At 60.8% G+C, this 57392-nt stretch carries 48 protein-coding genes (1 of these 48 running past the window's edge); 15 read left to right on the top strand and 33 right to left on the bottom strand.

Annotated features, from left to right (window positions below; translation table 11 throughout):
* The 3 genes in view from mfd to ACKLNA_RS00230 are tightly spaced (at most 11 nt apart) and all read left to right on the top strand, a layout consistent with a single transcriptional unit that may run on beyond the window.
* A protein-coding gene (gene mfd / locus ACKLNA_RS00240) for a transcription-repair coupling factor (RefSeq protein ID WP_085713146.1) crosses the window boundary here: on the top strand, positions 1-391 show its 3' portion. 3059 nt of this gene lie to the left of the window's left edge; only the last 391 of its 3450 coding nucleotides appear in the window; the start codon falls outside the window, past its left edge; it ends in the stop codon at positions 389-391.
* Positions 392-401: 10 nt separating this feature from the next.
* Positions 402-968, top strand: a complete 567-nt coding sequence (locus tag ACKLNA_RS00235; RefSeq protein WP_085713145.1) for a CsiV family protein — start codon at positions 402-404, stop codon at positions 966-968.
* 11 nt (positions 969-979) lie between these two features.
* Positions 980-3670, top strand: a complete 2691-nt coding sequence (locus ACKLNA_RS00230) for an SNF2-related protein (protein WP_408984481.1) — start codon at positions 980-982, stop codon at positions 3668-3670.
* Between the two features lie 41 nt (positions 3671-3711).
* Here ACKLNA_RS00230 and ACKLNA_RS00225 read toward each other — a convergent pair whose 3' ends face one another.
* From ACKLNA_RS00225 to ACKLNA_RS00215, 3 genes are all read right to left on the bottom strand, one after another.
* Positions 3712-4449: an S-methyl-5'-thioinosine phosphorylase gene (locus ACKLNA_RS00225; protein ID WP_408984480.1), complete on the bottom strand. Its 738-nt coding sequence runs from the start codon at positions 4447-4449 to the stop codon at positions 3712-3714.
* Between the two features lie 12 nt (positions 4450-4461).
* A complete protein-coding gene (gene nagZ / locus ACKLNA_RS00220; protein ID WP_169432674.1) occupies positions 4462-5460 on the bottom strand; it encodes a beta-N-acetylhexosaminidase in 999 nt (332 codons plus the stop codon).
* A gap of 170 nt (positions 5461-5630) precedes the next feature.
* Positions 5631-6338 (bottom strand): TetR/AcrR family transcriptional regulator, encoded by a 708-nt coding sequence (locus tag ACKLNA_RS00215; protein ID WP_408984479.1) that lies wholly within the window; start codon positions 6336-6338, stop codon positions 5631-5633.
* Positions 6339-6568: 230 nt separating this feature from the next.
* Here ACKLNA_RS00215 and lexA point away from each other — a divergent pair, with 230 nt between their 5' ends.
* Both lexA and sulA read left to right on the top strand, forming a co-directional pair.
* Positions 6569-7177: a transcriptional repressor LexA gene (gene lexA, locus ACKLNA_RS00210; RefSeq protein ID WP_085713140.1), complete on the top strand. Its 609-nt coding sequence runs from the start codon at positions 6569-6571 to the stop codon at positions 7175-7177.
* Between the two features lie 10 nt (positions 7178-7187).
* Positions 7188-7661: an SOS-induced cell division inhibitor SulA gene (gene sulA / locus ACKLNA_RS00205; RefSeq protein WP_408984478.1), complete on the top strand. Its 474-nt coding sequence runs from the start codon at positions 7188-7190 to the stop codon at positions 7659-7661.
* Positions 7662-7740: 79 nt separating this feature from the next.
* Here sulA and ACKLNA_RS00200 read toward each other — a convergent pair whose 3' ends face one another.
* The 7 genes from ACKLNA_RS00200 to ACKLNA_RS00170 all read right to left on the bottom strand — a co-directional run bounded on the left by ACKLNA_RS00200 (position 7741) and on the right by ACKLNA_RS00170 (position 16188).
* Entirely contained in the window at positions 7741-7974 is a 234-nt protein-coding gene (locus ACKLNA_RS00200) for a hypothetical protein (protein ID WP_003226592.1), read from the bottom strand.
* A 106-nt stretch (positions 7975-8080) separates the two neighbouring features.
* The gene (locus tag ACKLNA_RS00195; RefSeq protein WP_085713138.1) at positions 8081-8605 is read right to left on the bottom strand and encodes a DUF6586 family protein; all 525 of its coding nucleotides are present in this window, start codon (positions 8603-8605) and stop codon (positions 8081-8083) included.
* Positions 8606-8776: 171 nt separating this feature from the next.
* Positions 8777-11407 carry a type I DNA topoisomerase gene (gene topA, locus ACKLNA_RS00190; protein ID WP_114884388.1) on the bottom strand — a complete coding sequence of 877 codons (2631 nt, stop codon included), beginning with the start codon at positions 11405-11407 and terminating at the stop codon, positions 8777-8779.
* Positions 11408-11521: 114 nt separating this feature from the next.
* Positions 11522-11758: a DUF1653 domain-containing protein gene (locus ACKLNA_RS00185; RefSeq protein WP_007953059.1), complete on the bottom strand. Its 237-nt coding sequence runs from the start codon at positions 11756-11758 to the stop codon at positions 11522-11524.
* A gap of 99 nt (positions 11759-11857) precedes the next feature.
* Positions 11858-13033 carry an acetyl-CoA C-acyltransferase FadA gene (fadA, locus tag ACKLNA_RS00180; RefSeq protein WP_007953060.1) on the bottom strand — a complete coding sequence of 392 codons (1176 nt, stop codon included), beginning with the start codon at positions 13031-13033 and terminating at the stop codon, positions 11858-11860.
* 29 nt (positions 13034-13062) lie between these two features.
* A complete protein-coding gene (gene fadB, locus ACKLNA_RS00175; RefSeq protein WP_408984477.1) occupies positions 13063-15210 on the bottom strand; it encodes a fatty acid oxidation complex subunit alpha FadB in 2148 nt (715 codons plus the stop codon).
* Between the two features lie 540 nt (positions 15211-15750).
* On the bottom strand, positions 15751-16188 hold the full coding sequence (locus tag ACKLNA_RS00170; RefSeq protein ID WP_011335196.1) for a hypothetical protein: 438 nt from the start codon (positions 16186-16188) through the stop codon (positions 15751-15753).
* Between the two features lie 103 nt (positions 16189-16291).
* On the opposite strand from ACKLNA_RS00170, the gene ACKLNA_RS00165 reads away from it, so the two are divergent.
* Entirely contained in the window at positions 16292-16729 is a 438-nt protein-coding gene (locus ACKLNA_RS00165; RefSeq protein WP_047295289.1) for a universal stress protein, read from the top strand.
* Between the two features lie 74 nt (positions 16730-16803).
* Here ACKLNA_RS00165 and ACKLNA_RS00160 read toward each other — a convergent pair whose 3' ends face one another.
* The gene (locus ACKLNA_RS00160) at positions 16804-18726 is read right to left on the bottom strand and encodes an ATP-binding cassette domain-containing protein (RefSeq protein WP_119427000.1); all 1923 of its coding nucleotides are present in this window, start codon (positions 18724-18726) and stop codon (positions 16804-16806) included.
* A gap of 213 nt (positions 18727-18939) precedes the next feature.
* Here ACKLNA_RS00160 and ACKLNA_RS00155 point away from each other — a divergent pair, with 213 nt between their 5' ends.
* Positions 18940-20868: a transglycosylase SLT domain-containing protein gene (locus ACKLNA_RS00155; RefSeq protein ID WP_248741238.1), complete on the top strand. Its 1929-nt coding sequence runs from the start codon at positions 18940-18942 to the stop codon at positions 20866-20868.
* Between the two features lie 81 nt (positions 20869-20949).
* On the opposite strand, the gene ACKLNA_RS00150 is transcribed toward ACKLNA_RS00155, so the two are convergent.
* Positions 20950-22743: an ABC transporter transmembrane domain-containing protein gene (locus tag ACKLNA_RS00150; RefSeq protein WP_408984476.1), complete on the bottom strand. Its 1794-nt coding sequence runs from the start codon at positions 22741-22743 to the stop codon at positions 20950-20952.
* A 258-nt stretch (positions 22744-23001) separates the two neighbouring features.
* On the opposite strand from ACKLNA_RS00150, the gene ACKLNA_RS00145 reads away from it, so the two are divergent.
* Positions 23002-23181 carry a PA1571 family protein gene (locus ACKLNA_RS00145; protein ID WP_065260694.1) on the top strand — a complete coding sequence of 60 codons (180 nt, stop codon included), beginning with the start codon at positions 23002-23004 and terminating at the stop codon, positions 23179-23181.
* Positions 23182-23238: 57 nt separating this feature from the next.
* Here ACKLNA_RS00145 and pdxB read toward each other — a convergent pair whose 3' ends face one another.
* Positions 23239-24381: a 4-phosphoerythronate dehydrogenase PdxB gene (pdxB, locus tag ACKLNA_RS00140; protein ID WP_408984475.1), complete on the bottom strand. Its 1143-nt coding sequence runs from the start codon at positions 24379-24381 to the stop codon at positions 23239-23241.
* Between the two features lie 159 nt (positions 24382-24540).
* Between pdxB and ACKLNA_RS00135 the strand changes: the two genes are divergently transcribed.
* Positions 24541-25950: an MATE family efflux transporter gene (locus tag ACKLNA_RS00135; RefSeq protein WP_408984474.1), complete on the top strand. Its 1410-nt coding sequence runs from the start codon at positions 24541-24543 to the stop codon at positions 25948-25950.
* Between the two features lie 50 nt (positions 25951-26000).
* Here ACKLNA_RS00135 and tusA read toward each other — a convergent pair whose 3' ends face one another.
* Both tusA and rlmM read right to left on the bottom strand, forming a co-directional pair.
* Complete coding sequence (gene tusA, locus ACKLNA_RS00130) at positions 26001-26252, bottom strand: sulfurtransferase TusA (protein WP_007953079.1); 252 nt, start codon at positions 26250-26252, stop codon at positions 26001-26003.
* A gap of 65 nt (positions 26253-26317) precedes the next feature.
* The gene (gene rlmM, locus ACKLNA_RS00125; RefSeq protein WP_085713128.1) at positions 26318-27391 is read right to left on the bottom strand and encodes a 23S rRNA (cytidine(2498)-2'-O)-methyltransferase RlmM; all 1074 of its coding nucleotides are present in this window, start codon (positions 27389-27391) and stop codon (positions 26318-26320) included.
* Between the two features lie 221 nt (positions 27392-27612).
* Here rlmM and acnA point away from each other — a divergent pair, with 221 nt between their 5' ends.
* Positions 27613-30354, top strand: coding sequence for an aconitate hydratase AcnA (gene acnA, locus ACKLNA_RS00120; protein WP_408984473.1), 2742 nt, complete (start codon positions 27613-27615; stop codon positions 30352-30354).
* A 281-nt stretch (positions 30355-30635) separates the two neighbouring features.
* On the opposite strand, the gene ACKLNA_RS00115 is transcribed toward acnA, so the two are convergent.
* Both ACKLNA_RS00115 and ACKLNA_RS00110 read right to left on the bottom strand, forming a co-directional pair.
* Positions 30636-31466 (bottom strand): aminoglycoside phosphotransferase family protein, encoded by an 831-nt coding sequence (locus ACKLNA_RS00115; protein ID WP_408984472.1) that lies wholly within the window; start codon positions 31464-31466, stop codon positions 30636-30638.
* Positions 31453-31941, bottom strand: a complete 489-nt coding sequence (locus ACKLNA_RS00110) for an SRPBCC family protein (protein WP_085713126.1) — start codon at positions 31939-31941, stop codon at positions 31453-31455. Before ACKLNA_RS00110 ends, ACKLNA_RS00115 begins: the two co-directional genes overlap by 14 nt.
* A gap of 197 nt (positions 31942-32138) precedes the next feature.
* Between ACKLNA_RS00110 and ACKLNA_RS00105 the strand changes: the two genes are divergently transcribed.
* Complete coding sequence (locus ACKLNA_RS00105) at positions 32139-33056, top strand: ADP-ribosylglycohydrolase family protein (RefSeq protein ID WP_408984471.1); 918 nt, start codon at positions 32139-32141, stop codon at positions 33054-33056.
* Positions 33057-33114: 58 nt separating this feature from the next.
* Entirely contained in the window at positions 33115-33519 is a 405-nt protein-coding gene (locus tag ACKLNA_RS00100; protein WP_408984470.1) for a lysozyme inhibitor LprI family protein, read from the top strand.
* A gap of 121 nt (positions 33520-33640) precedes the next feature.
* Here ACKLNA_RS00100 and peaD read toward each other — a convergent pair whose 3' ends face one another.
* From peaD to ACKLNA_RS00075, 5 genes are all read right to left on the bottom strand, one after another.
* Entirely contained in the window at positions 33641-34759 is a 1119-nt protein-coding gene (peaD, locus tag ACKLNA_RS00095; RefSeq protein ID WP_408984469.1) for a quinohemoprotein amine dehydrogenase subunit beta, read from the bottom strand.
* A 23-nt stretch (positions 34760-34782) separates the two neighbouring features.
* Positions 34783-35106, bottom strand: a complete 324-nt coding sequence (gene qhpC, locus ACKLNA_RS00090; protein ID WP_008016081.1) for a quinohemoprotein amine dehydrogenase subunit gamma — start codon at positions 35104-35106, stop codon at positions 34783-34785.
* 1 nt (position 35107) lies between these two features.
* On the bottom strand, positions 35108-36538 hold the full coding sequence (gene peaB, locus ACKLNA_RS00085) for a quinohemoprotein amine dehydrogenase maturation protein (RefSeq protein ID WP_408984468.1): 1431 nt from the start codon (positions 36536-36538) through the stop codon (positions 35108-35110).
* Between the two features lie 94 nt (positions 36539-36632).
* Positions 36633-38213, bottom strand: a complete 1581-nt coding sequence (peaA, locus tag ACKLNA_RS00080; protein WP_408984467.1) for a quinohemoprotein amine dehydrogenase subunit alpha — start codon at positions 38211-38213, stop codon at positions 36633-36635.
* 581 nt (positions 38214-38794) lie between these two features.
* On the bottom strand, positions 38795-38995 hold the full coding sequence (locus ACKLNA_RS00075; RefSeq protein WP_248743367.1) for a hypothetical protein: 201 nt from the start codon (positions 38993-38995) through the stop codon (positions 38795-38797).
* A gap of 356 nt (positions 38996-39351) precedes the next feature.
* On the opposite strand from ACKLNA_RS00075, the gene ACKLNA_RS00070 reads away from it, so the two are divergent.
* On the top strand, positions 39352-40842 hold the full coding sequence (locus ACKLNA_RS00070) for an aldehyde dehydrogenase family protein (protein ID WP_408984466.1): 1491 nt from the start codon (positions 39352-39354) through the stop codon (positions 40840-40842).
* A gap of 16 nt (positions 40843-40858) precedes the next feature.
* Here the strand turns inward: ACKLNA_RS00070 and ACKLNA_RS00065 are convergent, their stop codons facing one another.
* The 7 genes from ACKLNA_RS00065 to ACKLNA_RS00035 form a co-directional block, all read right to left on the bottom strand.
* The gene (locus ACKLNA_RS00065) at positions 40859-42154 is read right to left on the bottom strand and encodes an NAD(P)/FAD-dependent oxidoreductase (RefSeq protein ID WP_408984465.1); all 1296 of its coding nucleotides are present in this window, start codon (positions 42152-42154) and stop codon (positions 40859-40861) included.
* Entirely contained in the window at positions 42151-42828 is a 678-nt protein-coding gene (locus ACKLNA_RS00060; RefSeq protein WP_408984464.1) for a S8 family serine peptidase, read from the bottom strand. Before ACKLNA_RS00060 ends, ACKLNA_RS00065 begins: the two co-directional genes overlap by 4 nt.
* Positions 42818-44536, bottom strand: a complete 1719-nt coding sequence (locus tag ACKLNA_RS00055) for an ABC transporter ATP-binding protein (protein ID WP_408985534.1) — start codon at positions 44534-44536, stop codon at positions 42818-42820. Before ACKLNA_RS00055 ends, ACKLNA_RS00060 begins: the two co-directional genes overlap by 11 nt.
* Positions 44536-46440, bottom strand: a complete 1905-nt coding sequence (locus tag ACKLNA_RS00050; protein ID WP_408984463.1) for a sigma-54-dependent Fis family transcriptional regulator — start codon at positions 46438-46440, stop codon at positions 44536-44538. Before ACKLNA_RS00050 ends, ACKLNA_RS00055 begins: the two co-directional genes overlap by 1 nt.
* A gap of 117 nt (positions 46441-46557) precedes the next feature.
* Positions 46558-47583, bottom strand: coding sequence for a histone deacetylase family protein (locus tag ACKLNA_RS00045; protein ID WP_408984462.1), 1026 nt, complete (start codon positions 47581-47583; stop codon positions 46558-46560).
* 3 nt (positions 47584-47586) lie between these two features.
* Positions 47587-48825, bottom strand: a complete 1239-nt coding sequence (locus ACKLNA_RS00040; protein WP_408984461.1) for a Zn-dependent hydrolase — start codon at positions 48823-48825, stop codon at positions 47587-47589.
* A gap of 22 nt (positions 48826-48847) precedes the next feature.
* Positions 48848-50158 (bottom strand): MFS transporter, encoded by a 1311-nt coding sequence (locus ACKLNA_RS00035; protein WP_408984460.1) that lies wholly within the window; start codon positions 50156-50158, stop codon positions 48848-48850.
* A gap of 163 nt (positions 50159-50321) precedes the next feature.
* Between ACKLNA_RS00035 and ACKLNA_RS00030 the strand changes: the two genes are divergently transcribed.
* Entirely contained in the window at positions 50322-51257 is a 936-nt protein-coding gene (locus ACKLNA_RS00030; RefSeq protein ID WP_408984459.1) for a LysR family transcriptional regulator, read from the top strand.
* Here the strand turns inward: ACKLNA_RS00030 and ACKLNA_RS00025 are convergent.
* Genes ACKLNA_RS00025 through ACKLNA_RS00015 form a run of 3 tightly spaced genes read right to left on the bottom strand, consistent with a single transcriptional unit; the run spans position 51251 to position 54230 of the window.
* Entirely contained in the window at positions 51251-52180 is a 930-nt protein-coding gene (locus ACKLNA_RS00025) for a 2-hydroxyacid dehydrogenase (RefSeq protein ID WP_408984458.1), read from the bottom strand. The two genes, ACKLNA_RS00030 and ACKLNA_RS00025, sit on opposite strands and share 7 nt — an antisense overlap.
* The gene (locus ACKLNA_RS00020; RefSeq protein ID WP_011335215.1) at positions 52177-52932 is read right to left on the bottom strand and encodes a class II aldolase/adducin family protein; all 756 of its coding nucleotides are present in this window, start codon (positions 52930-52932) and stop codon (positions 52177-52179) included. Before ACKLNA_RS00020 ends, ACKLNA_RS00025 begins: the two co-directional genes overlap by 4 nt.
* On the bottom strand, positions 52929-54230 hold the full coding sequence (locus ACKLNA_RS00015) for an MFS transporter (RefSeq protein ID WP_408984457.1): 1302 nt from the start codon (positions 54228-54230) through the stop codon (positions 52929-52931). The genes ACKLNA_RS00020 and ACKLNA_RS00015 overlap by 4 nt, the downstream gene beginning before the upstream one ends.
* Before the next feature lie 144 nt (positions 54231-54374).
* Here ACKLNA_RS00015 and ACKLNA_RS00010 point away from each other — a divergent pair, with 144 nt between their 5' ends.
* Entirely contained in the window at positions 54375-55334 is a 960-nt protein-coding gene (locus ACKLNA_RS00010; RefSeq protein WP_248743378.1) for a LysR family transcriptional regulator, read from the top strand.
* 12 nt (positions 55335-55346) lie between these two features.
* Here ACKLNA_RS00010 and mrdA read toward each other — a convergent pair whose 3' ends face one another.
* Positions 55347-57239: a penicillin-binding protein 2 gene (mrdA, locus tag ACKLNA_RS00005; RefSeq protein ID WP_119427025.1), complete on the bottom strand. Its 1893-nt coding sequence runs from the start codon at positions 57237-57239 to the stop codon at positions 55347-55349.
* Between the last annotated feature and the right edge of the window lie 153 nt (positions 57240-57392).

The raw sequence follows: 57392 nt of genomic DNA, 5'->3' as shown, positions 1-57392 counted from the left end.
GGACGTCCACGCACGCCTGATCCTGTACAAGCGCATCGCTTCGGCCACCGACGAGGAAGGCCTGAAGGATCTGCAGGTGGAGATGATCGACCGCTTCGGCCTGCTGCCGGAGCCGACCAAAAATCTGGTGCGCATCACGGCGCTGAAATTACAGGCCGAGCAGCTGGGCATCAAGAAAGTCGATGGCGGCCCGCAAGGCGGTCGCATCGAGTTCGCGGCGCAGACGCCGGTCGACCCGATGACTCTGATCAAACTGATCCAGAGTCAGCCAAAACGCTACAAATTCGAAGGCGCCACGATGTTCAAGTTCCAGGTGCCGATGGAGCGCCCGGAAGAGCGCTTTAATACTGTAGAGGCGCTGTTCGAGCGCCTCATCCCGAAAACTGTTTGAAGGACGCCGCATGCGCCTGTTTCGCTCACTGACCTTGTTGTTGACGCTGGTCGCCCCTTCGGCATTTGCCGATGATCTGTATCAGGTCGAAATGATTCTGGTACGCCAGAACGCCGTGCCGGCCATCGTCAGCCGCGCCGCGCCGGAAGACTGGGCCGCCGGCGCCCAACGCCTGGGCGATGACAGCAAGCGCACCACAGCGCTGAACGACGTCGCCAACAAACTCACCGCCAGCGGCGAATACAGCGTGCTGATGCACAAGGCCTGGCAGCAGACACTCGGCGAGACACCGGCGAAGGTCGCGGTCAGCGATGGTCAGGAGCAGTTCGGTCAGTTCCCCGTCGAAGGCACGATTGAAATGAAACTCGGGCGCTTTACCGACGTGAACGCCGACTTCTGGGTCAACCAGATCGACGCCAACGGCATGGTCACCGCCAGCGAACGCCTGAAGCAGGAAAGCCACACCAAGAACGGCCAGCTCAACTACCTGGACAACGGCCACCTGGCCCTGCTGATCAAGATCACTTCACTGACGGCGCCTGCGCCTCGGGAAGCGCCTGAAGTCGTTCCGGACTGATTGAAGTCCTTATGTCCCCGCCTCTGAGCAAACCGCTGGCTTCCTCCTGGGTCAGCCGGTTCAAGGAACAAAGCCTGGAGCGTGGCCGCCGCTACGCCCTGGAAAACCGGGTGCGAATCGTGCAGGTCGGCGATGCGACCATTACCGCCAGTTGCGAAGGCTCTGGCGGCAACATTTATCGTCAGACGATTCATCTGCGCGAGTCAGCCAAAGGCACGTTATTGATGGTCGACGCCACGTGCACCTGCCCGGTCCACAGCAACTGCAAACACTGTGCGGCGGTCTTGCTGCAGGTGCAGGAAACCCTCGAATACCCGGCCGCCGCCAAAGACGCCGAACTGCTGGAAAAACTCCAGGCCGTCCTGGAAAACCGCAGCCCCAAGGCTCCGCCGCAAGTGCTGGTGGACAACGTGCAGCCGGTACCGCGCCTGTGGCTGGCCAGTGTGGAGTTCAGCGCTTTCGAGCCGCGCAACGGCAAGATGCAGCGTTACATCCAGCATCGTGCGGCGCTGTCTTTCAGCTACCTCGACGAATACGTCAGCGGCCAGAAAAACAGCGACATCCTGATTCGTCAGGAAGCACAGACGCTGCGAGTCAAACGCCAGCCGGACGTCGAGCAAAGCTACCGCGAGCAACTGCGGATTCTCGGCTTTCGCATCGCCACCCGGCAAAGCAAGGCCCTGCCGGAAAGCGCCGGCGAACTCTACGAGATGGTCAACGACAGCGCCTGGCTGACGTTCACCCTGAACGATCTGCCGAAGCTGCGCACCCAAGGCTGGGAATTGCTGGTCGACGATGAATTCGGTTTCGACCTGACCGCCGTGGACGACTGGTACGCCACGGTCGAGCAGACGCCGGAGCGGGACTGGTTCGATCTGGAACTGGGCATCATCGTCAATGGCGAACGCCTGAGCCTGCTGCCGATCCTGCTCAACCTGATGCGCTCGCACACGGAAATCCTCAACCCCGAACGCCTCGCCCGGCGACGGGACGATGAGTTGATTCTGGTGAACATTCCGCAACGCAACAGTGAGCACGGGCCGTTGCAAGTCGCCCTGCCCCTTGGCCGGTTGAAACCGGTGCTGGCGACCCTGGGCGAGTTCTATCTGCAAGAGCCGGGCGAAACCACCCTGCGCTTGAGCAAGGCCGACGCCACACGCCTGAACTCGCTGGAAGGCATTCCTCTGCTGTGGGAAGGCGGGGAGCAGATTCGTAGCTTCGCCCAACGCTTGCGCGATATCCGCGACTACAGCGCCGAAGCGCCACAAGGGCTGAACGCGACACTGCGCCCTTATCAGCTTGAAGGCTTGAGCTGGATGCAGTCGCTGCGGCAACTTGAGGTCGGCGGGATTCTCGCGGACGACATGGGCTTGGGTAAAACCCTACAGACACTGGCGCATATTCTCAGCGAGAAGAACGCCGGGCGTCTGGATCGCCCGTGCATGGTGGTGATGCCCACCAGCCTGATTCCCAACTGGCTGGACGAAGCGGCGCATTTCACGCCACAGCTCAAGGTTGTCGCCCTGTACGGTGCCAGCCGTAAAAAGCATTTCGAGCATCTGGCCGATTACGACCTGATCCTCACGACTTATGCACTGCTGCCCAAGGATGTCGAACGTCTGGCCCAGCAGCCGCTGCATGTACTTGTGCTGGATGAAGCGCAGTACATCAAGAACCCGAACAGCAAAGCGGCGCAGGCTGCCCGTGAGCTCAATGCTCGTCAGCGCCTGTGCCTGAGCGGAACGCCGCTGGAAAATCACCTGGGCGAACTGTGGTCGCTGTTTCACTTCCTGCTGCCCGGCTGGCTCGGCGACGTCAAAAGCTTCAACGCCGATTACCGCGTGCCGATTGAAAAGCGCGCGAGCGAAGTCAGACTTCAGCACCTCAACGGTCGAATCAAACCGTTCCTGCTGCGCCGCACCAAGGAGCAGGTTGCCACAGAACTGCCGCCAAAAACCGAGATCATCCATTGGGTCGAGCTCAACGAGGCCCAGCGCGACGTGTACGAAACCATGCGTCTGGCGATGGACAAGAAGGTTCGCGACGAAATCACCCGCAAAGGTGTGGCGCGCAGTCAGATCATCATTCTCGAAGCGTTGCTCAAGCTGCGGCAGGTCTGCTGCGATTTGCGCCTGGTCAACGACGCCACCCTGCCCGCTCGAGGCAGCACATCGGGCAAGCTCGACAGCCTGATGGAAATGCTTGAGGAGTTATTTGAGGAAGGTCGGCGGATTCTGCTGTTTTCGCAGTTCACTTCGATGCTGTCACTGATCGAGGACGAGCTGAAAAAACGCAATGTCCCCTATGCGTTGCTGACCGGCCAAACCCGGGATCGGCGCACACCGGTGAAGGAATTCCAGAGCGGCAAGCGTCAGATCTTTCTCATCAGTCTGAAGGCTGGCGGTGTGGGTCTGAACCTGACGGAAGCGGACACCGTGATTCACTACGACCCGTGGTGGAACCCGGCGACCGAGAATCAGGCAACCGACCGTGCGTATCGTATTGGTCAGGAGAAGCCGGTATTCGTCTACAAGATGATTGCCCGGGGTACGGTCGAAGAGAAGATTCAGCACTTGCAGGAGGAAAAGTCCGACCTGGCGGCCGGTGTGCTGGATGGGCGCAAGGCCGGGGACTGGAAGCTGCAGAGTGATGATATCGAGGCGTTGTTTGCGCCATTGCCGGACAAGTTCGACAAGCGCTGAGTCCTCAGCGCCTGTTCGTTCGAGTCATTGCGGAGCTAGGCTCAGCCCTTCAGTACGCGTGCCAACGTCGACTTCACTTTGCCCATGCCGTCATGCAGCGCCTGCTCGATCTCGGCCATGGTGATCACCGCCGTGGTCTTGCCCGCCGCCGGGTTCACCACCAGCGACAGACAGGCGTATTCCAGATCCAGTTCACGAGCCAGTGCGGCTTCCGGCATGCCGGTCATGCCGACGATGTCGCAACCATCACGCTCCAGACGCACGATTTCCGCCACGGTTTCCAGCCGCGGGCCCTGGGTGCAAGCGTAAACGCCTTGATCACTGTATTCGCAGCCTTCGGCGGCCAACGCTGCAATCAATTGCTGACGCAGCGGCTCGCTGTAGGGAAAGCTGAAGTCGATGTGTGTGACATGTTCCAGATCATCGGCAAAATAGGTGTGCTCACGCCCGCTGGTGTAGTCCACGATCTGATGGGGTACGCAGAAATGTCCGGTGCCCATTGCAGGATGAATCCCGCCCACGGCATTGACCGCAATGATTGCTTCGGCGCCGGCCTGCTTCAAAGCCCACAGGTTGGCGCGGTAGTTGACCTTGTGCGGCGGAAAGCGATGCGGATGGCCGTGGCGAGTCAGGAACAGCACTTCCTTGCCGGCGTATTCACCGATCTGGACTTCAGCCGATGGCGCACCATAAGGCGTATCCACTGCCAGCGACTGACGAATGCTCAGGCCTTCCAGCTGGGTCAGGCCGGTGCCGCCGATGATTGCGTAAACCGTCATAGCGAAAAATCCTTAATCAATCAGTTGAGCGTCTTTGAGTGCGCCGACAGCGGTCAGCCAGCGCGGATCCTGACGGTATTCGGTATTGGCGAACGCCTGACCACGCATGCGTGCAATGCGCGGCGATGGCTTGACCTTCATGCGTTGCGCGGCGCTCAGGGCCAGTTCGGCGGCAGCACGATCGTTGCACACCAGGCCCATGTCACAACCGGCACTGAGTGCAGCTTCGATACGACTGGCGGCGTCGCCGACCACATGGGCACCAGCCATCGACAGATCGTCGCTGAAAATCACACCGTCGAACTGCAACTCACCGCGCAGGATGTCTTGCAACCAGCGACGGGAGAAACCGGCGGGCTGTGCGTCGACTTGCGGATAAATGACGTGGGCCGGCATGACGGCGGCCAGTTGCTTGCTGAGTCTGGCGAACGGCACGAGGTCGTTGGCGCGGATCTCTTCAAGGCTACGCTCGTCGTTGGGGATGGCGACGTGGGAGTCGGCTTCCGCCCAGCCGTGACCAGGGAAATGCTTGCCGGTAGCCGCCATGCCGGCGCTGTTCATGCCTTTGATGAACGCTCCGGCGAGTAGCGCGGCGCGCTCCGGATCGCCTTCGAATGAACGAGTGCCAACCACGGCGCTGCGCTGGTAATCCAGGTCCAGCACAGGGGCAAAGCTCAGATCGAGACCGACAGCCAGCACCTCAGTGGCCATGATCCAGCCGCATTGCTCGGCCAGGTATTCGGCATTCGGGTTGTCGGCAATCGCCCGCATGGCCGGCAGGCGCACGAAGCCCTGACGCAGGCGCTGGACGCGACCGCCTTCCTGGTCCACCGCCAGCAACAGGTCCGGACGAATGGCACGGATCGCCGCGCTCAACTCGCGCACCTGACGCGGGTGCTCGATGTTACGGGCAAAAATGATCAGGCCGCCCACTTCGGGCTGGCGCAACAATTGGCGATCTTCGGCCGTCAGCCAGGTACCGGCGACGTCCACCATCAACGAGCCTTGCAGGCCAGCAGTCATAGAGATTCCTTGAAAACGAAAAACCCGTCACCCACGAAACCACAACCAACGGCATTGCCCGGCAGGTCGGTGATTTCAATGAGTAACGGGTTCAGAACGAGAGTCGGCATGGGCGGCTAGCTTAGCGGATGTCCGCTGCCACGCCCACCCATGGACAGTTAAACCTTGGCAGGCGCCGGTGTCGATTTGCTGCGAGGACGCAACTGCGCGGTGGCCATTGCGCTATCGGTAACACCGGTTTCGGCACGCATGCCGGCGGCCAGGAACGGCACCATCAGACGCATCACCTGCTCGATGGAGGTGTTGACGCCGAAATCGGTCTCGGCAATCGCGCGCAGGGCCTTGATACCCGACATGCTGAATGCCGCAGCACCAAGCATGAAGTGCACACGCCAGAACAATTCGATAGGAGGAATACGGGGAGCGGCTTCGTTTACCAGCAGCATGTAGCGGCGGAAAACCTTGCCGTACATGTCTTCCAGATAACGGCGCAGGTGACCCTGGCTCTGGCTGAATGCAAGACCGAGCAAGCGCATGAAGATCGACAGGTCATTGCCACTGCGTGGCTGGACGACCAACGCCTGTTCGACGAGGATTTCCAGCAGCTCTTCAAGCGAAGGCTTGTTCTCTGGCTTGGCCTGGCGGCGCTCCAGTTCTTTATCGAGGCTAATGCAGAACGGACCAAGAAAACGCGAGAAAACCGCCTGGATCAGCGCCTTCTTCGAGCCGAAGTGATAGTTCACCGCTGCGAGGTTGACCCCGGCCTTGCTGGTGATCAGACGCAATGAGGTTTCGGCGAAACCTTTTTCCGCGAACAGCTGTTCTGCAGCATCAAGAATGCGTTCAACGGTTTCCGACTGGGCCATGGCTACTCCGCCTGACAAACACTTGTTTGAAACATACGTTTCAGCCTGTGCCTTGTCAAGCCTGCCGGTTCGTTTTGGGAATGGTCGGTCAGATATTTAACCACAACAAGGACGCCACATTAATCGGCGCCGTCACTGACCGTCCGGCGGCCTGGCAAAAAACGATCATTGCCAAGACCGCTTCACTGTATATAATCCCAGTCACTGTATAAAAAGACAGAGCGATCAATATGCTTAAGCTGACGCCACGCCAAGCCGAGATTCTGGCCTTTATCAAACGCTGCCTCGAAGACAACGGCTACCCGCCGACCCGTGCGGAAATCGCTCAGGAACTGGGTTTCAAATCGCCCAACGCTGCCGAGGAGCATCTCAAGGCACTCGCCCGCAAAGGCGCGATCGAAATGACTCCCGGCGCCTCTCGCGGCATTCGAATCCCCGGCTTTGAAGCCAAAGTCGACGAATCCACCCTGCCAATCATCGGCCGAGTGGCTGCCGGCGCGCCGATTCTCGCCCAACAGCACATCGAAGAGTCCTGCAACATCAACCCGGCCTTTTTCCACCCTCGCGCCGACTACTTGCTGCGCGTCCACGGAATGAGCATGAAGGACATCGGTATTTTCGACGGTGACCTGCTGGCGGTTCACACGACCCGGGAGGCACGTAACGGCCAGATCGTCGTTGCGCGGATCGGCGACGAAGTGACCGTCAAACGCTTCAAGCGTGATGGCAGCAAAGTCTGGTTGATTGCCGAGAACCCTGAGTTCGCCCCTATCGAAGTCGACCTGAAAGATCAGGAACTGGTGATCGAAGGCTTGAGTGTCGGCGTAATCCGCCGCTAAAGGAGGCTTTATGCAGTTCCCACACGCACCTCAGCAAACACAACTGCCGTTGTTCGAGGCTTTTCTGGCGCAACCATTGGCCCCCATCCTCAAGGATGTAGCCGAACGCCCATGGAATGTCGAACCCGAAGCGTTCAGTGAACTGTCGCTGCGCGGTGCGGCCGGGAACTGCCTGAACCTGCTGGCACCTATACTTCGGGAGTTGAGTGAGGATCAGGACGCACGCTGGCTGACACTGATTGCGCCACCAGCGAGCCTGACCCAGGCCTGGCTGCGGGATGCAGGACTGAATCGAGAACGCATTCTGCTGCTGCAACCGCGTGGGACTCAGAGTGCCCAGCAACTGGCTTGCGAAGCCCTGCGCCTGGGTCGTAGCCATACCGTGGTGACATGGTTGAACCCGCTCAACTCAGGCTCACGCCAACAACTGATCAGCGCCGCCCGCACCGGGGACGCTCAAAGCCTGAATATTCGACTGGGCTGACTACGTGCGCGCTATCTGGAGCGCGGGGCTTCTCAAGGGATAGAGAAGCCGAACCGGGGCGATTATCGACGGGCGGTACTCAATGAAGAACCCGCGGCCCCTCTTCCTTATCAAACTCGCCTTCAACCATTCGACCAGCCATCTGCACGCCAACGCTGAGCATCGCCTTGGCAATTTCAACGTGCTGGCCCTGCAGAAATGCCTTGGCATCCTCGGAGAAATCCAGAGTCACCAGAGAACCCTCGTCCTCGGCCCTGCGCAGTTCGATTCGGCCGTCTGGTAGCTCGACAATTTCTAGAAAGGACGTTGGCATATAGGTCTGTTCTCCACGAAAGGCAGGGATTATATAGACATCATTCGGGATTCGCTCGGGATCTTGACCAGCAGCATGCATCTCGTCGCCGCCGGTCAAGAAGCCATCAGCACTCGTTCAGGCCTTCACGGAAACGGATAGCCAGACTTTTCAGATTCTGCCGCCAGCTCTCCAACTCTTCACGACTCAGCTCTTCCGGGGCTTGTTCTTCATCCAGATTGACCGCCTGAATCAGCGGCTGGGTCACATCGCCTTTTGGCTTGTGTGGCACTCGCGGTGGCTGAAACAGCGCCGAATGTGCAGCCAGCAATTTAGCCAGCCAGGTTTCCGGATTACCCGCCAACTCGACCATCTCGGCCAACTCGGGGATTGCAATCGACTCAAGCACTTCGCGGGTCAACAGCGTTTCCGCCCGGGGCGCGTTAGCCTGTGGCAGACGGTAAAACCCTGCAATTTCGTGACACAACCCCAGCAATGCGCCGTAGAGATGAAACAGCGCCGATTCGCGCCCGGCCTGAATCAACGCAAGCGAATTCATCGCCCGCCCCTCTTCAGCCCTGGCCAGCGCTTCCAGCGACAGACCCGCGAAATAGATCTTCTGATTGGTACGGGTATAGAGCTCGTGGGCCATATCGGCACTCTCCGCAGCGAAATAATTTCTTCATACAGGTCGGACAGTGTCATGGATCAGCCGATCCGACCGCAAGCTTTAAACAAAAAGGCCGCATGAAAACCAGAAGGTTGTCATGCGGCCTTTTCTGTTGAAGCCACCCGGTCAGGGCAGCATCCGATCAGCGCTTGCTCAAGCCTTGGCTTTCGCCGGACGCTTGTCTTCAACTGTCCACTTGCCACCGTCGAAGAACGCTTTCCAGCCAGTCGGCTTGCCGTCGACTTCGGTCTGGACGTATTGCTCCTTGGTCTTGCGGCTGTAGCGGATCACTGCCGGCAGACCATCTGGATCCTTCTGCGGCGCTTCGCACAGGAAATGATACTTCGGATCGATTTCGTCTTTGTGCGGCAGAATCTCGATCACCAGCGGAGCACGGGTCTCGCGGTTTTTCGGGAACTGGCTGGCCGCCAGGAACAGGCCTGAAGCACCGTCGCGCAGGATATAAGTGTCGTTGACCTTTTCGCATTTCAGCTCAGGCATCTTCACCGGATCCATCTTCGGCGGCGCCGCGTCACCGCTCTTCAGCAGCTTGCGGGTGTTCTTGCAGGTCGGATTGGTGCAACCGAAGAACTTGCCGAAACGGCCGGTCTTGAGCTGCATCTCGCTGCCGCACTTGTCGCATTCCAGGCTCGGACCTTCGTAACCCTTGATGCGATAGCTGCCCTCTTCGATTTCGTAGCCGGCGCAATCCGGGTTGTTACCGCAGATGTGCAGCTTGCGCTTTTCATCGAGCAGGTAAGCGTCCATCGCCGTGCTGCAGATCGGGCAACGATGCTTGCCGCGCAGCACCAGGGATTCCGACTCACCCTCGTCGTCCGCAGCAATTTCATCGCCCGGCACCAGGTTGACCGTGGCCTTGCAGCGCTCTTTCGGCGGCAGGCTGTAGCCCGAGCAACCGAGGAACACACCGGTTGATGCAGTACGAATCTGCATCGGACGACCGCAAGTGGTGCACGGAATATCGGTCATCACCGGCTGGTTGGCACGCATGCCGGCTTCCGGATTCTCGGCTACTTCAAGCTTTTTCTTGAAATCGCCGTAGAACTCGTCCAGCACGTTTTTCCAGTCGCGCTCGCCCTGAGCCACGTCATCAAGGTTCTCTTCCATGCCGGCGGTGAAGCCGTAGTCCATGAGGTTCGAGAAGCTCTCGGACAGACGCTCGGTGACGATGTCACCCATTTTTTCCGAATAGAAACGACGGTTGTGCAGGGTCACGTAACCGCGATCCTGAATGGTCGAAATGATCGCCGCGTAGGTCGAAGGACGACCGATGCCGCGCTTTTCCATTTCCTTCACCAAGCTGGCTTCCGAGTAACGGGCCGGCGGCTTGGTGAAATGCTGGGTCGGATCAAGCTTGATCAACTTCATCACGTCGCCCTGCGCCATGTCCGGCAGGACGTCGTCGTCGCCAGGCTTGGTGATTTGCGGCAGAACGCGGGTGTAACCGTCGAACTTCAGGATACGGCCCTTGGCACGCAGCTCGAAATCGCCAGCGGCCACGCTGACGGTCGTCGACAGATATTGCGCCGGCAGCATCTGGCAAGCCAGGAACTGGCGCCAGATCAGCTCGTAGAGGCGCTCAGCGTCACGCTCCATACCAGCGAGCTTGCTTGGCGTGGTGTTGGCGTCGGAAGGACGAATCGCTTCGTGAGCCTCTTGTGCGCCTTCCTTGCTGCTGTAGACGTTCGGCGTTTCCGGCAGGTACTTCTTGCCGAACTCGTCTTCGATATAAGTACGCGCCATCGCCACGGCATCGGCCGAGAGGTTGGTCGAGTCGGTACGCATATAAGTGATGTAGCCGGCTTCGTACAGACGCTGGGCCATCATCATGGTTTTCTTCACGCCGAAGCCCAGGCGGTTGCTCGCGGCCTGCTGTAGCGTGGAGGTGATGAACGGCGCCGACGGCTTGCTGCTGGTCGGTTTGTCTTCACGTTTGACGATGCTGTAGCTGGAAGACTTCAGCTTCTCCAGCGCCGCCATGGCCTGGGCTTCGTTGAGCGGCTTGAAAGCTTCGCCCTTCTCACGAGCCACTTCGAAACGTACGGTCGAGCCCTTGGTGGTACCGAGGTCGGCATGCACTTCCCAGTACTCTTCCGGGATGAACGCACGAATTTCACGCTCACGCTCGACCACCAGCTTCACGGCCACCGATTGCACACGACCGGCGGACAGGCCACGGGCGATCTTGGCCCACAACAGCGGCGAGACCATGTAACCGACGACGCGGTCGAGGAAACGACGGGCCTGCTGCGCGTTCACTCGATCGATATCGAGCTCGCCCGGCTCCGAGAAGGCTTCCTGAATCGCTTTCTTGGTGATTTCGTTGAACACCACGCGCTTGTAGCGGCTGTCGTCACCACCGATGGCTTCGCGCAGGTGCCAGGCAATGGCTTCCCCCTCGCGATCCAAGTCGGTTGCGAGATAGATGGTGTCAGCATCCTTGGCGAGCCGGCGCAGCTCTTCGATGACTTTTTCCTTGCCCGGGAGGATCTCGTACTTGGCCTTCCAGCCATGATCCGGATCGACACCCATGCGCGAGACCAGCTGCTTGCGCGCCTTCTCTTTCGGCGACAGCGCTGGCGCTTCGCCCGCAGCTGCCTTGCCACGCTTGGCGGCAGGCTCCTTGCTGGCGCTAGCCGAACCGCTGGTGGGCAGGTCTCGGATATGGCCGATACTCGACTTCACCACGTATTGGTTGCCCAGATACTTGTTGATGGTCTTGGCCTTAGCCGGGGATTCCACAATGACCAGCGATTTGCCCATGGATCAGAAAATTCCTGAATTCTAGAAGTGAAAGGCGGTTGGCGCCTGACGCGGCACCGCTATATATAGTGGCTACAAGGTGAGGTCAAGCGCAGGGTTTTGCGCGCACTCGCCTTACGGCTTCGAAAAAAGGCTCGGTTCGGCTTGCACCAAAGCAAAGCGTGGGACCTGCTCGCCGTCAACTTCGACGGACTCCAGGAACATGCTCAAGGGGCGTACCCAGAAGCCGTAATCGCCATACAGGGCTTGGTAAAAGACCACTTCTTCTTCGGTCTCGGAATGCCGCGCGACACTGAATACGCGGTACTGCGGACCTTTGTAATGTTGGTAGAGCCCAGGTTGTATCGGCACGCTTCGGCCCTCACTCAAATTTTTTCAAAATAAATACAAAAATAAATTCGCAAAAACAAAAACCGGGGCACTTGGCCCCGGCTTCCATCGACGAGACGCTTAAACGCGTTCGAAGACGGTGGAGATGCCTTGGCCGAGGCCAATGCACATGGTGGCCACCCCGAAGGTGCCGCCATTCTGCTTCATCACGTTCAGCAAGGTGCCGGAAATACGGGCACCGGAGCAACCGAACGGGTGACCCAGGGCGATCGCGCCGCCGTGCAGGTTAACCTTCTCATTCATCTTGTCGAGCACTTTCAGGTCTTTCAGCACTGGCAGAGCCTGTGCGGCGAACGCTTCGTTGAGCTCGAAGAAGTCGATATCGTTGATACCCAGGCCGGCACGTTTCAGTGCTTTCTGAGTCGCCGGTACCGGACCATAGCCCATGATCGCCGGATCCACACCTGCCACCGCCATCGAACGAATCACGGCCAGCGGCTGAATACCCAGGTCCTGTGCACGCTGCGCCGACATCACGATCATGCACGAAGCACCATCGGTGATCTGCGACGAAGTACCGGCAGTCACGGTGCCGCCCTTTGGATTGAATGCCGGCTTCAGAGCCGCCAGGCTTTCCAGGGTCGTTTCCGGACGAATGGTTTCGTCGTAGTCGAAGGTTTTCAGGAAACCGTTCTCGTCATAGCCCTGCATCGGGATGATTTCGTCCTTGAACTTGCCTTCCACAGTTGCCTTGTGGGCCAACTGGTGGGAACGCACGCCAAAGGCGTCCTGCTGTTCGCGAGTGATGCCGTGCATTTTGCCCAGCATTTCAGCGGTCAGGCCCATCATGCCCGAGGCTTTTGCCGCGTACAGGGACATGTGCGGGTTCGGATCGACACCGTGCATCATGCTCACGTGGCCCATATGCTCGACGCCGCCAACCACGAACACGTCACCGTTGCCGGTCATGATCGCTTGCGCAGCGGTGTGCAGCGCACTCATCGACGAGCCGCACAGACGGCTGACGGTCTGGCCGGCCGAAGTGTGCGGGATCTGGGTCATCAGCGACGCCATGCGTGCGATGTTCCAGCCCTGCTCCAGGGTCTGGTTCACACAGCCCCAGATCACGTCCTCGACTTCTGCAGGATCGACCTTGGTGTTGCGCTCCAGCAGTTTGCTGATCAGGTGCGCCGACATGTCTTCGGCGCGGGTGTTGCGGTGCATGCCGCCCTTGGAGCGGCCCATCGGAGTACGACCGAAGTCGACAATCACGACGTCTCTAGGATTCAAGCTCATAAGTTCACTCTCACTCTAGTTGGGGGCGCTTAACCGAAGAAGCTCTGGCCGTTCTTAGCCATTTCGCGCAGCTTCGCGGTCGGGTGGTACAGCGCGCCCAAATCAGCGTACTGGTCGGCCAGGGCAACGAACTCGGCAACACCGATCGAATCGATGTAGCGCAGCGCACCGCCACGGAATGGAGGGAAACCAATACCGTAGACCAGACCCATGTCGGCTTCGGCGGCGGTTTCGACGATGCCGTCTTCCAGGCAACGCACGGTTTCCAGGCACAGCGGGATCATCATCCAGTTGATGATGTCTTCGTCAGTGACTTCACGCTGCTCGTAGACGATCGGCTTGAGCACTTCCAGTACCGACGGATCGGCGACTTTCTTCTGCTTGCCTTTCTTGTCGGCCTCGTAGGCGTAGAAGCCCTTGCCGTTCTTCTGACCCAGACGCTTGGCTTCGTAAAGCACGTCGATGGCCGAACGACGATCGTCCTTCATGCGGTCCGGGAAGCCTTCAGCCATCACGTCACGACCGTGGTGGCCGGTGTCGATGCCGACTACGTCCATCAGGTATGCCGGGCCCATCGGCCAGCCGAATTTTTCCATGATCTTGTCGATACGGACGAAGTCCACACCGGCGCTGACCAGCTTGGCGAAGCCGCCGAAGTACGGGAACAGTACGCGGTTGACCAGGAAGCCCGGGCAGTCGTTGACGACGATCGGGTTCTTGCCCATTTTCTTGGCGTAGGCAACGGTGGTGGCAATCGCCAGCTCGCTGGACTTCTCGCCACGGATCACTTCCACCAGCGGCATCATGTGCACCGGGTTGAAGAAGTGCATGCCGACGAAGTTTTCCGGACGCTTGAGGGCCTTGGCCAGCAGGCTGATGGAAATGGTGGAGGTGTTGGACGCGAGGATGGTGTCCTCTTTGACCTTGTCTTCGACTTCCGCCAGAACGGCTTGCTTGACCTTCGGGTTCTCGACCACGGCCTCAACGACCAGGTCAACGTGACCGAAATCGCCGTAGGACAGCGTAGGACGAATGCCGTTGAGCACTTCAGCCATTTTCGCGGCAGTCATGCGGCCTTTATCAACGCGGCCGACCAGCAGCTTGGCGGCTTCCGCCAGACCTTGCTCGATGCCGTGCTCGTTGATGTCCTTCATCAGGATCGGCGTACCCTTGGAGGCCGACTGATAGGCGATACCGCCACCCATGATACCGGCGCCCAGTACGGCAGCCTGCTTCACGTCCTTGGCGATTTCGTCGTAGGCCTTGGCCTTTTTCTTCAGTTCCTGATCGTTCAGGAACAGACCGATCAAGCTCTGAGCGGCAGAGGTCTTGGCCAGTTTCACGAAACCTGCGGCTTCGACTTCCAGCGCTTTGTCACGACCGAAGTTCGCGGCTTTCTGGATAGTCTTGATCGCTTCGACCGGGGCCGGGTAGTTCGGGCCGGCCTGGCCAGCCACGAAACCTTTGGCGGTTTCGAAAGCCATCATTTGTTCAATGGCGTTCAGCTTGAGCTTTTCCAGCTTCGGCTGACGCTTGGCCTTGTAGTCGAACTCGCCGGAGATGGCGTGCTTGATCAGTTCAAGGGCAGCATCCTGCAGCTTTTCAGGGGCAACCACGGCATCGACGGCGCCGACTTTCAGCGCGTCTTCAGGACGGTTTTCCTTGCCGGCGGCAATCCACTCGATAGCGTTGTCGGCACCGATCAGGCGCGGCAGACGCACGGTTCCGCCGAAGCCCGGGTAGATGCCCAGCTTGACTTCCGGCAGACCGATCTTGGCCTTGGTGGACATGACGCGGTAGTCCGCCGCCAGGCACATTTCCAGACCGCCACCCAGGGCGATGCCGTTGATTGCGGCCACGGTCGGAACGTTGAGGTCTTCGAAATCGCTGAAGATCTTGTTGGCTTCGAGATTGCCTGCAACCAGCTCGGCATCCGGCAGCTTGAAGTTGTCGACAAATTCGGTGATGTCGGCGCCGACGATGAACACGTCCTTGCCACTGCTGACGATCACGCCCTTGATCGAAGCATCTGCCTTGATGGTGTCTACGGCCTGACGCAGTTCGTTCAGGGTAAGACGGTTGAACTTGTTGACGGACTCACCCTTGAGGTCGAATTTCAATTCGACGATGCCACTTTCAAGAGCTTTAACCGTGATGGCTTTACCTTCGTAAATCATCAACTGATCTCCACGATATGGAAGCTGAACAGTACACGTCGGACGCAGGCGAATGGCTCGGCAGGACGCTTTTTCGTCAATGCTGACACCAATCCACCCGGCACACCCGCCAACGCGATAGTCGGGATTCTGTAGGAGCAGTCTGCAATACAAACGCTCAATTCATACGCCCGTTTGATTTGGGTACGCCACCTTCACGGAATTTCCGACAATTGTCAATCGCCCTAAATACGGGTTGAAATGCGACTTTGCGGTCATTTCTGTAAGACGCAGCCCGTCCACGCATGCTTGCATGTCAGGGCATTCATAAGATTAATAGTTAGAAAAGTCGCCCTAATTCACTGCAAGCCTTGTTTAACAGGCTACGCTGGCTGGACTACGAAGGAAAACAGGCGCACTTTTGCTGACCGGATCACTCCGGATCAACGCCCAAAAGAATTTCCGGCCTGCCTGGCCAACCCCGCCCGATGAATCATGTCGGGCTTTTTATTGCTCGTCTGCCAGACGTTTCGCACCGTTGCAGCGCGAAACGTCCGTGAGTCATGCCAGCGCTTTCAGCGTGGCATCGATTTCCAGCAGAACCGAAGCGTCACCCTTCTCGCCCCAATAGAGCGCGATCATCTGCTTGTCGGCTTCGACCTTGAAAACGTTGCCCGGCAATTTTTCGAAATGATTCAGCAGCAGCGGATCTTCACAGACTTCCTGCCACTGATTGACCCACACACCCGGAGATTTCTGCCAATACGTCCAGCACGCCGGCTGCTTGCCGCGCCGTGGCCGATGGTATTGCGCACACGGGTTTGGCGGCTCCTGGCTCAGCCAGTGCGGCCACTCCTGGGGCGCCAGCTGCATGGCCAGCCCGATGCGCCGGGCCTCGGTACGCAAGGCTATCCGGCCACTCTGTGCACGGGACGGGCGCAACCACGCCAGGGGGCTCAACACCACCAGCAGGATTGACACCACCAGCCAGACCGTCATATGTGTACTCCCGTTTTGTCATGAGCCCATTGCGTCACTTTGGAACCAATGCGCTTGAAACCAGCCATACTTAACAATATTGATCCCTCACGAGGAGCACCTCATGCCCTACCACCATATCCTGGTCGCCGTAGATCTGACCGAAGAGTGCGACCCTGTGATCCACCGCGCCCGAGAGCTGTCGGTGAGCAATGGCGCCAAGCTGTCGCTGGTGCATATCGTCGAACCGATGGCCATGGCCTTCGGGGGTGACGTACCGATGGATCTGTCACAACTGCAACAGCAGCAATTCGATCAAGCCAAGGAGCGCCTTGAGCGCCTGAAGCACAAGTACACCGAACTGGAAGGCTCCAACTGCCACCTGACCTACGGCCAGCCACGCCAGGAAATCCACCACTTCGCCAAGGATCAGGAATGCGACCTGATCGTGGTCGGCAGCCATGGCCGGCATGGTTTGGCGCTGCTATTGGGTTCGACCGCCAACGACGTCCTGCACGGCGCACCTTGCGATGTGCTCGCGGTGCACCTGGTCAAACGCTGATCCCAGGCACTTGTGAAAGCTAAAAAGCCCGGCGTCCATCACTGGACGCCGGGCTTTTTCATGTCTGGAAACAATCAGGCATCCAGCTCGGCCCAACGCTCCACCAGCGCATCCAGCTCAGCCTGCAACTGCTCAAGCATTGCAATCACTTTGGCCGTCTCGGCCGGCGGACGCTGGTAGAAACCGGCTTCAGCCATTTCAGCCTCGACAGCAGCAATCTGCTGCTCTTTGGCGTCGATGTCGCCCGGCAACGCTTCCAGCTCGCGCTGAAGCTTGTAGCTCAGTTTCTTCTTCGCAGCCGGGGCCGCAGCAACCGGTGCGGCGACCGGGGCCGGTTCGGCAGTGACCACCGCCGAATTCAGGTCGGCCTTGCCGGATTTGCTTTCAGTCACGCCCAACAGACGCGGCGAACCGCCCTGACGGATCCAGTCCTGATAGCCGCCGACGTATTCGCGAACCTTGCCCTCACCTTCGAAGACCAGGGTACTGGTGACCACGTTATCGAGGAATGCCCGGTCGTGGCTGACCATCAGCACGGTGCCGTTGAAGGTCAGCAGCACTTCTTCGAGCAGCTCGAGGGTTTCCACATCGAGGTCGTTGGTCGGTTCGTCGAGCACCAGCAGGTTTGCTGGCTTGCTGAACAGTTTGGCCAGCAGCAGGCGCGCACGCTCGCCGCCGGACAGCGCCTTCACCGGCGTGCGGGCACGCTGCGGGCTGAACAGGAAGTCGCCGAGGTAGCTCAGCACGTGGCGGCTCTGGCCATTGATATCGATGAAATCGCGACCTTCTGCAACGTTGTCGACCACGGTCTTTTCCAGATCCAGCTGATGGCGCAACTGATCGAAATAGGCCACGTCGATCTTGGTGCCCTCTTCCACCTTGCCGCTGGTCGGTTGCAGACCGCTGAGCATCAGTTTCAGCAGGGTGGTCTTGCCGGTACCGTTGGCGCCGAGCAGGCCGATACGATCGCCGCGCTGCAGCACCATGGAGAAATCGCGGATCAGGAACGGACCGCCCGGGTGCGCGAAACTCACGTTATCCAGCACCATCACCTGCTTGCCGGACTTCTCCGCTGTTTCCAGCTGGATGTTGGCCTTGCCGGTGCGCTCACGACGTTCGCTGCGCTCGACACGCAGGGCCTTCAACGCACGCACGCGGCCTTCGTTACGGGTACGACGGGCCTTGATGCCCTGACGAATCCACACTTCTTCCTGAGCCAGACGCTTGTCGAACAGCGCATTGGCGGTTTCTTCAGCGGCCAGTTCGGCTTCTTTGTGGACCAGGAAACTGGCGTAGTCGCCATTCCAGTCGATCAGACCGCCGCGATCCAGTTCGAGGATGCGGGTGGCCAGGTTTTGCAGGAAGGAACGGTCGTGCGTGATGAACAGCACGGCGCCCTGGAAATCCTTCAACGCTTCTTCGAGCCAGGCAATCGCACCGATGTCCAGGTGGTTGGTCGGTTCGTCGAGCAGCAGCAGATCCGGCTCGGATACCAGCGCCTGGGCCAGCAGCACGCGACGACGCCAGCCGCCGGACAACTCGGCAAGGGTCTTGTCGGCCGGCAGTTGCAGGCGGCTCAGGGTGCTGTCGACCAGGGTCTGCAAGCGCCAGCCGTCACGGGCTTCGAGGTCGTGCTGAACGTGCATCAATTTTTCCAGATCGGCGTCGGTGACGATGTTCTGGCTCAGGTGATGGTATTCGGCAAGCAGCGCACCCACGCCGTCGAGGCCTTCGGCCACCACGTCGAACACGGTCCGCTCGTCGGCCACCGGCAATTCCTGCGGCAATTCGCCGATTTTCAGACCGGGGGCACGCCACACGGCGCCGTCGTCAGGCTTCTGGTCGCCCTTGACCAGTTTCATCATGCTGGACTTGCCAGTGCCGTTGCGGCCGATGATGCACACCCGCTCACCACGGGCGATCTGCCAGGACACCTTGTCCAACAACGGCATCGCGCCGAATGCAAGGGACACATCGCTGAATTTGAGCAGGGTCATGAGCTTCTCCAAAAACCGGGCGCGCATTCTACCTGAATCGAGGGCCGAACAGGCCGGCAATTTCGCCGCTGACGTACTCTGCACAACATTTGTTGCGAACTTGTGCCGCAAGGCCCGCAAAGCTTTCGCCGTCTGCTGGCAAAAGGCTAAGCTACAGACAATTCAGTGCCGCCCACGCTGGCACTTGTCATGATTTCTCTGCCCGGATGTCTCATGCGCAGTCGCCTTCTCAGTGTTTTGTCCTGTTTGCTACTCACCGCCGCTGCTGCTCAATCCGCCCAGGCGGTGGACCTGTCCACCCAGCGCCAGTATTACGATGAGGCCAAGCGCGCCCTGGCCAAGGGCGATACCGGCCCGTATTTCCGTTACAGCCAGGCCCTCGCCGATTATCCGCTGGAGCCGTACCTGGCCTACGACGAGCTGACCGCCCGCCTGAAGACGGCCAGCAACGCGGAAATCGAGAAATTCCTCGCCGAACACGGTGACCTGCCCCAGGCCAACTGGATGAAGCTGCGCTGGTTGCGCTGGCTCGCCGACCGTGGAGACTGGGCGACTTTCGTCAAGTATTACGATCCGAAGCTCAACTTCACCGAACTGGACTGCCTGAACGCGCAGTACCAGATCAGCAGCGGCCACAAGGCCGAGGGTTACGCCAATGCCGACAAACTGTGGCTGACCGGCAAATCGCAACCCGCCGCGTGTGACGCGCTGTTCGGGATCTGGGCCGCCGATGGCCAGTTGACCGAGCAAAAACGCTGGGAGCGCACCAAACTCGCCGCCCAGGCGCGTAACTATCCACTGGCCAACAGCCTGGTCAACGGCCTGACCACGCTGTCCCCACGCGGGCGTCTGCTGGTGGATGTGGCGCAGAAACCGGAACTGCTCAACCAGCCATCGCGCTTCACCCCGGCCGACGAACCGATGTCGGACATCGTCAGCCTCGGCCTGCGCCGTCTGGCCCGCCAGGATCCGGACAAGGCCATGGATCTGCTCGATGGCTACGCCAGCAGCATGCATTTCTCGCGGGATGAAAAAGTCGCCATCGCCCGGGAAATTGGCCTGACCCTGGCCCGTCGCTTCGACAGCCGTGCGCTGGACGTGATGACCAAATATGACCCGGAACTGCGCGACAACACGGTTTCCGAATGGCGACTGCGCCTTCTGCTGCGCCTGGCGCGCTGGGACGACGCCTATCAGTTGACCCGTCGCCTGCCGCAGGATCTGGCCACCACCAACCGCTGGCGCTACTGGCAGGCCCGCAGCCTGGAACTGGCGCAACCGCAGAACCCGGAAGCACAGACGCTGTACAAGAGCCTCGCACGGGAGCGGGATTTCTACGGTTTCCTGGCCGCCGATCGCTCGCAGCTACCCTATTCGCTGGTCAACAAACCGCTGGTACTCAGCCAGGCCACTATCAACAAGGTGCGCAACACCCCCGGCGTGCGCCGCGCGCTGGAATTCCACGCCCGCGGGCAGATCGTCGACGGCCGCCGCGAGTGGTACCACGTCAGCCGTCACTTCAACCGCGACGAGATGGTCGCCCAGGCCAAACTGGCCTACGACCTGAAATGGTATTTCCCGGCAATCCGCACCATCAGCCAGGCGCAATACTGGGACGACCTGGACATCCGCTTCCCGATGGCCCACCGCGACACCCTCGTGCGTGAAGCCAAGGTTCGTGGCCTGCACTCGAGCTGGGTGTTCGCCATCACCCGTCAGGAAAGCGCCTTCATGGACGACGCCCGCTCCGGCGTCGGCGCCAGCGGCCTGATGCAACTGATGCCCGGCACCGCCAAGGAAACCGCGCGCAAATTCAGCATTCCGCTGGCCTCGCCGCAGCAGGTGCTCGATCCGGACAAGAACATTCAACTCGGCGCCGCCTACCTGAGCCAGGTGCACAGCCAGTTCAACGGCAACCGCGTGCTCGCCTCCGCCGCCTACAACGCCGGCCCGGGCCGCGTGCGCCAGTGGCTGCGCGGTGCCGACCACCTGAGCTTTGACGTGTGGGTCGAAAGCATCCCGTTCGACGAAACCCGCCAGTACGTGCAGAACGTGCTGTCCTACTCGGTGATCTACGGCCAGAAACTCAACTCGCCGCAACCGCTGGTGGACTGGCATGAGCGGTACTTTGACGATCAGTGATCCTGTAAAGATTGACGTAAACAAAAATGCCCGCATCGAAAGATGCGGGCATTTTTTATGGCGCTCTACTGGGTCGGTTACTTAGTCGGTTACTGGGTCGGTCGAAGCCAGATGCCCATCACTGAACTGCAACGCCGCCAACCGCGCATATAGCGGATTGCTCGCAATCAGTTCCTGATGCGTGCCGATCGCCACCAGCTTGCCCTGGTCCATCACCGCAATCCGGTCGGCGTTTTTCACCGTGGCCAGGCGGTGGGCGATCACCAGGGTGGTGCGGTTTTGCATCAGGCTGGGCAGGGCTTGCTGGATCAGGTGTTCGCTCTGTGCGTCGAGGGCGCTGGTGGCTTCGTCGAGCAGCAGGATCGGCGCGTCGACCAACAATGCCCGGGCAATGGCCAGACGTTGGCGTTGGCCGCCTGACAGGCCGAGGCCACCGTCGCCCAGATGGGTCTGGTAGCCGTCGGGCATTTGTTCGATGAAGTCGTGGGCGTGGGCGATTTTCGCGGCTTCCTGCACCTGCTCCAGGGTGGCGGTCGGGCAACCGTAGCGAATGTTTTCTTCGACACTGCCGAAGAACAGCGCCGGAGTCTGCGAAACCAGTGCAAAACAGCGGCGCAAATCCAGCGGATCAAGACTCGTCAGCGGCACGCCATCGATCAGGATTTGCCCCTCTCGCGGATCGTAGAAGCGCAGCAGCAAGTCATACACCGTGGACTTGCCCGCACCGGATGGCCCAACCAGCGCGAGGGTTTCGCCCGCGTTGACCGTCAGACTCAAGCCGTCAACGGCAAAGCTTTCGGGACGCGAAGGGTAGGAAAAACGCACGTCCTGCAACGCCAGCTCGCCTTTGATCCGCTCCGGCAAGGTTACCAGCCCGGCTTCCGGCGGCTGGATGATGTTCTCCGAACGCAGCAATTCGGCAATGCGCTCGGCGGCGCCCGCTGCGCGCTGCAGTTCGCCGATCACTTCGCTCAACGTGCCAAACGCACTGCCGACAATCAGGCTGTAGAACACGAACGCCGCCAGTTCACCGGCAGAAATCCGCCCGGCAATCACGTCCATCCCGCCGACCCACAACATCACCGCGACGGCACCGAGCACCAGCACGATCACCAGCGTGATCAGCCAGGCCCGCTGGAAAATCCGTTTGCGTGCGGTTTCGAACGCCTGCTCGACGGTGCCGGCGAAGCGCTGTTCGTCCTGCACCTGATGGTTGTAGGCCTGAACGGTCTTGATCTGGCCAAGGGTTTCCGAAACATAGCTGCCAATGTCGGCGATCCGGTCCTGGCTCAATCGCGAAAGATTACGCACGCGTCGCCCGAAAATCAGGATCGGCGCAATCACCAGCGGCAGCGCGATCACCACGATACTGGTGAGCTTGGCATTGGTGATGAACAGCAGCACGACGCCGCCAATGACCATCAGCAGATTACGCAGGAACAGCGACAGCGACGAACCGATCACCGATTGCAGCAACGTCGTGTCAGCGGTCAGGCGCGACTGGATTTCCGAACTGCGATTGTCTTCGTAGAACCCGGGATGCAGATACACCAGATGGTTGAACACCTGCCGACGGATGTCGGCCACCACCCGCTCGCCGATCCATGACACCAGGTAAAACCGGGCAAAAGTGCCGACCGCGAGCCCCAGCACCAACAGCATGAACAGGCCAATGGACTGGTTGAGCAGGTGCGGCGACTGGGTCATGAAACCCTGATCGACCAGCAACTTGATGCCCTGCCCCATCGACAAGGTGATGCCGGCCGTGACGATCAGCGCGAGCAGCGCACCGAAGGCCTGCCAGCGATAAGGAGCGAGAAAATGACTGGTCAGGCGCAGGGCCCGGCGGTGGCGCGAGGAGAGCATCGGGATCATTCAGGTTCACGTCGTGTGCTGATTAATAGGGCCAGCCTGGACACTCAATGGGGTGGAACTCTGCAAATCACAATGAGTCAGGTTAATTATGACCGGCCAGACTACCCCCTAGATGCTATCGGTCTAATGCCCGGGTTGAGACGAACGGTCAATTCTGCTTGAGTGAAGATACCGTTCCGGAAAGATCGAAGGGAGTTGTCACAGCCTGGTCACCTGACGGTTTTATTGTGCTTACACAACCTGATGAGGAGACAGGCCATGTCCTTGCAACACAGCAGCGACGACAAGATTCAAGTGATCCGCACCAAGCCCGGCCAACCTCTGGGTTGCTCGATTATCGATAAGGATGGGCGTGAAGTGCCAATCACTGAAGACATGATCCAGAACGCTTGCCGCGAACTGGAGAAGCGATTGGTCAAGCCTGCCGAACAAAAGTGATGTAGCCACCGTCTTCCTGACCCGGCCCTTGCAGGCCGGGTTTTTTCTGCCCGCGGTTTATACGGCCACGGCGCCCAGCGCCGTCACGATCTGACGCAGGGCCGGCGAATCACCGTCAATCCGCACCTTCAGCCCTTCGATCTCGCGCCGCACCGGATACTGTTTGCGCAACACATCGAACGCCGCACGTTGCTCGCCAACGCTACCCAACAGGGTGCGGCGGAAATCCGCATCGTCCCGGCGCGGGTCGTACACGCCACGGCACAACATCGCCAGAGCCCAGGCTGGATCGCTGTCGGCATGCAGAGAAACTTCCGACAACCACGGTGCCGGCAACAGATCGCCAAGCTGAATGCTGGCCGGCTGGCCGATGAAATCGCAGTAAGCCTGATAGATCTGCGCCGTGCCGCGTTGTTTGCCATCGAGGCTGTAACCGGCAATATGCGGGGTCGCCAGCACACAGAGCTCGGCCAAGGCGACATCGACTTCAGGCTCGGCTTCCCACACATCGAGCACCGCCTGCAGGTCTTCACGCTCCAGCAGCACTTCGCGCAACGCGGCGTTATCCACCACCGGGCCACGAGCGGCGTTGATCAGCCAGGCGCCGGGCTTGAGCTGCTGCAAACGTTGCTCGTCGAACAAGTGCCAGGTCGCGCCTTCACCACTGCGGGTCAGCGGCGTGTGCAGACTGATCACATCGCACTGCTGGATGATCTGCTCCAGGCTGACATAGTCGCCGCCCTCGGCCGCCTGACGCGGCGGATCGCAGACTTTCACGTTCCAGCCCAGCCCCTTGAGTACCTTGATCAAGCGACCGCCAACCTCACCGGCGCCGATCACGCCGTAGGTGCGTTCATTCAAATCGACGCCTTCGATTTCAGCCAGGGTCATCAGGCTGCCCAGCACATAATCCACCACACCACGGGCATTGCAGCCCGGCGCGCTGGACCAGGTGATGCCGGCCTCGTTGAAGTATTCGAGATCCAGATGATCGGTGCCGATGGTGCAGGTGCCGACAAACCGCACCTGGCTGCCCTCGAGCAACGCGCGGTTGACGTTGGTCACCGAGCGCACCAGAAGCACGTCGGCCTGCTCGACCGTGGCCCGGTCAATGGAACGGCCCGGCACCCGGCGGATCTCGCCGAAACCGGCAAAAAAGGCATCGAGCAGCGGGATATTTTCGTCGGCAACAATCAACATGGCGGGGCTCCTTGGGCGGACCGGCAGTGTAGGCGCTGGGACTGCGATGAGCCAGCAGGCTGTTGATTACAAATCCGCAACAGAGGATTTTTCCTGACCATAACGTCAGCGGCGTAGAATGCCCGGCCTTGCGCATCAACCCCTGTGGACGCTTTGCCTGTGAATTCCGTAACCGAACGCCCTGCCGCCGCTTCCCTCAACCGCCCTGCCCGGGTTCGCCTGGAGCTGAAAAATCTGCTCGGCCTGGCCCTGCCGATCATGATCGCGCAGCTGGCAACCACCGCCATGGGCTTCGTCGATGCGGTGATGGCCGGGCGCGTCGGGCCAAAGGATCTGGCGGCCGTGGCGCTGGGCAACTCGATCTGGGTACCGGTGTTTCTGCTGATGACCGGCACCCTGCTGGCCACCACGCCGAAAGTCGCCCAGCGCTTCGGCGCCGGCACCCACAGCGAGATCGGCCCGATCGTGCGTCAGGCCTTGTGGCTGGCGCTGGTGGTCGGACTGATGGCGACCGGCTTGTTGTTCAGTGCAGAACCGATCCTGCACATGATGAAAGTCGATCCGGAACTGATCGGCCCGTGCATGCAGTACCTGCACGGTATCGCCAGCGGACTGCCGGCGGTGGCGTTCTACCATGTGCTGCGCTGCACCAGTGACGGCCTCGGCCGCACCCGGCCGGCGATGGTGCTGGGCCTCTGTGGTCTGGCGCTGAACATTCCGCTCAACTACGTGTTCATTTACGGCCACTTCGGCGTGCCGGCCATGGGCGGCGTCGGTTGCGGCTGGGCCACGGCAATCGTGATGTGGGTCATGGCGCTGGGCCTGGCCGGTTACGAACGCTGGGCGCCGGCCTACAAGTCGAGCGAACTGTTCAGCCGTTTCGACTGGCCGCAATGGGCGGTGATCAAGCGCTTGCTGGCCATCGGTCTGCCGATTGGCATCGCGGTGTTTGCCGAGTCGAGCATTTTCGCGGTGATCGCGCTGCTGATCGGCAGCCTCGGCGCCACAGTGGTGGCCGGACACCAGATCGCGCTGAACGTCAGCTCGCTGGTGTTCATGATTCCGTACTCGCTGGGGATGGCCGTGACTGTGCGTGTCGGCCAGGCTCTGGGCCGTGAAGAACCCCGCGAAGCGCGTTTTGCGGCAGGTGTCGGCATGGGGACCGCGCTGGCCTACGCCTGCCTGTCGGCGAGCATGATGTTGCTGATGCGCGAGCACATTGCAGCGATCTACACCTCGGATCCGATGGTGATTCACATCGCCGCGATGCTGATCGTGTACTCGGCGCTGTTCCAGTTCTCCGACGCGATCCAGGTGACCGCCGCCGGTGCCCTGCGTGGTTATCAGGACACGCGGGTGACGATGATCCTGACCCTGTTCGCCTACTGGGGCATCGGCCTGCCGGTGGGTTACGCCCTCGGCCTGACCGACTGGTTCGGCGAGCCACGCGGCCCGAGCGGCTTGTGGGAAGGCCTGATCGTCGGCCTGAGCTGTGCGGCGCTGATGCTGTCGATCCGCCTGACGCGCAGTGCGCGCAAACGCATTCGCATCAGCCGCTCGATGGGCTGACCGGCCATAAAAAAAGACCTGCACATGCAGGTCTTTTTTTTGCCTTCCGATCAACCGGACTTCTTGCGAATCCAGTACAGATAGGTCCCGGCCTCTTCGTGCTGCCCCACCAGTTCATGGTCGAGAAACACGCAGAACTTGGGGATGTCGCGGCGGGTCGACGGGTCGGTGGCGATCACCTTGAGCAGGCCGCCGGGCACCAGGTCACGGATGTGCTGGTGCAGCATCATCACCGGCTCCGGGCAGTTGAGGCCCGTGGCGTCGAGGGTGCCGTCGACCGGCGTATCGATCATTTCACTCATGATTCACTCCTGAAACTGGCCGGCATTGTCGCCCAATGCCGGGTGTTCGGTCACCTGTCGCGCGCTCAGCGGGCTTTGGCTTTCTTCACGTCATGGCGGCGCAAATGGCAAGTCACTTCCTCGCGGTCGTGATACAGCTGCTTGCAGCCGATGTCGACCTTGATCCCGCGGGCCTTGAAACCATCGGCGATGCGTTCGAGCAGACGCTTCACTTCGGCGTAACGCTGCTTCATCGGCAACTTGAGGTTGACCACCGCTTCCCGGCAATGCCCCTCGCCGATCCACTCTTCGAGCATCGCAGCATTGCGCGCCGGTTTCTCGACGATGTCGCAGACCATCCAGTCCACCGGCTGCTTGGGCTTGAAGGTGAAACCATCGGCCATCAAGTGCTGCACCAGACCGGTGTCCATCAGGCTTTCGGCCATCGGCCCGTTGTCGATGGCGGTCACCAGCATGCCGCGATTGACCAGTTGCCAGGTCCAGCCCCCCGGCGCCGCGCCGAGGTCGACACCGGTCATGTCGCTGTGCAGGCGCTCGTCCCACTGATCCCGGGGGATGAAGTGGTGCCAGGCTTCTTCCAGCTTCAACGTGGAACGGCTTGGCGCCTCACGCGGGAACTTCAAACGCGGAATGCCCATCGGCCACATCGCCGAGTTACCGGCATCGGCCAGACCGAGGAACACCTCACGGCCGCTCTTGAAGGTCAGCAGCAGGCGCGGCTTGCCGGCGTCGTCCACCAGTTTGCCGGCGCCGGTCAGCGCCTTGCGCAGCGGGCCTTCGAACTTCTTGCAGAAATTCGACAGTTCCTTGCCGTCGTTGGTGTCGACGACTTCCAGCCACAAGCTGCCGCACACCGGGAATTCGGCCATGTGCGCGAGGATCACGCTGATGCGGTCGGTTTCCGGCAGATCGATGAAAACCCCGCGAGCCCATTGGCGCGGGAAGATCAGCTCGGCGAAACGCTGGCCACGCATCAGGCGCTCGGCGCCGTCTTCTTCGGTGCAGACGAACTCGGCGCAAGCGGTCGCCGGTTTGGCCTTGGCGTAGCCGGCCACGTTCAGTTGGGCGGCGAGGTCGGAAATCTCCGAGCAGACTTCGCCTTCGAAGCCCGGCCGGCAATGCATGAATAGGGTGTTCATTCTTACTCCTGGGCAGAGGGCGGTCATTCATCCCCTGCGCGATGTCCAGGCTTGCGTCAAAGCAAAGCCTGTCACGAAAACCGGCGCATGATAGCCGATGTCGGAACCTTGGACTTGCCCATAGAGTCCAGTTATTAGCCAGCTACCTAAAACAGGGCTAAGTTTTAAGCTCTATTCGTCCCCTCAATCCGTAGCCGTGCGGATTCAAAGGAGTGATCGTAATGCCGTCCCTTGATAGTCTGAAATCTCTTAAAACCCTGAAAGTCGACGACAAGACTTACCACTACTTCAGCCTGCCGGATGCTGCCAAAAGCCTGGGCAATATCGACAAGCTGCCCATGTCGCTGAAAGTCCTGCTGGAAAACCTGCTGCGCTGGGAAGATGAAAAAACTGTCACCGGCGCCGACCTCAAGGCGATTGCCGCGTGGCTCAAGGAGCGCCGCTCCGACCGGGAAATCCAGTACCGCCCTGCCCGCGTGCTGATGCAGGACTTTACCGGCGTCCCCGCCGTGGTCGATCTGGCCGCGATGCGCGCCGCCATGGCCAAGGCCGGCGGCGATCCGCAGCGAATCAACCCGCTGTCTCCGGTGGATCTGGTGATCGACCACTCGGTGATGGTCGACAAGTTCGCCAGCGCCAGCGCATTCGAACAGAACGTCGACATCGAAATGCAGCGCAACGGCGAACGCTACGCCTTCCTGCGCTGGGGTCAGAGCGCCTTCGACAACTTCAGCGTGGTGCCGCCGGGCACCGGGATCTGCCACCAGGTCAACCTCGAATACCTCGGGCGCACGGTGTGGACCAAGGACGAAGACGGCCGCACCTATGCCTTCCCCGACACGCTGGTCGGCACTGATTCCCACACCACAATGATCAACGGTCTCGGCGTGCTCGGCTGGGGTGTCGGCGGTATCGAAGCCGAAGCGGCGATGCTCGGGCAACCAGTGTCGATGCTGATTCCCGAGGTGATCGGCTTCAAACTCACCGGCAAGCTCAAGGAAGGCATCACCGCCACCGACCTGGTGCTGACCGTGACCCAGATGCTGCGCAAGAAAGGCGTGGTCGGCAAATTCGTCGAGTTCTACGGTGACGGCCTCGCCGACCTGCCGCTGGCCGACCGCGCGACCATCGCCAACATGGCCCCGGAATATGGCGCGACCTGCGGCTTCTTCCCGGTCGATGACGTGACGCTGGAATACCTGCGCCTGTCCGGTCGGCCGCCTGAAGTGGTGAAACTGGTCGAGGCCTACACCAAAGCCCAAGGACTGTGGCGCCTGCCCGGTCAGGAACCGGTGTTCACCGATAGCCTGGCGCTGGACATGGGCAGCGTCGAAGCCAGCCTCGCCGGGCCGAAACGCCCGCAGGATCGCGTCTCGCTGCCGAATGTCGGCCAAGCGTTCAGCGACTTCCTCGACCTGCAATTCAAACCCACCAGCAAGGAAGAAGGACGCCTGGAAAGCGAGGGCGGCGGCGGTGTCGCTGTGGGCAATGCCGATCTGGTCGGCGAAACCGATTACGAGTACGACGGCCATACCTATCGCCTGAAAAACGGCGCAGTGGTGATTGCCGCGATCACGTCCTGCACCAACACTTCCAACCCGAGCGTGATGATGGCTGCCGGTCTGCTGGCGAAAAAAGCCGTGGAGAAAGGCCTGACCCGCAAACCGTGGGTGAAAAGCTCGCTGGCACCGGGCTCCAAAGTCGTCACTGACTATTACAAGGCTGCCGGACTGACGCAGTACCTCGATCAACTCGGTTTTTCATTGGTGGGCTATGGCTGCACCACTTGCATCGGCAACTCCGGGCCGCTGCCGGAGCCGATCGAAAAAGCCATTCAGAAAGCCGACCTGACCGTGGCGTCGGTGCTGTCCGGTAACCGCAACTTCGAAGGCCGGGTGCATCCGCTGGTGAAAACCAACTGGCTGGCCTCGCCACCGCTGGTTGTCGCCTACGCTCTGGCCGGCACGGTGCGCACGGACATCAGCAGCGAACCGCTGGGCGAGGACAAGCAAGGCAATCCGGTCTACCTGCGCGATATCTGGCCGAGCAGCAAGGAAATCGCCGACGCGGTGAATCAGGTCAACACGGCGATGTTCCACAAGGAGTACGCCGAGGTGTTTGCCGGCGACGAACAGTGGCAAGCCATCGAAGTGCCGCAAGCTGCCACCTATGTCTGGCAGGACGACTCGACCTACATCCAGCACCCGCCGTTCTTCGATGACATTGCCGGGCCTTTACCGGTGATCACCGACGTGAAAGGTGCGCGGGTGCTGGCGTTGCTGGGCGATTCGGTGACCACCGACCACATCTCCCCCGCCGGCAACATCAAGGCTGACAGCCCGGCCGGGCGTTATCTGCGGGAAAAAGGTGTGGAGCCACGGGACTTCAACTCCTACGGCTCGCGCCGGGGCAACCACGAAGTGATGATGCGCGGCACGTTCGCCAACATCCGTATCCGCAATGAAATGCTCGGTGGCGAAGAAGGCGGCAATACGATCTACATTCCGAGCGGCGAAAAACTGGCGATCTACGACGCGGCCATGCGTTATCAGGCCTCGGGCACACCACTGGTGGTGATTGCCGGGCAAGAATACGGCACCGGTTCCAGCCGTGACTGGGCGGCCAAGGGCACCAACCTGCTGGGGGTGAAAGCGGTGATCGCCGAAAGCTTCGAGCGCATCCACCGTTCCAACCTGGTGGGCATGGGCGTGCTGCCGCTGCAGTTCAAGCTCGATCAGAACCGCAAGAGCCTGAACCTCACCGGCAAGGAAACCCTGGAGATTCAGGGTTTGACCGGTGTCGAGCTGACGCCACGCATGAACCTGACGTTGGTGATCACCCGGGAAGACGGACGTCAGGAGAAGATCGAAGTGCTGTGCCGCATCGATACCTTGAACGAGGTGGAGTACTTCAAGTCCGGCGGAATCCTGCATTACGTGTTGCGGCAGTTGATCGCCTCGTAAGACCTGCAGATGCAGAAACACCGCCAGACCGGCGGTGTTTCTGTTTGTGGGCGACACTTTTCTGCAGGCGAAAAAAAACCCGCCGAAGCGGGTTTTTCCCAAGACCATTATCGACTCCCTGTCGGCAGCGATCCTTGCATATGGTCGATCATCCATGATCCTGAAACACTCCCTGTGCTTCAGTTGATGAGGCTAGATTACGCTGTGGATCCAATCGGCAATAGTCGAAAAAGCTACCAGCGCGTGTAAGACATTCGCCATAGCACCCCTTCCGAAAACCCTTAGACGTGTCGGGCATTGAGTGTAACAGCCGCCAGATCCGCGACTTTCAGCTGTCCGGCGGCGGCTTTTTGCTCGTCATCCTCCATGAACCACGCGGCAGACAGTCCGGCAAACGCCAGTACCCATTGCAGAAGGCGTTTTCGCACAAGTCCCGCTGTTTCACAGATCACATCGACTTGCCGTTGGAAACGTTCAGGGTCGGCGGCTGTCGGCAGTTCCGGATTGCAGATCAGGTTGGCATAGTCAAAACCACGCTCGCCCCTCACCCGTTTCGGGTCAATCGCCAGCCAGCCGCGTGGGCCGAAATCGAGGACGTTGTCGTGGTGCATGTCGCCGTGCAGAACCACGATGTCCCGGGGCGCGGCGAGCAATGTTTCAGCCATTTGCAGGCAAACAGAATATTGGCCGCCGTATCGGGCGGCGGCCACTCGCAGCGAGGCAAACCACGGCGCCAGCTCCACCAGTGTTGGTGGCTTCGCAGGGCGCGGCGCATGCAGCCGCGCCAATGCCCGGCACATGATCCGGGTGGCCTCGTCATCCTCGCCATTGAGCGCCATGTGCATCAACGAATGCCGGCCCATGGCCCGCTCCAGCAACAGGCCGTCCTCGTGATGAGCGAGCACCCGGGCGGCGCCATCGCCATCCCACCAGGTCATCAGCAAGTTGCCGTACTTTTCCTCGTCGTCCACCGCGACCTTCAGCATCGCCGGTACGTCGCCCTGACGCACCGGCAACAGCTTGCTGCCCGGCGTGATGATCGGAGCACCGTCGGGCACCAGCGCCCAACGTTTCAACCACGGGTCAAACCACTCGTTATCAGCCACCTTCACGCTCGCGTGCCCTGTCGGTTTCGGCGAGGAAGTGTTCGAGCCGGCTCAATTGCTCTTCCCAGCCACGACTGTCCATATAGTAGGCCTCTTTCTGACGCACATCGGGAATATGCGCGAAACCTGACTCGGAAACCTTCAGCAGCGTGCCGTTCTCGTAGTCCTGCAGTTCGAATTTGACCAGCGTGGTCGGTTCCTGGGAGTAATCGATTTTCGGGTTCACCGCATACGGGTGCCAGCGGAAGGAAAACAATTGCTGGGGCTCGACCCGCTCCACCAGCACGTTCCAGAGCACATGTTCATAACCGGGGTACGTGACCTGCCCCTGGGTCCATTCGCCGGCGATAAACCGCCGGCCCTCCAGAGCCACGCCAAACCACTGGCCAAACGCCTCGGCATCGACCAGCGCACGCCAGACATGGGAGCGCGGCGAGCGGAGCATGATTTTACGTTCAAAGCTGTTGGGTACTGGTTTCATACGTCACCTCCTGTTTTGAACAGTAGGCTTGTATGACCACATGTCCAATGCGAAGTTGTATCAATCCAGTGCAACTGTCTGAGCTAATGGAAATATCCGGCAGTATTTTGGGGGTGACGGTTCGTCAGAATGCGGACGGATCAACACTGTGAAACTGATAACGTTCCCAGCGAATTGAACGACACAAGGACGTCATCATGCTGCCCTCCCTCCCCGAACGTTACCGTGGCGCCCTGCTCGGCCTGGCCTGCGGCGATGCCGTGGGAACCACCGTCGAATTCCAGCCTCGCGGCAGCTTCCAGCCCCTGACCGACATGATCGGTGGCGGGCCGTTTCGCCTGAAGCCCGGTCAATGGACTGACGACACCTCGATGGCGTTGTGCCTGGCGGAAAGTCTGCTGAACAAAAACGACTTCGATGCCGCCGACCAGATGGGCCGCTATCTGAACTGGTGGCAATGGGGTTATCTGAGTTCGACCGGCGAATGTTTCGATATCGGCATGACCGTGAGTCAGGCGCTGGATCGCTATCAACACACCGGAGAGCCGTTTGCCGGCTCTACTGCCCCGCACAGTGCCGGCAATGGCTCGTTGATGCGACTGGTGCCCGTGGTTCTGTTTTATTTCCCCGATGCCCGGAAAACCAGGCGATTTGCCGCCGACAGTTCACGCACCACACACGCGGCGCCCGAGGCCATCGAATGTTGCCAGCTGTTTGCCGAATTACTCGGCAAGGCTCTGGAAGGCGCATCGAAAGCGGAACTGCGCACTCTGCCGCAAACAGTCTTCAGCCAGCCCAAGGTGGCGGCGATTGCCCGGGGCGAGTACCTGCACAAGAACGAACGCGACATTCGCGGCAGTGGCTACTGCGTCGAATCCCTGGAAGCGGCGTTATGGTGCTTCCAGCACACCGACAGCTTTGCCGCGGCAGTCCTGCAAGCGGCGAATCTGGGGGATGACGCAGACACCACGGCTGCCATCGTCGGCCAGTTGGCCGGCGCTCATTATGGAGTGCAGGGAATCCCGTCCGGCTGGCTGGAAAAACTGCATGACGGAGAGGAAATTGCAGCGACTGCCGAACGGTTGCTCAGCGCATCAAGGCAGCACAAACCCTGATGGCGCCGCGAAGTCGCTAAACTGCCCGGCACGTTCATTCATCAAAGCGAGATGACTCATGTCCCCACGCCTGCTTCTGGCCCTGACACCCTTTCTTTTCACTTCTATTGCCCACGCCGCCGTGGACTGCACCAATGCCAGCGATCAGGCGACGATGAATCAGTGCGCCGCACAAGAGAACAAGGCGGCGGACAAGGAGTTGAATGCGGTTTATCAACAGATCACTGCCCGGTTGAAGGACAACCCTGATGGCAAGAAACTGCTGGTGAGCGCGCAACGGGCGTGGATTGGCTTTCGTGATGCCGAGTGCAAGTTTTCGGCATCCGGCGTAGCAGGCGGGAGTGTTTATCCGTTGATCTACAACAATTGCATCGCCTCGGTGACGAAGACGCGAACCGAAGCGCTCAAGCAGTACTTGAAGTGTGAGGAAGGTGACATGAGCTGCCCGGTGCCCGGGGCCTGACTATTCAGAGTTTTTGAAGGCCTCATCGCGAGCAGGCTCGCTCCCACATAGGTTTATGGCGTTCACCAATCCCATGTGAGAGCGAGCTTGCTCGCGATGGCGTCATCCCTGACGCCGCCAATCAACGGACGAAAATCTGCGCCGTAGTAATTGCCATATCCCCACCCGGCAATTTGATGCTGCCGGTCTGTTTCATGGTCTCGGCATCAAAGATCGCCACGTCGTTGAAGGTCCCGGCCAGGTAGATCTTGCTGCCGTCCTTGTTGAACGAAATGCAGTAGTAGGAATGGTCAAGCGTGGCCGCCTGAATCAGCTTTTTCTGCTTGATGTCGTACTTGGCCAGACGATTGAGCACGCCGAACATCAGGTTTGGATCCTTCGGCGAGCGCATGCCGCTGAAGTAGATTTCGGTCAGCGGGCCGAAGTCGGTGGTTTCGGTCTTGCCGGTTTTCAGGTCGATGCTGAACAAGCCGTACAGGTATTCAGCGGTGGCCGGATCCTGTTTCTTGTCCTTGAACTTGGCTGCCGTGTACAGCAGCGAGAAATCGTGGCGATAGGTCTGCTGGTTCCACACGTAGAGCACGTCCGGGGCGCTGTAGTTCGGGCGTTTCCAGTGGCGGCTGGGGATCAGCACGTCGAACTTGCCGCTCTTCACATCGACCTTGTACACATCGGCGCCAGCGACATACAGCGTGCCGTCATCGCCACTTTGCATGATCGTCAACTGCCGTGGCGCCGGGAAGCTGCGCACCGGTTTGGCGTTCATTCCGGCGTCGGTGGCGTAGACGTCCAGACGCGGCTGCTTGACCTCGTAGTGATCGTTGAGCATCAGCGTCGGGTTGGCGATGGTGTACAGCTCTTTGCCGTCATGGCTGACGGTGAAAGCGAACATCGACCGTGCCTTCTCGCCCGGCTGCTGGGTGATGCTGGCGTGGAATACCTGCTTGCAGCTGTCCAGCTCGACACCGTAAACGTCGGCGTAATGGTTGTTCAGTACGTACGCGGTCTTGCGATCCGGCGACAGCTGCACGGTGCCGGGGCCGAAGGCATCGGGCATCTTGCAGGTCTTGTACAAGCTGTCGGTCGACAGGTCGATGACGTGGAGGTTGTTCGGATAATTGGTGGTCAACATGTACTCGTGACCGTCTTGCAGCGCGGTGTTTTCATCGGCCAGAACCGGGAGCGAACAGGCGCTCAGAACCGCGAGTGCGGCAAGGCCGCAGGCTTTGAAGTTGTGCATGCCGGAATCCTTCTTCTTATGGATCACTTGTCTTTCGGGAAGACAGTGCCGAGGTTGCGCCAGTTGTCGTTGGACGCCTGGGCATCCTTGTTCCAGTCCGGGTAGGTGCTCATCATGTCCGGCACCTGGGCCGGCCACCAGCAGGGGTCGGAGCAGCCATACAGGTCGGCTTCCATCGGCTGGCACAGCGACGACACGCCGCCGAACGCATCGATTTCCCAACCTGGGTCGGTGGTCGAGGCACAGCCGGCGACCGAGCTCATCGCCACCACCTCTTCGATGCGGTTCTCGTCCGCGGCCTGATCCAGCTTCAACGCTTTGTTATTGATTGCCTTGAGATGTTTCATATCAGTGAGCCTTGCGCGGAGTGATGTAGCTGCTGATGAACGCAGGGTTGGCGGCCATGATCCGGGTGTAGACCTCGATGCCGAAGTCGACCCAGTCACGCATCAGTTCGCAGTAGTGATAAGTCGGATGGGCCGGGTCGCCGTAGCGGGCATAGCTCTCGTGGTAGCAGCCGCCAGAACACAGGTTGCGGATCTGACAGTCATGGCAACCGGTGTTGGTGCGGTCCAGGCGCTGGGACAGAAAGTCGTTCAACTCGACCTGTTTCACCCCGCTGTGAACGTTACCGAAAGTCGGCAGCGACGAGCCGGTAAAGCGATGGCACAGGTTCAATTCGCCCTTGTGATCGACCGCCAGCATCTTCAGCCCGGCACCGCACGGCAGGGCCTTTTTGTGGCCTTCGTGGATATCGGTGATCAACTGATGCAGGTTGGAAAACCCGATGTTGCGGTGTTCCAGCGCCGCGTCCAGATAACGCCGACCCAGGCGCTTCATGCTGGCGAACACTTCGATCAATTCGTCTGTGGTCAGGTTGAAGCTGCTGATATCGCCGGACGTCACCGGAGCAAATCCGACTTCAGCAAACCCCAGCTCGTTGAACAGGTGATCCCAGATGGTTTCAACGTCGGTGACGCCGGTGGTCAGGGTCACCCGCGCGCCGACCGGGCGGCTGTTGTAGCGCGACAGCAGCATTTCGGCCTTGCGCCGCACCACGTCGTAAGTACCCTGCCCGCCCACGGTGATGCGGTTGCGGTCGTGCACGGTTTTCGGCCCGTCGATGCTCACTGACAAGCCGAAGCGGTGGGCATTCAGGTAGTCCACGGTTTCTTCGGTGAGCAGTGTGGCGTTGGTGGTCATCACGAATTCGACGAACTTGCCGGCCTCGGCAAAACGCTTCTCGCAGTAATCGACCATGTACTCGATCAGCTTGCGATTGCTCAGCGGCTCGCCGCCGAAAAACACCACGGTGAAACGTTCTTCGTCGGGGGATTCACGCAGCAGCATTTCCACTGACGCGATGGCAGTTTCGACATCCATCTTTTTGCCGGCGGACGGCTTGTCGAGGTCTTCCTTGTAGCAGTAGGTGCAGCTCAGATTGCAGCCTGTGTTGACGTTGAGTACCACGGTGTTGATCGCCGTGCGTTCGACGCGTTTGACCGCGATGTCCGGGGTCAGCGGCGAGCCGTCGCTGACCAGCTCCAGCGAGATCAGCTCACGCAGGGTCTCGTTGATTTCCTCGCCATTGAACCGCGCGCCGAGGCGCTGGATCAGGTCTTCCGAGGAGCAGCCGGGGCCGCGCAACGCATCGATGATGGTGCCGGTCAGTTCATCGCTGGCGAACAGCGAACTGCTGGGGATGTGGAACAACATGCGGTCAGCATCGACGTGCACTTCGTGCAGATTACGTTCGACCAGATTCAAGATAGCGCCCATTGCAAACCTCCTGTGCAAGCCCCGCTTGGGGGACTTGCGGTCATTCCGAAAAGTGTCTGAATCGCTGTCGCTCAGCTCAACTCACGTTTCAACATCAGGGAATGGGTGGATTGTTCCAGCGTTGCACGGTGACGATCAGGTGGCCTTCGCCGGTCAGGGATTTTCCTGCGTCGTCGACGGCGGCGATCACCTTGAGGTTGCCGGCATTGTTGGTGGACATCTTGCGTGCCGGATTCGGTCCGGCATCGCCCGGGGTGAACACGCCTGCGTCGGCCTGCATGGTGCCGGCGAACTTGACGTCTTCGTCCTCTTTGGCGCGCTCGTCGAAGGCTTCGACCTTCCATTGCGCCGGGAACACGCCGATGCGATACGGCTTGCCGTCGGCGCCCTTGCCCCAGGCCTCGGCGTCGAAACGGCCCTGGACTTTCGGCGTCGAACCGCCACCCTCGCCGATCCGCGCCACCGAGAATTCCGGCACCACTTTGACCGAGGCGATCTTGCTGTACACCGACAGGCTCGGGCCTTTCAGGCTGCCGACGCTGACGGCGCGCAGGCCCGGCTGGGCATTGGCCGCGGCTTTGACCTTGACCTTGATCCGCTCGGCGTTCTGCTCGACCACTTCGACCACGTCCACGCCTTTGCCGAAATTCGGCTTGCCGCTCAGACCGGTTCCGATCAGCGTCACTTCGGTTTCGCTGCCGGCCTTCACGTAACCCGGCTGCACCGCCAGCAAGCGTTGGGAACCCTGTTTTGCGGCGACGAAGTCCAGGCCGCGCTCATCGTGCTCGGCCTCGAACATCCGGCCCTGCATGGCGTTGCCTTGTGCGGCGAACACCTGACGCATGGTCACACCATCGACCTTCACGTTGCCGCGCCATTCGTAGCCGCTGTAGAGAATCGCGCTGCCATCGCCGTTGAACGCACTGCCATCGGCGTACTGACCTTTGACGGCAACCTTGAAGGTGTCGCTGCCATCGGCGGTGACGCTCATGATGCCGGCCAGTTCACCCTTGCCCGGCAGGTGGCCGCTGAAACTCCAGTCGCCGACCAAAGCTTCGGCTTTCGGCGCGGTTTTGACCCAGGCTTGCCATGCCGGGTTATCCAGCGGATAACGCTTGGCCAGCAGCGGGACCATTTCCTTGCGGGCGATATCGAACCAGTCACGGTCACGGGCCAGCGCCTGATACTCCAGCGACGGCCATTGGCCGAGGTGGAAATTCACCAGGCGTTCCCATTCCTGGGCCGGACGCCGCTGCAGGGCGATCCGCGCACCGGAGTGGCAGCGGCCGCACATCTGCGCGGTTTTCTCGTCGAACTGCTCGACGGTGTTCAACCGGCGCTCCAGCGCGTAACGCACGCCATCGGTTTCGCTGGGCGCCAGGCCCTGGGTATCGGCCAGGTATTTGACCAGTGTGCGGCGGTCTTCATCGCTGATCTGCAGATCGTGCATGGTCTGCATGCGGGCAATGCTCATCAGCCAGCCTTCCGGAGTCTTGCGCTGGTGGCTGATGCGGCTCAGCTGGTCGCCGGCTTCAGGGGTGTGACAGCCCTGGCAGGTTTCCTTGAGGATGGTCTGGGCGTCGCGGGCTGCCAGGCTGTGGGGCGAATGCAGGGCCACGCAAGCGGCCACGGCCAGCAGGCTGGCGCTCATGCCTGATCGGAGTTTTCTCTTCATCAACGTCGAACCTCGCACGGTGCTTTCTTATTTTTGTGGCTTATCGTTTTTATGGTTTCTGCCATTCGCGGCGATGCACGAACGGAGGCAAGCGAAACGTCTGAGGTGAGCAATACACGGAGCGTGCCAGCTTGCCGATAAGCTGTTCAATCAAGCAGTTACGTGAAGAACAAGGCGAAGTGACGGTGCTGGCGATGCTTGCCGGCGTCCAATTTCGCGACAGTTGTTTCAGTCTGAGACAAGCATAGTTGTTGCGGCGTCGGCGACATTGCGTCGCGCGACAGTTCGTGCGGAACCGACAGCATCAGCTGCGATGAAATCTCCAGGTGACTGATAAACAAGCCCCGTACATGACGGGGACTATATTGGCTTGCTGGCCTGATCCTAGCGAACGGAATTGTCCGGGTGAACCTTGTAACGCCCACAAAACTCGCAAACCGTCGAACATTCAGCTTGCGTGTCGGTCTTGGCTGACAATGACCCGGAATCACGCAGGGCAGCTTGAATTCGACGCTCGCGGTAAAACGCATACGTGATCAGCAAACTAAAGCCCAATGACCAAAAACACAGAATTAAAGCCGTCATGATTTATCCTCGAGCATGGCAACTGCGAAAGAGGTGGCGAGCAAGAAAATACTGCTTGTAGCCATCAAGGCACCTGCCCGAATCGTATCAACATCGGTCAGATCGCCGATCAACAGCGCCGCAAACCCCGTCACCAGAAATCCAGTCCCCACGCCTATCATGAAATTGGTTAGCCACCGAATGGTTAAGTTGTTCATCGACATCCTTGTGAAAACACTGACCCGCCAAATCCATGGCAGGAAAACCCTATACACAAAGCAACTTAGCTCGTACCTCATGCCTCCACCAGTCGGTAAAAACTGTCAGACGCGCGGCTTTTCCTACACCTGAAACGGAGCGATTTCGCCCAGCCCCCATCGCAGCGGCATTGGCTTTGTAGGACGCGTATCCTGCATCTCAACGGGTGTCGCGTTTTGAGACAAATTCACCCTCATTGCCACTCAGATTCTTCCTCCCTCAGCCCATGCAACCGGGCTGTGCGCCACCTTCGAGCATTTGGCACAACCATTGCGAAAGCCCTTGTCGATCCCATCGAACAACAAGAGGTTTCACCATGCCCCTGCCCTATCTGCTCCCTGCCACCTCGGCCTTTATCCAGCGCCCGCCACGCATGCTGATCGGCGGCGACTGGGTCGAAGCCGCCGACGGCCAGACCATGCCGCTGCACAACCCGGCCACCGGCGAGGTGCTGTGTGTGGTGCCTCGCGCCACACCGGAGGATGTCGACCGCGCGGTGCTCGCCGCGCGTCAGGCTTTCGATGATTCCACCTGGAGCCGCACCCGTCCGCGTGAACGGCAGAACCTGTTGTGGAAACTCGCCGATCTGATGCAGCGCGACGCCGAACTGCTGGCGCAACTGGAATGCCTGAACAACGGCAAGAGCGCGGCAGTGGCGCAGGTGATGGACGTTCAACTGGCCATCGACTTTTTGCGCTACATGGCCGGTTGGGCGACCAAGATCGAAGGTTCCAGCGTCGACGTCTCGTTGCCGCTGATGCCCGACGATCAGTTCCACAGTTTCATTCGCCGCGAAGCCGTGGGCGTGGTCGGCGCCATCGTCGCCTGGAACTTCCCGCTGTTGCTGGCCTGCTGGAAACTCGGCCCGGCGCTGGCCACCGGTTGCACCGTGGTGCTCAAACCCGCCGACGAGACCCCGCTGACCGCGCTGAAACTGGCGGAGCTGGTATTGGAGGCGGGTTATCCGGAAGGCGTGTTCAACGTGGTCACCGGCACCGGGATCACGGCCGGCTCCGCGCTGACTCACAACCCGTTGGTCGACAAGCTGACCTTCACCGGCTCCACCGCCGTCGGCAAGCAGATCGGCAAGATCGCCATGGACTCCATGACCCGCGTCACCCTCGAACTGGGCGGCAAATCACCGACCATCGTCATGGCCGACGCCGACCTGAAAACCGCCGCTGCGGGTGCGGCCAGTGCGATTTTCTTCAACCAGGGCCAGGTCTGCTGCGCGGGCTCGCGCCTGTACGTGCAGCGCAAGCATTTCGACAATGTGGTGGCCGATATCAGCGACATCGCCAATGCGATGAAACTCGGCAACGGCCTCGACCCGAGCGTGGAGATGGGCCCGCTGATTTCCGCGCGCCAGCAGGAACGGGTCTACCGCTACATCGAAATGGGTCGGTTGAGCGGCGCGACCATCGCCTGCGGCGGCGAGCAATTCGGGCCGGGGTTCTTCGTCAAGCCGACAGTGATTGTCGATGTCGATCAGCGGCATTCGCTGGTGCAGGAAGAGATCTTCGGGCCGGTGCTGGTGGCGATTCCGTTCGATGACGAAGCCGATGCGTTGCGCATGGCCAACGATAGTCCTTACGGCCTGGGCGCCAGCATCTGGTCGAACGACCTGGCGGCGGTGCACCGGATGATTCCGCGGATCAAGTCGGGGTCGGTGTGGGTCAACTGCCACAGTGCGCTGGATCCGGCGCTGCCGTTTGGTGGCTACAAGATGTCCGGCGTCGGGCGCGAGATGGGGTATGCGGCGATCGAGCATTACACCGAGTTGAAGTCGGTGTTGATCAAGTTGTAATGACTGGGTTCATGGCTCAGGGTCTGAAACCCTGAGCCAACAACCACCCGCGAACGGCTCGCCCCTGCTCCAACGTCAACCCCGCCAACACCCGATCCGCCGGCTCATCGCGCAACCGCCGCACCAGCGGCGCCAGCTCCACCCCTTGCACATGCCAGATCCCCAGCGGCTGATCCGCCGTGATTACCACCTCGGCCTCATCGACAAACCCGTCACTCAGCACCGGCATCCGCTCGATGCGCAGCGCGGCAAAATCCGCCGCCGCATGGGCCACCTCCGCGTCGGGCCATTGCCGCCGCGCCTGCCAGAACGGTCGAGCCAGCCAGCGATGTTCATCGGCATAAAAGTCTCGACCTATTCGCGCAAAGCGCAGGAACAACCGCTCAACTCGCTGACGGTGAAAACGCTGCGCCAGCAACGCCCGCTCAGGTTTGCGCAACAGTGTGTTGATCACCAATGGCGCCTGCAACGCCGAGGACAACGACTGAAAAATCCCGTTGCCGGACAGCGGGTCCACCGCCATCGCCGCGTCGCCGACACGAATCCAGTTTTCACCGCAGACCTGTGACGCGAGAATCGCCGTGCTGCTGCGAGCGTGCAGTTGCAACTCTGACTCCACGCCGCCAGCAAAGAACGCTTGAGCAAAATCCGAGGCCTGACGCCGCGCTCGGCAGTGATCGAGCAACTGCGCCTTGCCCGGCAACCCGGCACTGGCAACGTCCACGGTCCATTGCCAATAACATTGGCCGTCGTCCCGCCGCGCCATCCACGCCCAGCCGTCCTCAAGGCTTTCCACAGCGCTGGCGGTCACGCCCGGCGCGCCTTGCCAGCGGTTGAGCAGGCTGACCGTCTCCGGCCCGCGCAGTCCTTTACCGAGCGCCGGCGCCTGGCGTCCACGGGCTTCCACCAGAAAATCCGCCGCCAGCCTCTGTCCGCCATCGAGTTCGACCCGATGACCATCCACCGAAGACTGGACATTGAGGATTCGCCCTTCAACCACCTCGACCCCGGCCAGCCGCAGGTCCTCGCGCAAACCGCGATCAAAGGCCGGACGATCCAGCAGAAACTCGATGTTCTGCGCATGCTGCTGACCGTTCCACGAAACCTGCCTTTGGGACGGCAACGTGGCATTCGCCAAAGAATGATTCAACCCAGCTCCGCGCAACGCCTCCAGCACCCGTTGCGACACGCCTTCGAGCGCCGCGAACCGGCGCCATTCGCTGAACAACGTCACGGCGTAACCGAGCCTTCGCAGCCCCAACGCCACCGCCGCGCCGGCCGGCCCGGCACCGAGAATCAGGATCGGCGTCATGGACCGAAACGCCGTTCAGGGCCACGATAACGAGCGTGCTGTTTCAGCCAATCGATCACTTCAGCGTTGCTCGTCTGCGGATGCTCCAGCAGATAACCGGCAATATGCCCGCTCAACGCGGCACACCCCAGGCTGGCCCCGGACTGCCCCGGATAGGTGCCACGAACACACGCGGCAAAATCCGCCTGCGCGCTGTCGAGCCAGGACCATTGTTCGTCAGTGCAACGGGCATCGCCGGTCACCCGCAATACTTGCGGATAACTGGCCGGAAACACCGCCGCACCCTGCGCCGGGCTCGATGCACACAGCAACACACCTCGGGCCACTGCCGCCGCGCAGGCCTGGCGCAACAGACTGCGATCCTGACGCAGGCCAAGGCTCAGATTGATCAGCCGCACGTCCTGCACCACCAGCCAGTCAATGGCCGCAGAAATCTGCAAGGCGCTGGTGACACCGCGTTGATCGAACACTTGAGCTACACAGATCTGCGCGGCCGGTGCGCGACGGCTGATCGCCTCAATCACTGCACTGCCATGGCCAAGCGGATCATCGCGCAACTCCGATTCGGCCAGTCCGTCCTCCAGCAACGAGAAACGCCGCCCGGCAATCACCTGCACCCGTTGCGCCGCCGAGTGCCCGCTGTCGACCACGCCGATACGCAATTCAGGCTTCATGCAGCACCGTTTTCGAAATGAGCACACCGTCGAGCAATTCGAAACGCAGATCGGCATCGGCCAGGGTCGACGGACGATGGCTGATCAAAATCCGCGTGCGCCCGGCAAACAACCGGTCGATGGCTTCGATCACCTCGCGCTCGGTGGTTTCGTCCACCGCCGACGTAGCTTCGTCGAGCACCAGAATCAGCGGATCCTGCAACAGCGCCCGCGCTATCGCGATGCGCTGTTTCTGCCCGCCGGACAACTGCTGACCGCGCTCGCCCAACGGGCTGTCGAGGCCTTCGGGCAGCGACGCGATCAGGCTGTCGAGTTGCGCCAGCCGTGCGACCTCGGCGATGGCTTCGCGGCTGGCGTCCGGCACCGCGTAAGTCAGGTTGTCGGCGAGGCTGCCGCGAAACAGCACGATGTCCTGACTGACCACGGCAATGCGTCGACGCAACTCGAACAGTTCAAGTTCGCGCAGATCCACTTCGCCGAGCAGCACCCGCCCAGACTGCGGATCGTGATGCCGTTGCAGCAGATCGATCAGCGTCGATTTGCCGACGCCGGAGCCACCACTCAAGGCGACTTTCAGACCGTAGGGAATCGTCGCTTCGATGCCGCTCAATGTGCTTGGGCGACCCGGATGGCTGAAGTGCACCGCGTCGAAACGCAGCTCGCCCGAAGTTGGAAACGGCTTCGGCGTGGCCGGCGAAAATACCGTGGGTTCCTCACCACGCAACTCCATGACCCGCCCCAGACTGACGGTCATGCGCTGGATCGCCACGTACAACCCCAACAGGCTCTGCACCGGCCCGACCGCCATCCCCAGATAGGTGGAAAACGCGATCAGCGCACCGAGTTGCCAAGTGCCCTGCACCACCCAATAACCGCCGATCAAAAACGCGCAGGCGCGGGACAACGACGTCAACGTGCCGGGCACGGCCTGAGTGAAAAACTCGGTGACTTGCAGACGCAGCAACTGGTTCATGTAGCCCTGCCCGAGGCTTTCCAGGCGCCGCGCTTCACGCTGTTGCTGGCCGGCAGACTGAATGAATTTCATCACCGGCAAGGTCTCGACCATGAACGACGACATGTCCGCCGAACGCTCGCGCAACTGCCGCACATCACGCTCGACCTTGCGCCGCATCCAGCGCAGCCACAGCACATCGAGCGGGATCAGCACCAGCGCCAGCAGCGAGAGTTTCCACGACAGCGTGAACAGCATCGCGATCGCTACCACCAGGCCGATCACACTCGATACCGCCGAGAACAATGAGTCCACGGCGAAGCGCTGAATCTCGGCCACATCGCCGTCGAGCCGCGACATCAGATCACCGATCCGCCGCTGGCCGTAGAAGCTTGGCGACAGCTTCTGCAAATGCCGGTACAGGTCGTCACGCAGGGCAAACAGAATCCGCCCGGACAGCCGTGTGTGCAGATAACGGTTGATCCCCGACAACGCCGTGCCAAGCAACCCGGCGATGATCATCAGCACCGCGATCAGCACCAGCATCGGGAAATTGCGCGCCAGCAGGCCATCGTCGATCAGCAGTTTGACCAGCCACGGCTGCACCAGCACCAGCAGCGACGCGCACACCGACAAACCGAGCAGGCCGGCAATCGCCAAACGCTGCGGCCGCACGAAACCATACAGCCAGCGCAACGCCGCTTGCAGCGCGGCGGGGTTGTGGCTGTCGATCAGCCGCACGAACAGGCGCTGCATCATGAGCGCAACTGTTTGAGTTTGCGGTACAGGGTCGCGCGGCTGATGCCGAGGGCGTCGGCCGCAGCCGAGACGTTGCCCTGATGGGTGTCGAGGGACTGGCGGATCATCTCCAGTTCGTTTTCGCGAATGCTACCGGTCTGGGGTTTCTCGCTGGCAGAGAGTTCGTCGAGCATGCTGTCGGGCAGGTGATCGAGGGTCAGCACGGTTTCACCGGGTTCGCGCATGGCCAGTGCGGTGCGCAGGACCATTTCCAGTTGGCGGATGTTGCCCGGCCAGTGATACGCGCCGAGCAGGCGATTGAGGTCGTCGTGCAGCACGGCGTTCGGTGCGTCGAGTTTGCCCAACAGACGAGTGACCAACGCGGCGAAGTCATCGCGCTCACGCAGGGCCGGGAGCATCACGCTGATGCCGTTGACCCGGTAGAACAAATCCTCGCGAAATTGCTTGTCTTCGACCTGACGCTTGAGGTCGCGGTGAGTGGCGCAGATCAGCGCGACGTCGATGTCCTGCTCCTCGCCAGCACCCAGCGGCGCGACCTTGCGATCCTGCAAAACGCGCAGCAAACGCGCCTGCAGGGCCAGCGGCATATCACCGATCTCATCGAGGAATAGCGTGCCGCCGTGGGCCTGTTGCAGGCGCCCGATCATGCCGCCACGGCGCGATCCGGTGAACGCGCCTTCGCGGTAGCCGAACAGTTCCGACTCGATCAGGCCTTCGGGAATTGCCGCGCAGTTCACAGCCACAAACGGTTTGTCGCTACGGCTGCCGGCCAGGTGCAGGGCGCGGGCGATCACTTCTTTACCGGTGCCGGTTTCGCCGAGCAGCAATACCGGCAACTCATTGGCCAGACCTTGGCGTGCCATGCGCAAGGCACGGGCATAACGGGCGTTGTTGCCGGCCAGTGCTTCCAGATCCGGTTGCACCTTGGCGGTTTTCGCCACGCTGCGTGGTGGGCCGCCAACGTTGACCGAGCGCGCCGGGGCACGCAGGGTCTTATAGAAAAATTCGCCTTTGGCGGTCTGTACGCTGCCGACGCCGCCCTGTTGCAGACGGGTCAGCAATTGCACGCCATCGACCCCGAGGAATTCCTCACAGCGCTTGCCGACCAGCGCCGAACGCTCGGCCCGCAGCAACTGGCAGGCCTGGGCGCTGACCGCCAGAATCTGCCCGCCGAGACTGACGGCGAGCAAACCTTGCCACGGTGATTCCAGATACTGCCGGCGACTGTGGAAGGCGAGGACGATCTGATCGGGAAAGCTGTTGTTGAACACCCGGCTCTCGATCTGACTGACCGCCATGCTCAGCAGCGCGGTACTGTCGTGGACGCGGCCGAGAGGGCCTTCGCGGGTCAGATCGAGGACGCCAAGAATTTCGCCCTGAGGGCAATGGATCGGCACCGAGGTGCAGGAAAAATCCGTGAGGCGGTCGAGGTAATGTTCACCGCAATCGATCAGGGTGGGCCGCGCTTCGACCAGCGCCGTGCCGAGGGCGTTGGTGCCGCGTGCGGCTTCGCTCCAGCAGGCTCCGAGGGTGATGTCCTGCAGGCCGCTGCCCTTGAGCCGGTCGGCACGTCCCTCGACCGCAAGAATGGTGGCGTCGGAATTGGCGAGGATGATCAAGCCTTCCTTGCCCTGACGTTCGGCCAGGTAGTCGATGGCGGGTATCGCCGCATCGATCAGCAGGCGATTGCTCGCCAGCAACACATCGAGACTCGCGCTCGATTCCAGCGCCAGCTCATGTTTGCCATTGAAATGCACGCCGTGGCTCAGGCTGCGCCGCCACGAAGCATCGATCTCCGCACGCAACACGCCATCCGGGACCTGCCCTTCGAGATGGAGTTTTTCCCGGGCCAGCCGGGCTTCGTGGTGAGACTTGGGATCGGTTGTTTTTATTAGAGTCATCAAGCGCTCCGGAGCGGTCCGCTTTGCGCTTTTTCACATCAGCGCCCTGACGCCAATGTTTACGTTAACGTCAGGGCGATGGCAAGCACCGCAGGGCGCTTCGTCAGGTGGATCGTCTCAGCGCTGCCACACCTCGGCATTTACGAAAAACGCCCGGGCGTTGTCTTCGAGACTTTCCAGGTGATAGCCGCCTTCCTGCACGATCAGGCACGGCAGGCCAAGGCTGCGAATGCGCTCACCCAGTGTTGCGAAGCCTTCGCGGGTCACGGCGACTTTGCTTTGCGGGTCCAGCTCATAGATATCGAAGCCCAGCGACAGCACCAGCACCTCGGCGCCGAACTCGCGCACCGCGTCCAATGCGACGTCCAGTTGCCCGAGGAAATCCGCCTCGCTTGAACCATGAGCCATCGGCAGGTTGAAGTTGAAGCCCTCCCCCGCGCCGCTGCCACGCTCATCGGCAAACCCGGCGACGCCCGGATAGAAGTTGGTCGGATCGCCATGCACGGAGACGTAGAGCACGTCGTCGCGGTCGTAGAAAATCTCCTGGATACCCTGGCCGTGGTGCATGTCGGTGTCGAGCACTGCGACCTTTTCAAACTTGTCGCGCAGCACCTGCGCCGCCACCGCCGCGTTGTTCACGTAGCAGAAACCGCCCGCTGCTTCGGCCCGGGCGTGATGCCCCGGCGGACGGCACAAGGCGTAGGCCGCCGGTTCGCCATCAATCAACGCCTGCGCCCCGGCCACCGCGCTTTGCGCCGACCAATAAGCCGAGCGCCAGGTCTGCTCGCCGACCGGGCAACTGCCGTCCGCCAGGTAACGTGCCGCCTGGGCGAGGATGCCGCGCAAGGCGTTGGGTTCGCGGACGAAGATGTTCGACATCACTTCGTCACCCCAGTCTTCGGGGATTTCCTTCCAGCGTGCGTGCGCCTCCTGGAGGAACGTCAGATACGGCGCGCCATGCACCGCCAGCAACGGCGCGAGACCGGCGTCGGCGGGCTGCTCGACACTGAAGCCCAGACCGTGGGCCGCCTGCACCAGACGTTGCGCACGCTCGGGGACCTCCTGCGGCGTGCGCATCTGCCCGCGCGAGTAATAGCTGCGCGGATGGTGGAGCAATTGTTCGGGGTGGAAAAAGCTGCGCATGCTTCAGACTCCTTGTTCGATTCGACCGGCGCGGGCCAGCACAGCGTTAAGCAAAACATCGGTGCCCTGCTTCACGTCTTCGGGCAGCACATCTTCGGCCTCGTTGTGGCTCAAGCCACCGACGCACGGGATGAACACCATCGCCGTCGGGCAGTAGCGCGCCAGATGAATCGCGTCATGCCCCGCACCGCTGACAATCGATTGCTGAGCGTAGCCCAGCGCATCCACCGCCTCTTGCACGGCCGCCACACATTCGGCATCGAACGGCGTGGCCGGGCTGATCCAGTGCGGGGTGATCGTCAGGTTAAGGCCACGGCCATCGGCGATGGCCTGCAACCGGGCACGGACTTGTTGCTCCATGGCGGCAATGGCGTCGTCGCGGTGATGACGCAGATCGACGGTGAAATTCACCAGCCCCGGAATGGTGTTGCGCGAAGATTTGTTGATGCTCAACTCGCCGACCGTGGTCAGGCCTTCCGGCGCAAAATCCGTGGCCAGACCTTCAATCGCCTGAATCATCCGCGCCACGCCGTACAACGCGTCTTTGCGCAGCGGCATCGGCGTGGTGCCGGCATGGGCGGCCATGCCTTCCACCCGCACGTCGAGCCAGCGGATCGCCTGACCGCCCGTGACCACGCCGATGCTTTTGGCGTTGTCTTCGAGGATCGGGCCTTGCTCGATGTGCGCTTCAAAATACGCATCCACCGCGCCGCCCAACGGGCGCTCACCGGCGTAACCGGTACGCTGCAAAGCTTCTGCGACGCTGATGCCATCGACATCACGCACCGCCAGCGCGACTTTCAGATCCATGATCCCGGTGAACACCGCCGAGCCGAACATGGCAGGGGTGAAACGCGCACCTTCTTCGTTGGTCCACACCGCCACTTCCAGCGGTTTGCGAGTTTGAATGTTCAGGTCGTTGAGGCAACGCACCACTTCCAGCCCGGCGAGCACGCCGTAGACACCATCGAAACGCCCGCCCTCGGGCTGGGTGTCGAGGTGGCTGCCCATCATCACCGGCGCGGCGTCCGGATCGGTGCCGGCGCGGCGGGCGAACAGGTTGCCGATCGCGTCCACGCTCAAGGTCATGCCGGCTTCGCGGCACCAGTGGGCGAACAGTTCACGACCGGCCTTGTCTTCGTCGCTCAATGCCAGACGGCAACTGCCGCCACGAGCGGTGGCACCGATTTCGGCCATGGCCATCAGGCTCGCCCACAGGCGTTCGCCATTGATCTTCAACATGAGGTTCTCCTGAAATTCCGGGTTAGGCACGGACCATTTCCGCGCGATGGGCGCTGGCGTGACGACGGGCGAGGGACAGTACGCAGACCAGCGAGATGCCGGCGATCAGGCTGTAGAACACCGCCATCGGCCACCACTGCCCGGTGAACTTGTGCGCGAGCATCGTGCCGATCAGCGGCGTCAGCCCACCGGCCACCGCGCCGCAAATCTGATAGGCCAGCGAAATTGCGGTGTAGCGCACGCGGGTCTCGAACATGCCGCTGACATAACCGGCGATCACCGCATAGAACGACGCCATGCACACCACCGCCAGGGCGATGCCGAGGATAATCAGCGGCGCCTGGGCCGAGCTGACCAGCACGAACATCGGATACGGCGAGGCCATTGCCAGCAGCGACACCAGGCACAGGAATCGCGTCGCGCCGATTTTCTCCGCCGTCCACGCCGCCAGCGGCTGGATGCAGAACTGAATGATCGCGACAAAGAACAGGCATTCGAGAATCAGCGAACGTGGCAGCGCCAGTTGCTGAGTGGTGTAGGCGATCATGAAGGTGTTGGTGAAATACACCCCGGCGATGCCCAGCGTGTTGGCGCCGATGCACAGCAGCAGCGGACGCCACGCCGTGCGCAGGACTTCCATGACCGGCGCCTGTTCTTTCTTGATTTGCTTGGTGGCCTGCTCGCGGCTGGCGAGGAATTCCGGTGACTCATTTACGCCCAAACGAATCGCCAAACCCACCAGCAGCAACAGCGCACTGGCGAGGAACGGCAGACGCCAGCCCCAGCTCATCAAATCTTCTTCCGGCAAACGAGTCACCGCGCTGAAGGCCAGCAGCGACAGAATTAACCCCGCCGGGCTGCCCAATTGCGCGAACGACGCGAAGAAATTGCGCCGGCCCTTCGGCGCATGCTCGCCGGCCATCAACACCGCCCCGCCCCACTCGCCACCGACGGCGATGCCCTGGATGACGCGCAGCAGAATCAGCAGTACCGGTGCCGCCGTGCCGATCTGCGCGTAGGTCGGTAGCAAACCGATGCACACCGTGACCACGCCCATCATCAGCAGCGTGATAATCAGGGATTTCTTGCGGCCGATACGGTCACCGATATGACCAAAAATGATTCCGCCCAACGGCCGGGCAAAGAAGCCCACGGCAAAGGTGCCGAACGCGGCCATGGTGCTGAACAGAGGATCGTCGGAAGGAAAGAACAGCGCGCCGAACACCAGCGCGGCGGCGGTGGCGTAGATGTAAAAGTCGTACCACTCGATCATGGTGCCGATGAAGGCTGCGGCCGCCGCACGGCGCGGCTGGTTCGAAGCGTGGGGCTTCATGGGGTCGGGCTCCTTTGATTGTTTTTCTGGCAGGAGGGAAACGGTAAATCCGAGGCGCTCTGACGGCGCCTGTCTGGAGGTGATTTATCGTTCCGGGGCTATGATTAGTCAATTTTCTATTTATTATTCCAACTATTACCCAACCTTATAATCGAGAAATCCCATGGCCGAACGCGACGTCCAGCGCCTGCTCAACGACCGCCTCGACTGGAACCTGCTGCGCACCTTCCGGGTGATCGGCCAGGAGCTGAGCATCAGCCGCGCCGCCGCGCGTCTGCACCTGACACAACCGGCGGTGAGCCAGGCGCTGAAGCGTCTGGAGGAGCAATTGGGTCGCCAACTGATTGCCCGGCGCGGTCCGCGCTTCGCTCTCACCGAAGTCGGCGAGCAGATCTTCGAACTGGCCGGCGAGATCTACGGACAGATGTCCCAGGTCAGCAGCCTGCTGGAACAACCGGCCGACGAAGTGATCGGCAAGGTCAGGTTGCTGATCATCAGCCGGATCTTTTCCGAGCGTTTCGATGATTTCCTCGCCGACTTCCACCGGCAATACCCACGGGTCGATCTTGAGGTCGATGTGATGCGCAGTTCGGACATCGTCAGCGCCCTGCAAGAGAAAACCGCAACCCTCGGCCTGAGCCTCAATCGCCGCCCACAACCGCGCCTGGAACAGCGTCTGTTCCTTCGTCAGCGCTATGCGTTTTTCTGTGGCAAACACCACGCGTTATTTGGTCGGAAGGACGTCGTCGAGGGCGATTTGCAGCGGGAGAATTTCGTCAGCTTCACCAGTGACCAGATTGGCGGGATGCTTTCTCCGCTGACGATTTTTCGTGATCAGCAAGGCTTCAGCGGACGCATCGTCGCGTCATCACCGAGCCTGGAAGAAGTGCGGCGACTGGTGATCGCCGGGTTCGGCATCGGCTGCCTGCCAGAGCACGTGGTGGCGGTGGACGTCGAGGCCGGATTGCTCTGGCGCCTGCCGCCCCACGAAGGGATTGCCGATGTCGACATTCATCTGCTGTGGAACCGCGACCAGCGCATGAGTCGCGCCGAGAAGCTGTTCATCGAGTGCTTGCAGGCCTGTCTGGCGGATCAGTAACCAAGCAGTCGATCCGCGCTGTTGAGCAACGGTTCGCCGGCATTCAGACGGCGGAAGTTCTCGGCGATCTGTTCGGCGATGCAATCGTGGGAGGCCGCCGAAGCCATGTGTGGTGTGATGGTCACGCCCGGGGTTTTCCACAGTGGATGATCGGCGGGCAGCGGTTCCTGTTCGAAGACATCGAGCAGCGCCCCACGCAGTTTTCCACGGGCCAGTGCCTGTTGCAGATCCTCGATGTTCAGGTGCCCGCCGCGCCCGACGTTGACCAGTGCCGCACCGTTGGCCAATCGTTCAAAGGTCTGGCGATTGAGGATGCCGCGTGTTTCGTGAGTGAGTGGCAACAGATTGATCAGCAATTCCACACCGTCGAGAAATGGATCGAAGGCATCAGTGCCGGCGAAGGTCTGCACGCCCGGCAAAACCTTGCTGCTGCGCGCCCAGCCACGTACGTCGTAACCGGCGGTTGCCAGGTCTTGGGCGATTGCGCTGCCGAGTGAGCCGAGGCCCATCACACCGATCCGGAACTCATGGGCCGGGCGTTGCAGCGGTCGCTCCCAATGCTGTTGGCGCTGTTGCTCGAGCACTTGATCGAAGCCGCGATGAAAGTGAATCACTGCCCAGCGCACGTACTCGGTCATACCCTGGCGATGGCCGGGATCGACCACTCGGCACACTGGCAGATCCGGGCACGACGGATCGTGCTCCAGATGATCGATGCCGGCGGCGACCGAGTGAATCACTTGCAGATTGGGCAACGCGGCGAGGCTGTCCGGTAGCGGAAACCAGCACGCCGCGATCTGCGCATCCACCGCCCTGGGATCATCTGCCAGCACTGCCGAGAGCTGCGGCGCACGGCGGGTAAAAGCTTCCTGCAATTGTTTGAGCAACAGCGTGTCGCGGGACATCAGTGCAACGGTGTTCATGACAGATAGGACTCGCGCTGGGATTCGATCAGGGTCAGTGCGGCCTCCCAGGCCAGGTCGATGATGTTGTCCTGTTCATCGCGGTCGAACTGTTCGGCGGTGTGGGCGCAGACTTCCGGCGACGGGAAATGCAGCTCGCAACCGCCGGCCAGCGCCTGCACTTGAGCCTGACAGGCGCGTTCCAGGAAATGGATTTCCTGGAACGCCTGGGCCACGCCGGAACCGCCGACCAGCAAACCGTGATTGCGCAAGATCATCGCCCGGTGCGGGCCGAGGTCGGCGATCAAACGTTCGCGCTCATCCAGCGACAAGGCGATGCCTTCGTAGGTGTGATAAGCGAGTTTTCCGTAGAACTTCAGCGCGTGCTGACTGATCGGAAGCAGGCCTTGTTTCTGCGCGGCGACGGCCATACCGGCGGCCGTGTGGGTGTGGATCACGCAGTTCAGATCCGGTCGGGCCATGTGGATTGCCGAGTGGATCACGAAGCCGGCGGCGTTGACCCGATGCCCTGCATATTCAGGGTCGACGATGCGCCCGTCCTGATCGATGCGCACCAGATCGGAGGCGCGCATGCGGTCGAAGATCACGCCGTAGCGGTTGATCAGGAAATGATGCTCCGGCCCCGGAATCCGCAAGGTGATGTGGGTGTCGATCAGGTCGGTCATGCGAAAGTGCGCGATCAAGCGGTACAGCGCGGCGAGCTCACAACGGGCTTGCCATTCGATCGGGTCGATGTGGGCGGGTTTACTCACGAATACACCTCTTTGCTTGTGTGAAGGGCGACCGGGTTGGCCCGCAGACGCGCGAGGCCGCAGACACCGATCAGAGACAGGGCCGACAACAGCGTGAAGAACACCGCCAATGGCAGCCACTGCCCGGAAAACTTGCTGGCCAGCAGCGTGCCGATCAGTGGCGTGGTACCGCCGGCAACAGCGCAACTCAACTGGTAGGCGATGGAAATGCCCGAGTAGCGCAGATGCACCGGGAACGCCTGAGTCATGTAGCCGGCGATCACCGCATACAGCGCCGAGAGGATCACCACCGCGACCGCGATGCCAAGGGTCATCAGCAGAATGTTTTGAGTGCCGACCAGCAGGAACATCGGGTACGGCGTGACCATGCACAGCAATGCGACCAGCATCAGGAACCGCCCTTCGCCAATGCGTTCGGCCAGCAGCGCGGACAAGGGTTGCGAGAGCAATTGGATGATCGTCACCAGGAACAGGCAGTCGAGAATGGTCGCTCGTGGAATGCCCTGATATTGGGTGACGTAGGTGATCATGAAGGTGTTGGTGAAGAAAAATCCGGCCGAGCCGATGGTGACTGCGGCGGCCGCGAACAGGATCTGTCGCCAGCACTGACGTATAACGTCCTTCACGGGGTATTTAGCGGTCTCGTTGTTGTCCCTGGCCTTGGCGAATTCCGGCGATTCGTGCACACCGGAACGAATCATCAGCCCGACCATCATCAGCACACCGCTGGCGAGAAACGGCAGACGCCAACCCCAGGCGAGGAAGTCTTCCGGCGACAGCGACGTGACCAGACGGAAGGCAATCAACGCCAACAGCAAACCCGCCGGACTACCGAGCTGGGCGAACGAGGCATAGAAGGTCTTGCGTTTGGCCGGTGCGTGTTCGCTGGCCATCAACACCGCCCCGCCCCACTCGCCACCGACGGAGATGCCCTGAATCAAGCGCAGGGTTATCAGACCGATGGGCGCCCAGATGCCGACGCTGGCGTAACTCGGCAACAGACCGATGCCAGCGGTGGCCAGGCCCATCAGTGCCATGGTCACCAGCAGCATTTTCTTGCGACCGAGGCGATCACCCAGATGACCGAACACCATGCCGGCCATGGGGCGGGCGATGAAGCCAACGGCGAAACTGCCGAACGCGGCGAGCGTGCTGGTGACCGGGTCGCTGCTGGGAAAGAACACTTGCCCGAGCACCAGTGCGGCGGCGGTGGCATAGATATAGAAATCGTAGAATTCGATGGTCGTGCCAATGAAGGCGGCGGCCGCGGCGCGACGCGGCTGAGCGGTGGTGTGCATGCAAGAACCCTGTGTATTTATAGTTTTGGGCAGGTGTCGAGGCGGCTGACGGTCGCGCTCTGTGGCGCTTGTGGGCTTTATCGCTTCCGTGACAGGATTAGTCAATTTTCAAAATCTTATCTTTACTATTAGCGTGGCTACTGCATGAGTTCTTCCTCGAATCCCTGGATCGGCCGACGTTTTCTCAACGACCGACTCGACTGGAACCTGCTGCGCACGTATCTGGTGATCGGTCAGGAAGGCAGCATGAGCCGCGCCGCTGCGCGATTGCACATTACTCAGTCGGCGGTCAGCCAGGCGTTGAAACGTCTTGAAGAACAGCTGGATTGCGTGCTGATTGCCCGAAGTGGACGGCGCTTTGATCTGACGGAAACCGGGGAAGAAGTCCTGCGGATAGCGGCAGATATCTACGGCGATATTTCCCGTTTGGGCACCGTGGTCGAGAACCGCCATGACGACGTAGTCGGCAAGATCCGTATCCTCACCGTCAGCGGCGTACAGGCGCGGCATTACGATGAGTTTCTTGCGGACTTCCACGAAACTCACCCGAAAATCGAGCTGGAAGTCGAAGTGATGGGCAGTTCGAACATCATCAGTTCACTGCTGCAAAAGACCGCGACGGTCGGTGTCGGATTATGTCGCCTGCCTCAGCCAAGGCTGGAGCAACGGGTGCTGTTTCGTGAGCGCTATGCGTACTTTTGCGGGCAGCGACATCGACTGTTCGGGCAGCAGAATCTGACGCTGGAGCAATTGGCGGCGGAGAACTTTGTCAGCTTCACCAGCGATCAGCTTGGCGGTAATCTTTCGCCGTTGACGCTGTTTCGTGACCAGCAGGGCTTTACCGGCAAGATTGTCGCCTCTTCTACCAGTTTCGAAGAAATTTACCGTTTGATCTGTGCAGGATTCGGCATTGGCTGTCTGCCGACTCACCTGGTCCGTCGGGATGTCGAACAGGGCTTGCTGTGGCGCTTGCCGCCGGAGGACGGGGTGGTGGATTTCGATATCCAGCTGCTGTGGAATCGCGAGCAGAAGATGACTCAGGCGGAAACGGTGTTCCTCGACAGCTTCCAGCACATGCTCAGCCTGCGTGAGCCTGTGCTGTGAAGCTGATGAGGTTTACACGTGAGGATCGCCCGGCGCCTTGGTCGGCGCCGCGTACTGCGGCTTGAGGTGACCATCCTGGTCGAGTAGCCAGGCGTCCATGATCTGCCGCACGACAGGTCCTGCGACTCGACCACCGGCCTCGCCGTTTTCAATCATCACCGAGATGGCTATCTTCGGATGTTCGGCCGGAGCGAAACCGACGAACAAGGCGTTGTCTCGATGGCGCTCGAGGGTTTTCTCGCGGTTGTAGCGCTCACCTTGTTTGATCGCCACCACCTGCGCCGTACCACTCTTGCCGGCGATGCGGTATTGCGCACCGGCTGCAGCGGCGCGGGCGATACCTCGGGCGTCGTGCATCACCATCTGCATGCCGTGGTTGACCTGATCCCAGTCACGCGGATCCTTGAGCAGAATGTTCGGCATCGGGTGTTCGTCCACAGGCGGCACACCGTCGACGGTCTTGGCCAGGTGCGGACGGTTCCAGACACCCTTGTTGGCGATCAACGCAGTGGCCTGAGCCAGCTGCAGCGGTGTGACCTGCATGTAGCCCTGGCCGATGCCGAGAATCACTGTCTCACCGGGGAACCACGCCTGACGCCGGGTGGCGCGCTTCCAGGCCTGGGACGGCATCAGGCCGGGAGACTCTTCGAACATGTCCAGCGAGACTTTCTCGCCGAGGCCGAACATCGCCATGTAGTCGTGCAAGCGATCGATGCCGAGCTTGTGCGCCAGGTCGTAGAAGTAGGTGTCGTTGGAGCGCATGATCGCCGCATCCATGTCCACCCAGCCGTCGCCGCTGTGGTTCCAGTTGCGGTACTTGTGATCGAAGTCCGGCAGTTGATAGTAGCCCGGGTCGAAGACGCGGGTCTGTGGCGTGACGACGCCGGCGTCGAGTCCGGCAATCGCCACTTCGGGCTTGATCGTCGAACCGGGCGCGTACAAGCCGCGCAGCACGCGGTTGAACAGCGGTCGGTCGATGGAATCGCGTAGCGCGGAATATTCCTTGGAGCTGATACCGGTCACGAACAAGTTCGGGTCGAAGCTCGGGTTGCTGACCATGGCCAGCACTTCGCCGGTCGATGGGTCCAGTGCAACGACCGAGCCGCGACGGTCGCCCAGTGCGGCTTCGGCGGCTTCCTGAAGCTTCACGTCGAGGCTCAGGACGATGTTTTTGCCGGGCACTGGGTCGGTGTGCTTGAGGACACGCAATACGCGGCCCTGAGCGTTGGTTTCCACTTCCTCGTAACCGACATGGCCGTGCAGTTGTGCTTCGTAGAAACGCTCTACGCCCGTCTTGCCGATGGATTGCGTGCCGCGGTACTCGACGGAGTCGAGGGTCTTGGATTCTTTTTCGTTGATGCGACCGACATAGCCGATCGAGTGAGCGAAGTGCGCGCCGAGCGGGTAGTGACGAACGAACTGCGGTTCGACATCCAGCCCCGGCAAGCGGAACTCGTTGACTGCCAGCACGGCAATCTGTTCTTCGGTCAGTTCATAGAACAGGGTCACCGGTGTAAACGGGTGACGCGACTGCTTCATGGCCTTGTCGAAGACCGTACGATCTTCGGCGGGCAGGTGCAGGAGACTGATGACTTCATCCAGTTCCTGATTGACATCAGTGGCACGTTCACGGGTGATGATCAGGTTGTAACTGGGACGGTTGTCGGCCAGCAGCACGCCGTTGCGGTCGTAGATCAGCCCGCGTGTTGGCGGGATTGGCAGGACGTGGACGCGGTTGTTTTCGGAGATGGTCGAGTGGTAGTCGAACTCAACCACTTGCAGGATGTACAGGCGCACCACGAGCGCACAGCTGATCGCGAAGACGAACAAGGCACAGGCAACCAGCCGTTTGTTGACCAGGCGCGTCTCTTTTTCGTGATCCTTGATGGGTATGGGTTCAGGCATTTCTGCAGCAACTCTTTGACAAAAATGAGCGCCGATCCGTGGGCGTGACATCAGTCCGTTAAAAAACGAGCTGCACCATACCAAAAACCGGGCGGTCATTTCAGAAGGATTTCCCCAATGGTTGCCGTCGCGACGGTCGGAGGCCCTTTGAGC

Source organism: Pseudomonas sp. UV AK001, from assembly GCF_046097675.1.
In the GTDB taxonomy this organism is placed as follows: Bacteria; Pseudomonadota; Gammaproteobacteria; order Pseudomonadales; family Pseudomonadaceae; genus Aquipseudomonas; species Aquipseudomonas kribbensis.
This window is presented reverse-complemented; position numbering and strand designations above follow the sequence as displayed.

What these genes read in the sequence shown, in the direction of transcription:
- fadB (WP_408984477.1), bottom strand. Translation starts at nt 15,210, where the DNA reads ATGATTTACGAAGGTAAAGCCATCACGGTTAAAGCTCTTGAAAGTGGC.
- ACKLNA_RS00100 (WP_408984470.1), top strand. Translation starts at nt 33,115, where the DNA reads ATGTCCCCACGCCTGCTTCTGGCCCTGACACCCTTTCTTTTCACTTCT.
- topA (WP_114884388.1), bottom strand. Translation starts at nt 11,407, where the DNA reads ATGGGCAAATCGCTGGTCATTGTGGAATCCCCGGCTAAGGCCAAGACC.
- ACKLNA_RS00150 (WP_408984476.1), bottom strand. Translation starts at nt 22,743, where the DNA reads ATGATCCCGATGCTCTCCTCGCGCCACCGCCGGGCCCTGCGCCTGACC.
- rlmM (WP_085713128.1), bottom strand. Translation starts at nt 27,391, where the DNA reads ATGAACACCCTATTCATGCATTGCCGGCCGGGCTTCGAAGGCGAAGTC.
- sulA (WP_408984478.1), top strand. Translation starts at nt 7,188, where the DNA reads ATGCAGTTCCCACACGCACCTCAGCAAACACAACTGCCGTTGTTCGAG.
- ACKLNA_RS00010 (WP_248743378.1), top strand. Translation starts at nt 54,375, where the DNA reads ATGAGTTCTTCCTCGAATCCCTGGATCGGCCGACGTTTTCTCAACGAC.
- qhpC (WP_008016081.1), bottom strand. Translation starts at nt 35,106, where the DNA reads ATGAAACATCTCAAGGCAATCAATAACAAAGCGTTGAAGCTGGATCAG.
- ACKLNA_RS00225 (WP_408984480.1), bottom strand. Translation starts at nt 4,449, where the DNA reads ATGACGGTTTACGCAATCATCGGCGGCACCGGCCTGACCCAGCTGGAA.
- fadA (WP_007953060.1), bottom strand. Translation starts at nt 13,033, where the DNA reads ATGAGCTTGAATCCTAGAGACGTCGTGATTGTCGACTTCGGTCGTACT.
- ACKLNA_RS00050 (WP_408984463.1), bottom strand. Translation starts at nt 46,440, where the DNA reads ATGACTCTAATAAAAACAACCGATCCCAAGTCTCACCACGAAGCCCGG.
- ACKLNA_RS00165 (WP_047295289.1), top strand. Translation starts at nt 16,292, where the DNA reads ATGCCCTACCACCATATCCTGGTCGCCGTAGATCTGACCGAAGAGTGC.
- ACKLNA_RS00045 (WP_408984462.1), bottom strand. Translation starts at nt 47,583, where the DNA reads ATGCGCAGCTTTTTCCACCCCGAACAATTGCTCCACCATCCGCGCAGC.
- mrdA (WP_119427025.1), bottom strand. Translation starts at nt 57,239, where the DNA reads ATGCCTGAACCCATACCCATCAAGGATCACGAAAAAGAGACGCGCCTG.
- tusA (WP_007953079.1), bottom strand. Translation starts at nt 26,252, where the DNA reads ATGAGTGAAATGATCGATACGCCGGTCGACGGCACCCTCGACGCCACG.
- ACKLNA_RS00055 (WP_408985534.1), bottom strand. Translation starts at nt 44,536, where the DNA reads ATGCAGCGCCTGTTCGTGCGGCTGATCGACAGCCACAACCCCGCCGCG.
- ACKLNA_RS00110 (WP_085713126.1), bottom strand. Translation starts at nt 31,941, where the DNA reads ATGAAACCAGTACCCAACAGCTTTGAACGTAAAATCATGCTCCGCTCG.
- lexA (WP_085713140.1), top strand. Translation starts at nt 6,569, where the DNA reads ATGCTTAAGCTGACGCCACGCCAAGCCGAGATTCTGGCCTTTATCAAA.
- acnA (WP_408984473.1), top strand. Translation starts at nt 27,613, where the DNA reads ATGCCGTCCCTTGATAGTCTGAAATCTCTTAAAACCCTGAAAGTCGAC.
- ACKLNA_RS00155 (WP_248741238.1), top strand. Translation starts at nt 18,940, where the DNA reads ATGCGCAGTCGCCTTCTCAGTGTTTTGTCCTGTTTGCTACTCACCGCC.
- ACKLNA_RS00040 (WP_408984461.1), bottom strand. Translation starts at nt 48,825, where the DNA reads ATGTTGAAGATCAATGGCGAACGCCTGTGGGCGAGCCTGATGGCCATG.
- ACKLNA_RS00105 (WP_408984471.1), top strand. Translation starts at nt 32,139, where the DNA reads ATGCTGCCCTCCCTCCCCGAACGTTACCGTGGCGCCCTGCTCGGCCTG.
- ACKLNA_RS00035 (WP_408984460.1), bottom strand. Translation starts at nt 50,158, where the DNA reads ATGAAGCCCCACGCTTCGAACCAGCCGCGCCGTGCGGCGGCCGCAGCC.
- ACKLNA_RS00015 (WP_408984457.1), bottom strand. Translation starts at nt 54,230, where the DNA reads ATGCACACCACCGCTCAGCCGCGTCGCGCCGCGGCCGCCGCCTTCATT.
- peaA (WP_408984467.1), bottom strand. Translation starts at nt 38,213, where the DNA reads ATGAAGAGAAAACTCCGATCAGGCATGAGCGCCAGCCTGCTGGCCGTG.
- ACKLNA_RS00170 (WP_011335196.1), bottom strand. Translation starts at nt 16,188, where the DNA reads ATGACGGTCTGGCTGGTGGTGTCAATCCTGCTGGTGGTGTTGAGCCCC.
- peaB (WP_408984468.1), bottom strand. Translation starts at nt 36,538, where the DNA reads ATGGGCGCTATCTTGAATCTGGTCGAACGTAATCTGCACGAAGTGCAC.
- ACKLNA_RS00230 (WP_408984481.1), top strand. Translation starts at nt 980, where the DNA reads ATGTCCCCGCCTCTGAGCAAACCGCTGGCTTCCTCCTGGGTCAGCCGG.
- ACKLNA_RS00200 (WP_003226592.1), bottom strand. Translation starts at nt 7,974, where the DNA reads ATGCCAACGTCCTTTCTAGAAATTGTCGAGCTACCAGACGGCCGAATC.
- ACKLNA_RS00215 (WP_408984479.1), bottom strand. Translation starts at nt 6,338, where the DNA reads ATGGCCCAGTCGGAAACCGTTGAACGCATTCTTGATGCTGCAGAACAG.
- peaD (WP_408984469.1), bottom strand. Translation starts at nt 34,759, where the DNA reads ATGCACAACTTCAAAGCCTGCGGCCTTGCCGCACTCGCGGTTCTGAGC.
- pdxB (WP_408984475.1), bottom strand. Translation starts at nt 24,381, where the DNA reads ATGTTGATTGTTGCCGACGAAAATATCCCGCTGCTCGATGCCTTTTTT.
- ACKLNA_RS00235 (WP_085713145.1), top strand. Translation starts at nt 402, where the DNA reads ATGCGCCTGTTTCGCTCACTGACCTTGTTGTTGACGCTGGTCGCCCCT.
- ACKLNA_RS00195 (WP_085713138.1), bottom strand. Translation starts at nt 8,605, where the DNA reads ATGGCCCACGAGCTCTATACCCGTACCAATCAGAAGATCTATTTCGCG.
- ACKLNA_RS00145 (WP_065260694.1), top strand. Translation starts at nt 23,002, where the DNA reads ATGTCCTTGCAACACAGCAGCGACGACAAGATTCAAGTGATCCGCACC.
- ACKLNA_RS00065 (WP_408984465.1), bottom strand. Translation starts at nt 42,154, where the DNA reads ATGACGCCGATCCTGATTCTCGGTGCCGGGCCGGCCGGCGCGGCGGTG.
- ACKLNA_RS00060 (WP_408984464.1), bottom strand. Translation starts at nt 42,828, where the DNA reads ATGAAGCCTGAATTGCGTATCGGCGTGGTCGACAGCGGGCACTCGGCG.
- ACKLNA_RS00070 (WP_408984466.1), top strand. Translation starts at nt 39,352, where the DNA reads ATGCCCCTGCCCTATCTGCTCCCTGCCACCTCGGCCTTTATCCAGCGC.
- ACKLNA_RS00075 (WP_248743367.1), bottom strand. Translation starts at nt 38,995, where the DNA reads ATGAACAACTTAACCATTCGGTGGCTAACCAATTTCATGATAGGCGTG.
- ACKLNA_RS00025 (WP_408984458.1), bottom strand. Translation starts at nt 52,180, where the DNA reads ATGAACACCGTTGCACTGATGTCCCGCGACACGCTGTTGCTCAAACAA.
- ACKLNA_RS00160 (WP_119427000.1), bottom strand. Translation starts at nt 18,726, where the DNA reads ATGACCCTGCTCAAATTCAGCGATGTGTCCCTTGCATTCGGCGCGATG.
- ACKLNA_RS00030 (WP_408984459.1), top strand. Translation starts at nt 50,322, where the DNA reads ATGGCCGAACGCGACGTCCAGCGCCTGCTCAACGACCGCCTCGACTGG.